Raw genomic sequence first — 54,990 nt, forward strand, 5'->3', positions numbered from 1 at the left:
GGGGTGGAGTGGGTGGGGGCGAGCCCGCCCAGTCGGATCGTTCAATGTCGCCCGGACGGAGGGTGTCGTATGGGAACGCCACGCGATTCGCGCGAGGAGCAGGTCTCCGAGGTCCTCGACCGACTGTACGAGGAGTACCCAGACTCGACCATCTCGCTCAACTACTCGAACCGGCTGGAGCTGCTGATCGCCGTGATCCTCTCGGCGCAGTGCACCGACGAGCGCGTGAACAAGGTGTGCGCCGACCTGTTCGAGACGTACGAGACGCCCGAGGAGTACGCGAACGCCCCGCAGGAGGAGATGGCTGAGGCGATCAACTCGATCACCTACTACAACAACAAGGCGGAGTACATCCGCTCGGCGTGCGCGGACATCGCGGAGAAGCACGACGGCGAGGTGCCGGACACGATGTCTGAGCTCACCGACCTCGCGGGCGTCGGCCGCAAGACCGCCAACGTCGTCCTCCAGCACGGCCACGACGTCGTCGAGGGGATCGTCGTCGACACCCACGTCCAGCGGCTCACGCGCCGGCTCGGAATCACCGAGGAGGAGCGGCCCGAAGCCATCGAGCGGGACCTCCTCGACGTCGTCCCCGAGAGCGACTGGCAGCAGTTCACGCACCTCATGATCGACCACGGTCGCGCGACGTGCACCGCGATCAACCCCGACTGCGCCGACTGCGTGCTGGCCGACGTCTGTCCCTCCGAGCAGGGCGACGGCGACGTCGACCTCGCGAGCGGCGAGGCGTGGTAGGTCCGGAACCGGGCGGGACCGGTGAGCGGAGCGAACCGACGGACGTGACGGGCCCCGGCCGCGTGGGACGCGAGTCGGCACCGATATTGTTCGGCAGGTAGTATTTAAAGAACCCTCCGATGAGGGGGATCGGTCGAATCCGTCCCGCTGCGGGGGAACCCGCTCTCCGCTTTATGTGTTCATCCGGCGTATTCGCAAGTGAGGAGAGACACAATGTCCACGAAGACTACAAACGAGTTCGGCGGGGAGATCGGCGGGATCACGCTGTTGGGGAAGGCGCACTCGCTGTCGGCGCTGTTCATCGTCCTGCTCCGGGCGACCATCGGCGGGATGATCCTGTTCGCGGGCCTCGGGAAGGTCTCCGAGTGGCCGTTCGACGCCGCGGGCTACCTCGCGAACGTCGGGTCGGCCAGTCCGGTCAGCGGGCTGTACGCCGCGATGGCGTCGAGTCCGGCGCTGATGGAGTTCGTCAACGTGTTTGTGCCCGCGACGCAGCTGCTCATCGGCGCGGCGCTCATCACCGGCGCGTTCGTCCGGCTGGCCGCGCTCGGCGGGGCCACCCAGATGATGCTGTTCTACCTCGGCGGGTGGAGCGGCGAGGCGCTCGCGCTGTTCGACTCGACGCTGGTGTACGCGATGGTGTTCCTCACCGTCGCCGCCTTCGGCGCGGGTCGCGTCCTCGGCCTCGACGCCTACATCGAGCGGATCGAGGTCGGCGGGCAGGCGCTCGTCGAGAAGTTCCCGGCGCTCCGCTACGTCCTCGGCTGAACGAGAGGGCGTCGGATCGGGTGTCGGGGAACCGGCATATCGGCGTGCGACCGCGCGCCGTCGACTCGTTTTCGATACGCGGAGTCCGATGCGGCTGTTTCGCTTTTCACGCACGGTTTCGGGAACGGCAGCGACGGCGTTTCGATCGGTGACAAAACCGGACTGCGCCGAACGCTCCCGAAGCCCCAGCCGCGAGGCGGGCGCACGCTCGCTGCGCGCCTCACTCAGTCGCTGTCGCTCCTTCGTTGCGGTGCTTACGTCGCCTGCGCCCGCCTCGCGGCTGCCCCTTCGAGTCCCGCCCGCACCGCCCCGCACCTCACGCCTCCCCAGCCTCGTCGCTCGCTGCTCGCGGCTTCGCCGCTCGGGTAGAGGTGCTCGCTTCGCTCGCACCTCGCACCGCTCGCGACTCCCCCGCGCGTGCGACTCGGCCGCGAAGCGGCCTCGCAGGCACGCGCCACCGCCGGAAACGTCCTTCTCCGTCCTCGACTTCCGCCTTCCAATCCTTATAAGAGCGCGCGACCGGTACGGGGCGGTAATGGAACTGGGCTCGCGAGACGCGTTCTCTCGGATGGGGACGCTCGGCATCGAGGAGGAGTTCTACATCGTCGACGCCGAGGGCCGCCCGACGTCCGGGACCGACGACCTCGTCTACGGCCGCGACCCGCCAGCTGCGGTGCCGGAGGGGTTCGACCACGAGCTGTTCGAGTGCACGATCGAGGCGCAGACGGAGACGATCGAGGACCCGGCGGACGCCGCGGACGCGCTCGGGACGGTCCGCGAGGCGCTCGTCGACCACGCCGCCGCGGACGGGTATCGGATCGCCGCCGCGGGCCTCCACCCCGCCGCGAAGTGGCGCGAGCTCGACCACGTTCGGAAGCCGCGGTATCAGGCCCAACTGGACCGCATCCAGTACCCGCAACACCGGAACACGACCGCGGGGCTCCACGTCCACGTCGGCGTCGACGACGCGGACAAGGCCGTCTGGGTCGCGAACCGCCTGCGGTGGCACTGTCCGGTGCTGCTCGCGCTGTCGGCGAACTCTCCGTTCTGGAACGGGTTCGACACCGGCCTCGCCTCGGCCCGCGCGAAGGTGTTCGAGAACCTCCCGAACACCGGGATTCCGTCGGCGTTCGACGACTTCGACGCGTTCCAGCGGTACGAACGCCGGATGGTGGAGACGGACTCCATCGCGGACCGCGGCGAGCTGTGGTTCGACGTGCGCCCGCACACCGGCCACGGCACCGTGGAGGTCCGCGCGCCCGACGCCCAGCAGGACCCGCAGGTCACGCTCGCGTTGGTCGAGTACGTCCGCGCGCTGGTCGTGGACTACGCCGAGCGGTACGAGGACGGCGAGTCGGTTCCTGCGCTGCGCCGCGAGCTCCTCGACGAGAACAAGTGGCGCGCGATCCGGCACGGTCACGACGCCGCGTTCGTCGACCGCGACGGCGAGGGGACGACCTCCCTCGGCGATGTCGTCGACGCGGAGTGCGACCGCCTCGGCGTCGACGGGATCCGCGAGGTGTACGAGGCGGAGAGCGGCGCCGCGCGCCAGCGCCGGATCCGCGAGGAGTCGGGCGCGGACGCCCTCCGCGCTGACCTCCTCGTGCGGCCCTGAGGCCGACGCGCTCTCCCCGAGACCGGCCGGCCGGTCCGTCAGTTTCGTCGGAACGAAAGCGACGAGAAACCCTTTTGCCCGCGTAGCCCCCAGTTTCCGGCATGACCACGGACGATTCGCCTTCCGATCCGGTAGAGGACGCACCCGAGACGGAGGAGTCGCCGACGGAGCGGACTCGCGAGGAGCTCCGGAAGACGAAAGAGCGGCTCGGCGAGGGCGCCGACCGGGCGGTGAAGGGGTTCGACGACAACGTCGTCGACCTGCTCGCGTGGCTGCTCGACACCGAGACCCGCGCGCGGATCTACGTCTACCTCCGCGACAACCCGCACAGCACGAGCGACGAGGTCGCCGACGGCACGGGACTGTACCCGAGCACCGTCCGCGAGGCGCTTGCCGAACTCCACGACGAGGGGACCGTCGAGCGCGGCAAGCGGAAGGCGGAGGGCGCCGGCAACAACCCCTACGAGTACGAGGCGATCGCGCCGAGCGACCTGGTCCGCGGCGTCGTCGGCGACGTTCAGGCGGAGCTGAACGCCGTCTTCAACCTCGACCGTCGGCTCGGCGGCGAGTCGCCCGACGGCGACGCCGAACCCGTCCAGATTTCGGTCGGCGGTGAGGGCGGTGACGAGAGCGAGACGGGCGACGACGCGGAGGCGGACGGAGACAACGAGGCCGCGAGTGACGACGAGGCCGCGAGCGACGACGATGCGGACGGCGACGCGGACGACGAGCCGGCGAACTGAGTCGGTCAACTGAGCCGACAGCACCGACTGCCGAGCGCGGTCCCGATCAGGCCGACCTCCCCCGCCCGACCGCGGTTCGGGACGTTTTAAGTTCGACCCGCGCAACGGAGAGGCATGAACGTCGCGCTGGGGGGTACGTTCGACCCCGTTCACGACGGCCACCGGAAGCTGTTCGAACGGGCGTTCGAGCTGGGTGACGTCACCGTCGGCCTCACCTCCGACGAGCTGGCGCCGGAGACCCGACACGTCGAGCGGTACGTCCGCCCCTACGAGCGACGCAAGCGCGACCTGGAGGCGGAGCTGGCTCCCCGCGCCGAGGCGAACGGGCGCGAGTACGAGATCCGCGAGCTGACGGAGCCGACCGGCATCGCCGTCGAGCCGGAGTTCGACGCGCTGATCGTCTCCCCCGAGACGAAGGCGGGCGGCGAGCGGATCAACGATATCCGCCGCGAGCACGGGCGCGACCCCCTCGATCTGGTCGTCGTCGACCACGTCGCGGCCGAGGACGGCGAGCGCATCTCCTCGACGCGGATCGTCGCGGGCGAGATCGACGAACACGGCAACCTCACCCCCGACCGCGAGGGGCGGGGCGCGACGCGACCGGAATGAGCGACACGGAGACCGCCGGCGACGGGACCGCGGCGCTGCGGCGCCTCGTCCTCGGCGAGACCGGCTTCGAGCGCGCCGTCGTCTGGAGCGCGGTCGGGTTCGCGCTGTCGTACCTCGCGTTCGACGTCACGGGCGCGCTCGGCGTCTCCCCCGGGGCGACGGCCGGCGTCCTCGCGGGGGTGACGTCGCTTTGCGCGCTCGGGTTCGCCGCGACCGGCGGCGGGGCGCTCCCGACCGCCGTCCTCGCGTCCGGGCCCCTCGCCGGAACGCTCCTTCGAGCCATCGGCCCGGAGCCGTACGTCAGCCCGTTCGCGGCCGGCGGGCCCGCGCTCACTGCGGTCACCGCTCCGCTGGCGCTCGCCGGCGCCGTCGCGCTCGCGACGGGCGCGATCGCCGCGGCCGTCGGGCTCCTCGCCCGGCGGATCGCGGCGGCGCGGGAGCGGTAGACGGGACGGACGGCGGGGCAGTCCGGGAGAATCGGGGCGGCCCGGGAGGGTCGGGGCGCTCCGGGACGGCGGCTGGTTTCTCAGCCCTCGAGCGCCCCGTTCAGCACCTTCGCGGCGACCAGTATCGGGTCCCACACCGGGCTGAACGGCGGCGCGTACGCCAGATCGAGCCGCTCCACCTCGGAGACGGTCATGTCCGCCTCGATCGCGGTCGCGAGCGTGTCTATCCGGACCGCCGCGCGGTCGGTGCCGACGATGGTGCCACCGAGCAGGCGCCCGGTGTCGCGGTCGGCGACGAGGGTCACGTCCGTCTCGGCCGCGCCGGGGTAGTACCCGGAGCGCGAGCCCGCGGTCACCGTCTCGCTGACGGGGTCGAAGCCGGCCGCTTCCGCCTCCTCGCGGTCGAGGATTCCGACGCGGGCGGCCTCCGCGTCGAACGCCTTCACGGCGGCGGTGCCCGCGATGTCGCCGACCGGCGTCGGGTCGCCCGCGACCGTCGCGCCGATCGCCCGCCCGGCGCGGTTCGCCGTGAGCCCGAGGGGGAGCCAGTCCGGTTCGCCGGTCACCGCGTGGCGCGCGGTCGCGCAGTCGCCCGCGGCGTACACGTCCGGGAGGCTGGTGCGGCCGCGGTCGTCGACCCGGACCGCGCCGCCGGGTCCGAGGTCGACTCCGGTGCCGTCGAGCAGGTCGGTGTTCGGGCGGATTCCGACGCCGACGACCGCCATGTCGACCGGCACCCGTTCGGGGTCGCCGTCGTCGTCGCCTCCGATCTCGACCGCCTCGATCCGGTCGTCGCCGCCGAGCGCCTCGACCGGCGCGTCGGTGCGAACGGTCACGCCCTCGGATTCGAGGGCCTCCTCGACGCGGTTCCCCACCGTCTCGCCGAACGGGCGGAGGAGGTGCCCGGAGCGGTGGAAGACCGTGACCTCCAGCCCGCGCTCCGAAAGCGCCTCGGCGACCTCGACGCCGACGTATCCGCCGCCGACGACCGCGGCGGTCTCGGGGGCCGACATCGCCGCGTTGCGCTCGACCCGGTCGCGGTCGACCGCACTCACGTCCGCGCGGTCGGGGTCGTAGGCGTCTGGGTCGGCGACGTACGCGTCGATCGCGGCCGCCGCGTCCATGTCGTGGAGCGTGAACGCCCCGTCGAGCCCGCGCACGTCGAACGGACCGGGGTCCGCGCGCGCGCCGGTCGCGACGAGGAGGTCGCCGTACGACTGCTCGAAGCGCTCGCCCGCGGCCGTCTCGACCGTGACGCGCTTCGCGTCCGGGTCGACGGCGACGACCGTCGACTCGCGCCGGAGGTCGATCCCGCGCTCGTCGACCTCGCCCGGCGACAGCGAGAGGAGGTTCGACATGCGGTCGACGTAACCGGCGATGAAGTAGGGCATTCCGCAGTAGGCGTACGAGATCCACCGGCCCTTCTCGAAGACGACGACCTCGCGGTCGGGCGCCTCGCGACGGAACTTACTGGCCGCGCTCAACCCCGCCGCGTCGGCGCCGACGACCACGAACGGATCGTTCATGGACGGACATCGACGGGCCGGGTGAAAAAGTCACGCCGCGGGTGCGTCCCGGAAACGCACCCGGGCACTCCGACGGCGGTCGCCCCTCCCGGTGTCGTTTGGGCGGGTCGACGCGGTCGGCGTTCAGTCCTCGTCCGCCAGCCGCGAGAGCGTCTCGCGGGCGTTCGCGACCGCCTTCTCCTTTTTCGCCGGGTACGCCTCGACCTTCGTGCGGACGGTGATCCCGGGGCCGAGGCGCACCTCGCCGCGGAAGGCCGCCTGCTTGTCGAGGCGGAGGAACAGCGCGCAGTTGTCGTCGACCCGCTCGTCGAGCTCGCCGAGGACGCGGTCGAGGTCCTCCAGCTCGGCGAGCCGGTCCAACACGTGGCGCATCTCGTCGGCCCGCTCGACGCGGGCCGAGAGCACGACGATCCGGTCCCCGTGGTGGCCCACGTTCTCGACGCGGTCGAGCTCGACGTCCTCGGGCAGCAGGGAGTACAGCGCCTGCTCGACGCGTTTCTCGTCCTCCGTGGCGTACGAGAACGCGCGGAGGTCGACGTAGTGGAAGGGGACTTTCGGCATGCGGGACGAAGGGGGGGCCGTTACTCCTCGCTCTCGACGGCGTCAAGCGAGTTCTCGGGGACGCCCGTCTCCTGCCCGTCCTCGAAGCTGACCGTGTACGTCGCGTCGCCGAACATCGTCTCCATCACCTGCGTGATCGTGCCCGTCTCACCGTCGTACTCGCTGTGTTTGTCGTGGAGGACGACCTCGTCTTCCTTCTCGAAGCTCATGGCGTTTCGTTCCGGTGGGACGGTTAAAAGCGCGCGGATCCCGGGCGAGCCGACGAGAGCGAAGCGAGGGAACCGAGGCAACGGGGTTGTAGGGCCGGGAACCGGTCGGGCGTCGACTCGCTCGCCTCACGTCACGGCGAGCAGCGCCGCGCCGAACGCGATCAGCAGCGCGAGCCCCACCGCGACCCAGACGACGACGCTGTCGACGATGACCGCGACCGCGACCGCGGCGGCGACCGCGAGGAGCCCGACGGCCGCGCCCGCAGCCCCCCCGCGTCGAACCAAGCGGTCGAGCGCGTTCACCGCCTGCTGGCGGGGCGGAACGTCGGGCGCGCGCTCCGGGGGCGCCGCGAAGCGCTCGTCGACGGCGACCGACTCGTCGGGGGTCTCGGGCGACGGGTCGATCCGCACGTCGACGTAGCGCGTGTTCGACCCGTAGCCGGTGACGATCTTCAGCTTGCCGCGGACCGGTTCGTCGACGTCTGCCGTCCTGACGTGGACGTGGCGGGTGGCCTCGTCGCCGACGAAGTGGTTCCCCTCGTCGACCGTGGCCACCCGGTCGAGGTCGTCGTCGAAGTGGAGGTGGACGTGCGTCGAGCGCCCCATGTTCTCGAACACGACCGGAAACGGTCCGTCGGTGACGAACGACTCCGGGGCGTCGATGTCGTGGACCGTCTCCCCGTTCAGTTCGACGTCGAGTGTCGGCACGGTCGAGACCACAACCCCACACTAAAAAAAGATTGACACGAGCGGGGGAGTTCCGTGTCGGTGTCTCCGCCGCCGTCGCGGCCCGCCAGCGTCGGAGAGCCCTACGCCGTCGCCTCTTCGCGCATGTCCGGCGGGAGGAGGTTCGGGATCCCGTCCTCGATCGGGTACGACTCACCGCACTCGGTACAGGTGAGCGTCCCGGCGAGGACCTCGTCGTCGTCCTCCTCGTCGACGTCGAGTTCGAGGGCCGCCTTGTCGAGCGGGCAGCAGATCACGTCCATCAGGGATTCCTTCATACCGCTCGGTTGGATCGGACCGATAAAAAAGCGTGCGGGTCGGGACCGCCGCGGCGCGCTCGGGGTGGCGGCGCGGTCCGAGTGGCCGCCGCGTCCGACCGGGATAACAACCCATTTGCCGACGCGCCCCGCCACCCGTGACATGGGAATCCCGGCGGAGCGGATCGAGCGGCTGTTCGCGCTCGCCCGCGAGGCGGTCGTCGACGACGAGTACGACCGGGGGCGCGAGTACGTCGCCCGCGCCCGCCGGGTCGCCGAGCGCAACCGCTGCGGCGTTCCGGCCGAACTCTCCAGGCGCGCCTGCGACGACTGCGCCGTCTACCTCCGCCCCGGGAAGACGAGTCGCGTCCGGACGCGCCCCGGGCGCGTCGTCGTCCGCTGTACCGAGTGCGGGGCGACCGCGCGGTACCCGTACGGCGAGGAGTAGCGAGGGCGAGAGGTAGCGAGAGCGAGGGCTGACTGCGAGGAAGAGGGCTGACTGCGATGGAGAAGTCCAACTGCGGCGGAGCCGGTTCGGGACTACTCGGCCCGCTCGCGAAGTTCGTCGAGGACGGAGACCGTTCCGTCCATGAACCCCTCCGCGACCACTACGTCTGCCGCCTCTCGGGCGGCGGCGTCCGCGTTGGCGACGGCGTACGACTCGCCGGCGACGCCGAACGTCGAGACGTCGTTCTCGCTGTCGCCGATCGCGACGAAGTCGTCGGTGGCGAGGCCGAGGGCGTCGGCGACGACGCCGAGCGCCCGGCCCTTGCTCACGCCCGTCGACTTGACGTGGTAGGCGTAGCCGGTGTCGACGACCTCCACGTCGCCGCCGGCGGCCGCGGCGACCTCGCGCAGGAGCGTCACGTCCGCGTCGGGCGAGAGCGCGACCTCCGTCTCGCGCCAGCGGTTCACCGTGTCGCCCTCGCCCCAGCCGACCTCGCCGCCGCGCTCGCGGAACGCCTCGACGACGGCCCACGCGGCGTCCGGGTCGCCGACGATTGCGGTCTCGCCGTCGACGTACGCGACGCCACCGTTCTCCGCTATCACCGTCTCCTCGCGGCCGAGGAAGTGCGCGAGCGCGACCGGGTACGGGAACGCCTTCCCGGTGGCGAAGGCGACCGGCGCGTCCCACGCGGGCAGTAGCTCGAAGACTCGCGGGTCGATCCGGCCGGTCGGCGTCGTGAGGGTGCCGTCGATGTCGAGCGCGAGGGGCGGAACCATACCCCGAATCGGCGACTCGGCGCCAACTGTCTTCCGTTCGGCGGCGGGGCGGCCGGGTCCCGCGCGTAGCGGTCCGCGCGGCGGCTATCCGGTCCGGACCCGCCGGTCGAACAGCTCGCGGAAGACGACCGTCGGGAACAGCGGCACGAGGCGACTCGGCGGCCGCCCCTTGCCGTCGCTCTGGTGGACGGTGACGCGTTCGAGCAGGCCGGCGTCGGCCAGCTCGTACAGCACGCGCCGCACGGTCGACGCCGAGAGGTCGACGCCCGGCCGCGCGGCGATGCGCTCCGTCGCCACGCCGACGGTCGACCGCTCGTCCTCGGAGAGTCCGGCGAGCTCGTAGAGGAGCCGCTGGCGGCTCTCGGGGAGCGAGAGCACCCGACCCAGCGCCACGCACGGTCGGGGCACGCTGTCGATGCCGGCGTCGAGATCGCCGGAGCGGATCGTCGACGCGCCCGCCCGCTCCGCGTTGACCGCCGCGCCCATCACGGCCGCGAGCGCGTCGTGGGCGTCGCCCGCGGCCCACTCGACGATCTCGCGGATCTGGTCGTGAGAGAGCGCGTCGCGGCCGAGTCCGGTCGAACACCGGCTCGTCAGCAGTTCGACGAGCACGTGCCGGCGGTACTTCGCGAACTCGACGGTGGTCGCCGGCTCCCAGTCGATCGCGTCCGGCGGGTCGCGGCCGATACAGGCCGGCGTGACCCGGTCGCCGACGTCCGTGAGCCAGTCGATCAGCGTCGCCGCCGTCGGCGTCTCGGTCTCGTTCGTGTGGTCGGCCGCGACGACGAGCTCGGGGCCGGTACGCATCGCGTCTCGGAGCGAGTCGGCCAGCTCCTCGGTCCCGATCCCGTGGTCCGGAACGGGCTCGTCGCTCATCGCGGCCAACATCGCGTGGTACAGCCGAAATCGGGTCGACGCCTTCCGAGCGTCGACGTAGACGAATCCGGGGATCGTCGGCTCGACCGCCCGCGTGGTCGTCTGGATGGCGCGCCGCGGTCCGCTGTGGCTCGCTAACCGGTCGAACAGCGCGGAGACGACAGCCGATTTCCCGCTTCCCTTCGGGCCGTACACGTAGACGCTCGGCGGGAGCGACCCGGAGAAGGCGGGCTCGAACACGTCGAGGAGCCGCTCTATCGCCGGCCCCCGGCCGACCGGCGAGTCGACGTGTCTGACCGGCGAGACGGCCTCGAAGTCGGCGAGAACGCTCATGCCGGCGTCGTAGCCGAGCCGTCGTTCGATCCGGTCGTCGATATTCACGGTCGACCCTCCGATATCGGCGAACAAAACTGGCACGAAGCGGAGGCGATGCGAGCTCGATCGCGGGCGGAGCGGTCGTCGTCGTCGCGCGCGACGGCGGTGCGAGCGGCGGCGGCGCCGGCCGTGCGACGGCCGTCGCTCTCGAACCGAGCGCGTCGGCGATCGCGTGTCCGGTCTGGTCTCATTGGTGTCCGGCGGCTTGGTCAGAGGGTGGTTCGCGCGCGGAACGACCCCGGGCCGCTACGGGGGAACCGACGCCGCGTCGGTCCCCGCGAGCGGGCTCAGAGGTACCCGGCGTTCGGCAGGACGCCGAGGATGCCGAGGATGCCGACGACGAGCATCATGATCGCGATGGCCATCGCGGGCGGGTCCACGTGGGTCCCGGAGTGCGAGTAGAACAGCCGCTGCGTGACTTCGCCGACGAGGCCGCTGAGGGCCCCGAGGACGCCGCCGGCGAGCAGCGCGACGACGCTGCCCGCGACGGGGTCGATGACGACCGCGCCGACCGCACCGAGCAGCGTGATGTGGTGGGTCACCGGGATCTTCTCCACGCCGAGGTTCAAGAACAGCAGGCTCATCGCGGAGATGGCGTACCCGAGGAAGATGCTCCCCGTCTGGAGCCAGATGTAGCCGCCGAGGATGCCGCCGACGAGACCGATAGCGGTGACGCCCGACCACTTGTACTGGTGGGGAAGCCACGGCTCGGTCGCCGGTCGCCCGGCGTGTTCCTCGTCCGTGTCGGCCTTCGGGTGGTCCTCGCCGCGCTCGAACGGCGACATGTCCAAGAGCCCGTCGCCCGCCGGCTTCCCGACGATCGGGTAGCCGAAGACGGGGCGCGCGAGGAACGCGGTCGCGAACACGGACACCGCGATGAAGTCGGTCGGCGGCGTCATCTCCAAGACGTTGAGGAAGAGGCCGTTGGCGACCCGCGTGATCAGCATCCCGAGAACGCCGAATATCGCACCCACGGCGAGGATGTCGGGCTTCGTGCCGAACGCGTACGTGATGTCCTTCCCGAAGTGGTACCCGCCGTCGGCGGGGTTCATCTCGGGATACTTCTTGCCGGCGTACGCCGAGGCCGCGACGCCCCCTGCGAAGGCGATGTGCGGGCCGGTGATCGCTCCGAAGCCGATGACGCCGGTGATCCCCGCCGCGAGCTCGCCAGCGGGGATACCTTCGACCGCGCCGATCTGTCGTTGGAGGATCCCGATACCCTCACCGAGGAAGACGACGAACCCGGTGAAGATGAACGCCGGGAGCGCGCCGATGGCGGCACCGAAGGCGCCGCCGGCCAGCGCCGTGATGAGGAGCAGGAGGAACGGCTCAAGCTCCATCCCGATGACCGGGACCTGTAGCAACAGTTCGTTCATTTACTCGTCCTCCCCGTCGTCTTGCGCCCAGTCTTTCGAACGCTCAACCGCGTCGTCCCAGCGGCTGTACAGCTTGTCGACCTCGTCTTGGGACTTCTCGGGGGTGAACTCGCGGTCGACCTGCCAGTTGTCGCGCAGCTCGTCCACGTTGTCCCAGTACCCCACCGCGAGCCCGGCCGCGTACGCCGAGCCGAGGGCGGTGGTCTCGTCGACTTCCGGTCGCGCGATGTCCGTCTGGATGATGTCGGACTGGAGCTGACAGAGGAAGTTGTTCTTGACCGCGCCGCCGTCGACGCGGAGGCTCGTCGTCTCCACGCCGGAGTCGGCCTCCATCGCCTCGGCGATGTCGCGGGTCTGGTACGCGATCGATTCGAGCGTCGCGCGGACGATGTGCTCCTTGCTGGTGCCGCGGGTCATCCCGACGATGGTGCCGCGGGCGCGGCCGTCCCAGTGCGGCGCGCCGAGTCCGGTGAACGCCGGGACCATGTAGACGCCGTCGGTCGAGTCGACCGACCGCGCCAGCTCCGCGGTCTGGGCCGCGTTGTTGATCAGGTCGACGTCTTCGAGCCACTCGATGGCGGCGCCGGTGATGAAGATGGACCCTTCGAGCGCGTACTGAACGGGCTCGCCGGACATCTGGAACCCGATCGTCGTCAGGAGTCCGTGGTCGGACTTGACGGCGTCGGTGCCGGTGTTCATCAGGTAGAAGGAACCGGTGCCGTAGGTGTTCTTCGCGTCGCCCTCGTCGAAACAGGTCTGGCCGAACAGCGCGGCCTGCTGGTCGCCCAGCGCGCCCGCGACCGGGACCTCCTCGCCGAGGAACCCGTCCGCGTCCGTGTGGCCGTAGTAGTCCTCGTCCGACGAGGGGCGTACCTCCGGGACCATCTCCTTCGGCACGTCGAACTCGTCTAAGAGCTCGTCGTCCCACTCCATGTCCCGGATGTTGTACAGCATCGTCCGGGACGCGTTGGTGACGTCCGTGATGTGGTTACCCGTCAGGTTGTAGATGAGCCACGTGTCGATCGTCCCCATGACGAGCTCGCCCTCGCGGGCGCGGTCGCGGAGGTCGCCGCCGCGGGAGCTCTGCATCTTGAGCGGCTCGGCGTTGTCGAGGATCCACTCGGTCTTGGTCGCGGAGAAGTAGGCGTCACACTCCAGCCCCGTCTTCTCGCGGATCTCCTCGACTTTGCCCGCCTCTTGGATCTCCTCGACGCGGTCGGTCGTCCGGCGGTCCTGCCACACCAAGGCGTTGTGGACCGGCTTCCCCGAGTCCTTGTCCCAGACGATCGTCGTCTCGCGCTGGTTGGTGATGCCGATGGCTTCGAGCTGGTCGGCGTCGAGCCCGGCGTCCGCGAGGCCGTCGAGGACGACCTGTTGAGTGTTCTCCCAGATCTCGATCGGGTCGTGTTCGACCCAGCCCGGGTTCGGGTAGATCTGTTCGTGCTGTTCGTAGGCGTTCGCGACGACCTGGCCCTCGTGGTCGAACACCATGAATCGGGTGCCGGTCGTCCCCTGGTCTATCGCACCGACGTACTGTGTCATGTTGTGGATCCCTCCTGTGGCGCTGGTCCGTGTCCGGCGGCATCGGAATCGCGCTCGCCGTCGAGCGCGACCCCGGAACCGCGTCCGCTACCGCGTCGCCGAATCGCTGCGTCCGACCCGTCCGGAGCCGGACTGGGGCGACCGCGACGCGCGTCGCGACCGCCGCGACATATCTTCACGGAAGCTACCACGCCAATCGTGAACATAATGTACTACCATAATAATCTTCCTGTTAAAATCCGCATATCGGCGTGAGTGAAAAAGTCAAATATATAAATATACCGGCGCGGGCAGCGATTACACTACTTGAATGTCTCTGATAGTTATGGACAGGTCGCACCGGGAGGTAAAGTAAAGTGGTCGGGGTCCAAGGGGCTCGCATGGACAGACAAGTGGACGTCGTCGTCGTCGGTGGGGGGTCGACGGGCTGCGGCGTCGTCAGGGATCTGGCGCGACGGGGGCTCGACGCGGTCCTCGTCGAGAAGGGGAACCTGACGCACGGCACGACCGGGCGGATGCACGGGCTCCTCCACAGCGGGGGGCGCTACGCGGTCTCCGACCAGAAGAGCGCGAGGGAGTGTATCGAGGAGAATCGGGTGCTCCGCGACATCGCGGCCCACTGTGTCGAGGAGACCGGCGGGCTGTTCGTCAAGCGGCCGGAGGACTCGGAGGAGTACTTCCAGGAGAAGCTGGAGGGGTGTAAGGCGTGTGACATCCCCGTCGAGGTGATCGACGGCGAGGAGGCGCGACGCCGCGAGCCGTACCTCGCGCGCGACGTGGAGAAGGCGATCGCCTTACCCGACGGCGCGGTCGACCCCTTCCGGCTCTGCGTGTCGAACGCCGCCGACGCCCGCGAACACGGCGCGCGGATCGAGACGCACGCCCCGGTGACCGACGTGCTCGTCGAGGACGGCGAGGTCGTCGGCGTCGAGATCGAACACGAGACGGGCCCGGGCAAGCGCGTCCACCGAGAGCCCGGAACCACCGAGGAGATCCGCGCGCGCCACGTGGTCAACGCGACCGGCGCGTGGGCGGGGAACGTCGGCGAGATGGCCGGCGTCGACGTGGAGGTGCGCCCCTCGAAGGGCGTGATGACGGTGATGAACACCCGGCAGGTCGACACCGTGATCAACCGCTGCCGGCCGAAGGGCGACGCCGACATCATCGTCCCCCACGAGACGGCCTGTATCCTCGGCACGACCGACGAGGAGGTGGACGACCCCGAGGACTACCCGGAGGAGGAGTGGGAGGTCGACCTGATGATCGAGACGCTCTCGGAGCTGGTCCCCGCGCTCGAAGACGCGCGGACGCTCCGCTCCTTCTGGGGCGTCAGGCCGCTGTACGAGCCGCCGGGAACGGGCACGGAAGACCCGACGGACATCACGCGCGACTACTTCCTCTTGGACCACGGCGACCGCGACGACCTCCCCGGGATGACCACCATCGTCGGCGGGAAGCTCACCACCTACCGGATGATGGCCGAGTCCATCTCCGACCACGTCTGCGACGCGCTCGGCCACGAGGCGACCTGCGACACCGCCGAGGCGCCGCTGCCGGGCTCGGAGAATCCCGCTCGCATGGAGGCGCTGATGGACGAGTTCGGGCTCCGGTCGCCTGTCGCGCGGCGCTCCGGCCAGCGGCTCGGCTCCCGCGCCGACGACGTGCTCGGCGAGTACGACCCGAACCCGATCGTCTGTAACTGCGAGAGCGTGACCCGCGCCGAGGTACAGGACGCGATCGGCGAGGCCGGCTCCGACCTCAACGCGGTCCGCCTGCGGACCCGCGCCTCGATGGGGAACTGTCAGGGCGGCTTCTGTACGCACCGGATCGCGTCGGAGCTGGCGGAGGAGTACCCCGAGCCGGTCGTCCGCGACGCGGAGGACGAGCTGTATCAGGAGCGGTGGAAGGGGCAGCGGCACGCGCTGTGGGGCGAGCAGCTCTCGCAGGCGATGCTGAACCACCTGCTCCACGCGACGACGATGAACCGCGACGGCGACCCCGCGAACCTCGACGGCGAGGTCGACTTCGGCGCGTTCGACGCCGGCGCGGATGCGGGCGACGCCGGCGTCGACGGCTCCGGCGGGGAGACCGGAACCGCAGCGGCGGACGGTGGCCGCGCAAGTGACGACGCAGCGACCGACGGTGGCCGGGCAGACGGCGACGCGGCGACCGACGGGGGCCGCGCAGATGACGACGCGGCGACCGACGGGGGCCGCGCAGATGACGACGCGGCGACCGACGGGGGCCGCGCAGATGACGACGCGGCGACCGACGGGGGCCGCGCAAGCGACGACGCGGCGACCGACGGAGGGCGCTGATGGCGATAACCAGCGACGTCCTCGTGATCGGCGGCGGGCTCTCCGCGGTCACGGCCGCGGTGTCGGCTGCGCGCGAGGGCGCGGACGTGCGACTCGTCTCCCACAAGGCGAGCACGCTGCGGCAGGCCTCGGGGCTGATCGACGCGCTCGGCTACGTCCCGGCGACGGAGCCGGCGAAGCCGCTGCGCGACGGGCCGCCGACCGCGGGGCGCGAGCTCGACCCCGACGAGTGGCCCGACCCGGAGGGGCCGCTCGCCGACCCGTTCGAGGGGATCGACCGGCTTCCGGAGTCGCATCCGTACCGGATCGTCGGAAGCGACGCGCTCCGCGAGGGCCTCGCGCTGTTCGACGATCTCGTCGGCGACGCGTACCGCGGGAGCCACACCGACCGCAACGCCCTCGTCCCGACGTTCGGCGGCGCGGTGAAGCCCACCGCGCGGTACCCCGCGGCGGCCGAGGCCGGGCTCGCGAGCGACCACCGGCCCATGCTCGTCGTCGGCTTCCGGTCGCTCACGGAGTACGACGCGCGCGCCTTCGCCGGGCGGCTGGAGGCCGCGGGCGTCCCGTTCGACGTGGCGGGGGCCGAGGTCGAGTTCGCGGAGGCGTTCCGCGCCGACGCGAAGATCACGCGGCTCGCGAAGGCGCTCGACCACGACGAGGAGATCGACGGCGTTCCCGCCCGCGAGGCGCTGGCCAAGGCGGTCGCTCCCCACCTCCACGACGCGGTCGACGCGGACGGCGGCGTCGAGCGCGTCGAGCGCGTCGGCTTCCCGGCGTTCCTCGGCGACGACCGCGGCGGCGAGGTCCGCGACGAGCTCGCGGACCGGCTCGGCGCCGACGTGTTCGAGATCCCGATGGGGCCGCCGAGCCTCCCCGGCCTGCGGCTCGAAGACCGGCTGTTCGACGCGCTCGACGCGGAGGGAGTCCGGTTCGAGACCGGCAACCCCGTGGTCGGCGTCGAGTCCGCGAGCGACGGCCGCGTGGAGGCGGTGGCGGTCGATCGCAAGGGGCGGACGGCGCCGTACGGCGCCGACGCGTTCGTGTTGGCGACCGGGGGGCTCGTCGGGAAGGGGCTCGACTCGGACCGCGAGGGCGTCCGCGAGCCGGTGTTCGACCTCCACGTCGACCAGCCCGACGACCGGTACGAGTGGTTCGTCGACGACGCGTTCGGCGACCAGCCGTACGCGCGGTTCGGGGTCCGCCCCGACGAGCGGTGTCGGCCCACGGACGCCGACGGAGCGGTACAGTACGAGAACGTGTTCGCCGCCGGCGGGGTCGTCGGCGGCGCGGACGCGGCGAGGGAGAAGTCCGCGAGCGGGGTGTCGCTCGCGACCGGCCTCGCGGCCGGGCGACAGGCGGCGACGGAGGCCAATCAATGACACGACACACGGACGACGACGCGGAGGGCGCAGGCCGGACGAACGAAGCCAGCGGCGGTTGCGGCGACTGCGGCTGCGGGGAGCCGTCCCCGGGCGTTCCGGAAGCCGGGCGCGACGAGCAGCCGTCCGTCTTCGTCCCCGACGAAGGGGAGATCCCGGAGACGGACGCGGCCGACGCCCCCGACCCGACGCGGGCCGACGGAGCGGGGGCGGCCGACCGCGCCGCCACCGACGGCGGCGTCGAGAGCGCCTCCGGCGGGACCGACTCGACCGAGCTCGACCCCGACGCGTACGACCCGGTCGACGTGTTCCCGGGCGGCGACCTCGACCTCCGCGAGGGGGCCGACTCCTGTTACAAGTGTACGAGCTGCGACACCTCCTGTCCGGTGGCGGAGGTCGACGACGAGTTCCCCGGGCCGAAGTTCCAAGGGCCCGAGCAGTGGCGGCTCAAGCGGAAGGACGACCACGACATCGACGAGTCGATCACCTCCTGTTCGAACTGCATGCGCTGCGACGACGCCTGTCCCTCCTCGGTGCCGCTCTCGCAGATGCACAACGAGGCGCGCGGGCAGTTCGTCGAGCGGCAGATGGAGAAGCTCTCCGTCGAGTACGTCCGGAACCGGATCTTAGCCAACTACCGCACGTCGGCGAGCCTCGCGAGCAAGTTCCCGCGGACGGCGTCGTTCGCGATGAACTTCGGACCGGCGCGGTGGGCGATGGAGAAGGTGATGGGCATTCCCAAGGAGCGCGACTTCCCGGAGTTCGCCACGGAGACGTTCCGCGAGTGGTGGAAGGCCCGCGGCGGCGCGCAGGTGGAGAACCCCGACAAGCGCGTGGCGTACTTCCACGGCTGCTACTCCAACTACAACACGCCCGAGGTGGGGAAGGCGATGGTCCGAGTGTACGAGCACTTCGGCTACGAGGTGATGGTGCCGCCCCAGAAGTGTTCGGGGACGCCGATGTTCGCGAACGGCATGCTGGACGACGCCCGCCGGCACGCGGAGACGAACGTCGAGAATCTCGTCGAGGCGATCGGCGACGGCGCCGACGTGATCGCCTCCTGTACCTCCTGTTCGATGTCGCTGCGACAGGAGTACCCCGAGCTGTTCGACCTCCACGGGATCGAAGACGTCGCCGAACACACCTTCGAGGCACTGGAGTACCTCCGGATTCACGAGGACCTCGAAGGCGAACTCGACGCCGCCGGCGGGCTCGACGACGAGCGCGCGTTCGCGTACCACGCGCCGTGTCACGCCCGCAACCAGGGGCTCTCACGACAGGCGGTCGAGACGTTCCGCGACGTCGACGGCGTGAAAATGGAGGACGTCGGCGACTCCTGTTCCGGCATCTCCGGCACGTACGGCTGGAAGGAGGAGAAGTACGAGAAGTCGATGGAGATCGGCGCCGAGATGTTCGAGCACATGGAGGACGCCGAGGGCGAGGTCGGCATGACCGAGTGCCCCACCTGCGCGATGCAGATGGAACACGGCACGGGCTACGAGATCGAACACCCCCTCCAGCTGCTCGAAGACACGCTCGGGGCGTAGGCGACTCGGGCATTCTCTCGCCCGCTTCCGCTCCCGAACGCGTTCATTCTCAGCGGCGATAACCGCGTGGGAATCCTTATGAACCGAACTCGCTCAGTCGGGGTACGTGACGCTCGAACAGTTCCTCGATCGCTTCCGCGGCCCCGAGCGGTCCGTGGTGGTCGTCAACCGAACCGACCCGGACCCCGTTTTAAATATGCTCGTGGACACGTTCGGCGACGACGCGGTTCGGGTCGTCGACGGTCGCGTGACGACCGAGTCGAGCGATCGGCGGCTGACCGACGGCGCCGGGGCCGCCGAGACTGACGGGGCCGTCGGTCTCACCGCCCGAGAGCTGACGACTGAGGTTGTCGACGGCGACGGCGAGGCGGTTCCGTCGATCGACGTCGGGGTGCTCCGCCGCCACGAGGACGTGCCGTTCGACGGCGGCGACCCCGCGGAGATCGAGAACCTCGTGCTGCTCATGGAGGACGACGAGGTGGTCGCCGGCTCGACGCTCGGCGAGCTCGGCGACGCGGTGCTTTTCGTCAACTCCGACCTGTACATCACCGGCAGTCGATCGCTCGAAGACGTCGACCTCCCGTCGGTGATCAGCGGCCTCGACGACGCGACGTTCACGCTCCGCGGGTACCCCGAGTCGAACCGACAGAAGCTGCTGCTCATCACGATCTCGCGGTTCATCGAGCGCGCGGCGTGGACGGCGGGCGACGGGACCCTGCGCTCGTCGTTCCAGCGGCTCTCGCGCATCGACGACGAGGTGGGAACGCGGGAGGTGTACGAACGCGTCACCGAGAGCGGCGTCGACACGCACCTCTACGGCGTCCCGGACGAACTCCCCAGAGACCTCGACGCGGTGATCCACGCCGGCGACGGCTCCGACTTCACCGACAGCTGGTTCGTTGTGTATCGGCCGCCCGAGGGACCGCACTCGGCCGAGAGCGACCCGGACAGCGACCTCATGCGAGGGATAGAAGGGGGCGTCGGGCTCCTCGCGGTGGAGACGGAACCGCGAACGTGGCGCGGGCTCTGGACGTTCGATTCGGACCGGGTGTCGCGGGTGAATCGCTACATCGAGCGGAACCTGTAGCGTCGCCGGCGGACCGGACGCCTCGCCGCGGTCGATTTCCTCCCGCCGATCGCCGCCCGTATCCAACCCGTGCGTTCATATTCGCGGAGCGGTGACGGGCAGCCATGTTCACGGAGCGGTCCGGGCTCGTCGACGACGAACGCCCGATGCGCGGGTACGGCGTCGCGGTGACGCCCGGCCGCGACGGCCCGCTCGTCTTCGTCGCCGGGTACGGCGAGCCGAACCGCCTGTACGCCCGAGCGGGCGACCGCTTTTCCGACACCGCCTGCGGCATCGTCGCCGACGGGACGCGCCACGGGATGGGCGTGTGCGCCGCCGACCTCGACGCCGACGGCTGCGAGGAGGTGTACGTCCACAACTGCGCGCGCGGCGTCGACGGCGGCGACCCGGACCTCCTCTTGAGCCGGCTGGAGGCCGACCGATACCGCTGGACCGACGTGTTCGCCCGCGAGGTGAACGCCGACCGCATCGACGTCCGCGCCGGTCGGTCGGTCGCGGCGCTCGACCGGCTGGGGACCGGTCGGTACGGCGTCGCCGTCTCCGGCTACGCCGCGCCGCTCGCGTTCTACGAGCTCGGCGACGACGGCGAAGTGACGGACATGGCCGAGACGGTCGGCCTGGAGGTCGACGGCGGCTGCCGGTCGCTGCTCGCGGTCCCGTACCGCTCCCGCGAGGGCGACCTGTTCGCGGGCGTCGAGGGGGGCCCGAACCGCCTGTTCAGCAACCGGGGTGGCCACTACGACCGGACGGACGGCGGCCCCGCCCTCTCCGACCCCGGCGGTGACACGCGCGGCGCCGCGCTCGTCGACGAGGGTGGCACGTTCGCGCTCGCGGTCGGCAACGAGTCGGCCCCGAGCCGACTCCTGCGCTGTTCGCCCGACGGCGGCTACGGCGACGTGGCCCCGCCGGCGCTCCGCGACGTCGGGGCGGTCCGGACGGTGGTCGCCGCGGACTTCGACAACGACGGGCGCGAGGAGCTCTTCTTCAACGTCTGCGGCGCCGAGAACAGGCTGTTCGAGCGCGTGGACCGTGCCGACGGGCCGCCGGCGTGGGAGCCCGTCGACCTCGGCGCGGCCGCGGAGCCGGACGGGTTCGGCACCGGCGCGGTCGCGGCGGACCTCGACGGCGACGGCGCGCTCGAACTCCTCGTCGTCCACGGCGAGGTCGCCGCGCAGCCGGTGACGGCCTACGCCGACCCGAGCGCGCCGGACGCCGGGTGGCTCCGCGTGCGCCCGACGACGCGCCACGGCGCGCCGGCGCGGGGGGCAGTCGTCACGCTGGAGACCGCCGACGGCGTTCAGCGGCGGACGGTCGACGCGGGCGGCGGCTGCCTCTGCCAGACGGAACCGGCCGCGCACTTCGGGCTGGGCGGCGCGGAACCGCTGCGCGTGGACGTGCGGTGGCCCGACGGTCGCGAGCGGACCGTCGTCGGGCCGAGCGCCGACCGGACGATCACGGTCAGACATCCCTCTCGCAAGACGACCGACCGCGACGCCCGGACGCGGCGGTAGCGCTCTGGAGAGTTCGAGCAGCCGACGGCGACCGCGACGGCCGCGGCCGGTGACGCCTCGCCGTCGAGGAGAGTCGCACCGCCGCGGCCAGAACTGCCGCCCTTCGCGGGTTCAAGTGTCCCCGGAGGTACGGGGAAGTATGGTGGATCCGACCTCGGACCTCGAGGAGGACGTCGACGAGGAGTCCGCACCGAGCTGCGCGACCTGCGGCGAACCGGCGCTGGGAACCGGGCACCGAACGGTCACGTGGGTCGACGGCGACGACGTCGTCCACCGGCACTTCTGTTCGGAGTCCTGTCGCGCCGACTGGGACGACGAACGGCCGTCTGCGGGCGGCTGATCGGTAGGGAGCAGCGGCGCGGCGCCCGGACGGGGAGGGTTGCCGCGAGGCCGGGGACGGCGGGAGGCTTTTTGCCTGCGGGGGTGGTACCTTTCGGTATGATATCGCTCGACGAGGCCGTGACGGCCCGACTGGAGTCGCACGGGGAGCGCTTCGAAGTCCTGATCGACCCCGACGCCGCGCTCGCGATCAAGCGCGGGGAGTTCGACGGCGACTTGGAGGAGGTCATCGCCGCGGAGGACGTCTTCGAGAACGCCTCGCGGGGGGACCGCCCCGCGGAGGAGGACCTAGAGACCGTCTTCGGCACTACGGACCCGCTCGCCATCATCCCGGAGGTCGTCGAGCGCGGGGAGATCCAAGTCACCGCCGAGCAGCGCGCGGAGATGCAAGAGCGGAAGCACAACCAGCTGGTGAACACCATCACGCGCAACGCCGTGAACCCGCAGATGGACGACTCGCCGCACCCGCCCGAGCGGATCGAGCGCGCCCTCGAAGAGGCCGGGTTCCAGGTCGATCCGATGGAGCCGGTGGAAAACCAGGTCGACGACGCGCTCGACGCGCTCCGCCCCGTCATCCCGATCCGGTTCGAGGAGGTGACGATGGCGGTCCAACTCCCCGCGGACTACGCCGGGTCCGGGCAGGCGCGAATCAGGGAGTTCGGCGACCTCGAACGCGAGGAGTGGCAGAACGACGGCTCGTGGGTCGGCGTGCTCACCTTCCCGGCCGGCCTCCAGAACGATCTCTACGACCTCGTCAACGAGGTCACGTCCGGCGAGGGCGACGCCCGCGTGATCAAGGACAAAGACGAGCTTCGGACCCGCTGACGGCGCCCCGGCTCGCCGACGTATTTTCACCGCCTCCGAGGGGTTGATACCGGCGGGACGCGCCCCGCATAGCATGCACCAACGCGCGGCGGAGTTCGAAACGCGGGCGGGAGAGCGGTACGGCGTCGACGTCGACGTGCTGGAGTTCGACGCCGGCACGAAGACGGCGGCCGCCGCGGCCGACGCGGTGGGCTGTGAGACGGCCGCGATAGCCTCGACCATCGTCGTCTCGCTCTCGGGCGGCGAGCGAGACGGCGAGCTCGTCGCCGCGATCACGAGCGGCGCGAACCGACTGGACCTCGACGCGGTCGCCGACCACTTCGACGCCGACGACGCGGAGATGGGCGATCCGAGCCGGATCCGCGAGGTCGTCGGCTGGAGCATCGGCGGCGTTCCGCCGATCGGCCACGACGCCGCGCTGCCGACCGTCTTCGACCCGACGCTCGCCGAGTTTGACACCGTCTACGGCGCGGCCGGAACGCCGAGCGCGGTGTTCGCCGTCGAGCCCGAGACCCTCGCCGACCTCGCGGACGCGACCGTCGTCGATCTCACGGAGTGAGGCGCCCGCCCGGAGTGCGCCCAGTCCTCGCGCCCGGAGTTCGCCACGTCCCCGCGTCCGGCGTTGTTAACAGACCCCCGTCTCACGCGGCGGGTTATTAATCAGTAGTTGTGAAATAATAACTTTTTTCTATTAATCCCTGTTACCGATCGGTATGACTCACTCACGGCGGTCGGTGTTGCGGCGCGGGGCCGGGCTCGCGGTCGCGGGAACGGCGGCCTCGCTGGCGGGCTGTTCGGGCGGTGCGGACGGCGGGTCCGGTGGGTTCGATTCGGGGTACGCCGCCTTCTTCACCCTCAACGACTGGGCGAACGAGGTCGCGGGCGAGAACGCGAGCTTCGAGGACCCGGTCGACGTGGGGCAGCTCGGTCACGGGTGGACGCCGGACGGGACCCTCGCCGCGGACGTCGCCGCGACGGACGCGTTCGTCTACCTCGACAGCCCGGAGTTCTCGTGGGCGCAGGACCTCGCCGCGACGCTGGAGGCGGACTACGACTCCGTCGCCGTGGTCGACGTGCTCGACGGGCTGGAAGGCGATCTGCTCGAATGGGACCACAGCCACGGCGGGGAGGAGGGAACCCACGACGGCGAAAGTCACGACGGCGAAAGTCACGACGGCGAAAGTCATGACGGCGAAAGTCATGACGGCGAAAACCACGGCGGTGAAACCCGACACGACCCCCACGTCTGGGTCGATCCGGTCCTCGCGGCCGACATGGTCGAGACGATCGCGACGGGGCTCGGCGAGGCGGACCCCGATAACGCCGACGCGTACGCGGCCAACGCCGACGCGTACGCCGACGAGCTCGACGCGGTCGACGCCGCCTTCGAGTCGATCGCCGAGAGCGCCGCCCGCGACGTGGCGGTGCTGGCGGGCCACAACTCCTTCCAGTACCTGGAGGCGCGCTACGGGTTCCGACTCCACTCGCCGGTCGGCGTCTCGCCGCAGAACGAGCCGACCCAGTCCGAGATCGCCGACACGATCGAGCTCGTCGATTCGGAGGGGATCGACGTCGTGCTGTACGACCGCTTCCAGTCGCCCCGGCTCGCCGAGTCGATCGTCGAGAACAGCGACGCGACGGAGGCGGTCCCCGTCACGCCCGCCGGGGGAACGACGCGCGAGTGGAACGACGCCGGGTACGGCTACCTCGAACAGATGACCGAGATCAACGTCCCCGCCTTCGAGCGGGCGTTCGGCGCGCAGTGAGCGGAGCGGTCGACCGCGCGCCGACCGGCACCCCGACGGGTCGACGGAGCGTGGCGGCGCAACGGGACCTGGCGGCGCGACGCGGAGTAAAAGAGCTAAACGTGCGGCCGACCCATACCGGAGACACGCAGTGAGCGCAATCGTCGACCTCGACGGCGTGACGTTCGCCTACGGCGACACGGTCGCCGTGAGCGACGTCTCCCTGACGGTCGAGGCGGGCGACTTCCTCGGGCTCGTCGGGCCGAACGGCTCCGGGAAGACGACGCTGCTCCACCTCATGCTCGGGCTCCACGAGCCCGACGAGGGGACGGTGGAGCTGTTCGGGCGTCCGGTCGAGGAGTTCGACGACGGCGGCCGGCTCGGCTACGTCTCCCAGAAGGCGACGAGCCGCGGCGGCGCGATGCCCGTCACCGTCCGCGAGTGCGTCACGATGGGGCGGTTCGCGCACGCCGGACGGGGGCGGCTCTCCGACGCCGACCGCGCCGCCGTCGCGGACGCGATCGAGACGGTCGGAATCGAGGATCTGGCCGACCGACTCGTCTCGGAGCTGTCTGGCGGACAGAAGCAGCGCGCCTACATCGCTCGGGCGCTCGCGAGCGACGCGGACCTGCTCGCGCTCGACGAGCCGACGGTCGGCGTCGACGCCGAGTCGCGAGACGCCTTCTACGCCCTCCTCGACGATCTCAACGACGAGGGGATCACGATCATCCTCATCGAACACGACATCGGCGTCGTCACCGACCGCGCGGACCGAATCGCCTGTATCAACACCGAGCTGTACCACCACGGCGACACCGAGTCGTTCGTCGAGAGCGACGCCCTCGCAGAGGCGTACGGCGCGACCGGACAGGTCGTCCACCACCACCACTGATGAGCGATCGAGAACGCTCGGACGACGGCGATCGACTCCAGACCGGCCGAGGACTCCGCCGAACCGCGGAGCTCGTCGGCGTCGGGATCACGGGCGTCGTCGCGGCCGGGATGCTCGGGTTCCTCCTGCTCTACTGGACGCAGGATCTCCCCGTCGCGAGCGAGCTGTACGCCGCGTTCCGCTCGCTCGGGCGGGGGATGGACGCCGCGTTCGGCACGAACGTGTTCCGGCACCCGATCATGTGGCAGTCGATGGCGGTGGGCGTGCTCGTCGGGATCGTCGCGCCGCTCGTCGGCGCGTTCCTCGTCCACCGCGAGATGGCGCTGATCGGCGAGACGCTCGCGCACACCGCGTTCGCCGGGGTCGCGGTCGGGATACTCGTCACCTCTTCGACCGGGTGGAACGGCTCCCTGCTGCTCGTCGCGCTCGCGGTCGGCATCCTCGGCGCGCTCGCGGTCCAGTGGCTCACCGAGCGCACCGACGCCTACGGGGACGTGCCCATCGCGATCATGCTCAGCGGGAGCTTCGCCGTCGGAACCCTGATCATCAGCTACGGCGACGGGCTCACCGGGGTCAACATCCAGGGGTACCTGTTCGGGAACCTCGCCGTGGTCACGCCGGAGGGCGCGCGCCTGATGGGCGCGCTCTCGCTCGTCGTCGTCGCGGGCGTGGCGCTGACGTACAAACAGCTCCTCTTCATCACCTTCGACGAGCAGGCCGCGCGGGTCGCCCAACTGAACGTCACCGGCTACAACACGCTGCTCGTGGTTCTGACGGCGGTCGTCGTCGTCGGCGCGATGCAGGTGCTCGGCGTCATCCTCGTCGCCGCGATGTTGGTCGTCCCCGTCGCGGCCGCCTCGCAGGTCGCTCGGAGCTTCCGCGAGACCATGTACCTCGGGGTGATATTCGGTCAGGTGTCGGTGATCGGCGGCTTCGCTGTCTCGGTCGGACTCGGGCTTCCCTCCGGCGGGTCGATCGTCGTCACGGCCATCGCGGTGTACCTCGCGACCGTCGCCGGCTCCGGCTTCTCCGTGAAGGCCATCTCCTCGCACGGGTAGCGGGTCGACCCGGAGCCTCGGCGCTCGCAGACGACGGTCGTGCCCGGCTCGCGTCCGGTTTCCACAGACCCTTATGTCGCGGCCGCGACCGACGGGTATGGGAGAGACAGAGACCTACACGATCACCGGTCCCGACGGTGACGAAGAGTCGTTCGAACTGCCCGCCGGCCTCGTCGACGTGCTCAGCGAGCAGGGCGAGCCCGCGACCGCCGTCGTCTCCGACGTGGTCGTTCAGGCGATGGCCCAGCAGGCGCACGTCATCGTCCACCACAGCGAGGGCGACGTGCCCGAGGACATCGCGGAGATGAACGAGACGGCCGCGGAGCTGTTCGAGGAGCGGTTCGGGCAGTCGCTCGAAGACGCGCTCGGCCACTCGCACTGAGCCGGTTCGACGCCCGCTTTCGAGCCGACTCGACGTTCGCTTTCCGATCGGCTCGGCGTCCGCTTTCCGACCGATCCGACGTCCGCCGACCGGCCGCTTAAGCCGGTCGAGACCCTACCTTCTCGCATGCCTACCGACCCGGACGGCGCGGACGCTCCGGTGTTGATCTTCGACGGCGACTGCCCGTACTGCTCGGTCGCGGCGGTCGCGCTGCGCCGGCTCGACGGCGTCGTCGCGGTCCCGTGGGAGGCCGACCCCGTCGGCCCGTTCCTCGACGCGCAGTTCGGCTCGCGCCCGTTCGCGATGGTGCTCGTCGACCCCGTCGAGCGTCGCGTGTACGCCGGCCGGTCGGCCGCCGAGGAGCTGGCCGACCGCGCGGGTACCCCCGGGATCGTCGGCGGGCTCGTCCGCGACAACTACGACCGCATCGCCGACGTGGTCGGAACGCTCTCCGGTCGCGGCCGCGACCCGGCCGACTTCCACGACACCTACCGCCTCGACGACGACGCGAGCGAGATGGTCGGGTCGCTCCGGGCGGCTGCCGACGAGGCGCCGGCGGCGCTGTCGTGAGCGCGGCGTCGACCGCGGCCGACGCCGCTCGCGCGGTGATCGATCGATGAGCGACGCCGCGGGCGGCAGCTACACGCTCGTCGTCGACCTCGCGAGCGACGCCGCTCTGACCGCGGGCGCGCTCGGCGACCGGCGCCTCCCGGCGGGGGCGTACGCGTACACGGGAAGCGCGCTCGGTTCCGGGGGGTTCTCGCGCGTCGACAGGCACCGCCGGACCGCGCGCGGCGACCACGACGTCCGCCACTGGCACGTCGACTACCTGCTCGGTCACCCGGCCGCGCGGATCGACCGCGTCGTGCGCAGCGTCGGCGTCGACGTCGAGTGTCGGGTCGCGGAGCGTCTCCCGGCCGGACCGGTGGACGGGTTCGGCGCCTCCGACTGCGACTGCCCGAGCCACCTCGCCGCCGGGAGCCAGTACGGGAGCGACGACCCCGCCCGAGCCGCGCTCGACGCCCTCGCGGAGCGGGCTCTGGCGGCGCACGAGGCGGCGGTCAGGGCCTCGGACGAGCCGGACGCGACCGTCGAGGTCGTCGCGGGCTCGGCGGAGTGAGATCCGGCCCTCCGCTCAGAGGTCGTACCGGTCGACGACCTGCCGCAGCTGTTCTCGTCGCCCCTCCAAGGCGTCGTCGCGGAGCGCAGCCTCGTCGTCGGTGGGACAGTCGAGGGCGGGGACCGGCGTGGGGCGCCCGTCGTCGTCGAGCGCGACGAACGTGAAGTAGGAGGTGGTCGTCCGGCGGGTCTCGTCGGTGCGGGGGTTCTCGGCGCGTACGTCGACTTTCACGTCGACGCTCGTCCGGCCGGTGTTGAACACGTACCCCTCGATGATGGCGACCTCGCCCATCTCGATGGGGGAGATGAAGTCGACGTGGTCCATCGAGGCGGTGACGACCTGCCTGTTCGAGAAGCGCATGCCGGCGATGGCCCCGCAGATGTCCATCCAGTGTAACACGGCGCCCCCGAGCGCGCGGCCGAGGTTGTTCGTGTCGTTCGGGAGCAGCATCTCCGTCATCTCGGTGTGCGAGGAGGCGAGCGTGGCCGTCTCGTCCATGCCCGTCGTGGGAGGGCCGACGACTTGAACGGCCGGCTTCCGCGTCGCCGCGGCGGACGGGTCGCTCGACGCCGGAGCGGGAGGTCTCAGCGCTCTTCGGATGGATCCCCGTCGCCGCCGAACCGGATCGAGTCTCGCGGACGGCCCGCCTCGTCGATCACCTCGTCGGTCACGACGACCGGACAGTCGACGCGCACGGCGAGCGCGAGGGCGTCCGAGGGGCGGGCGTCGAAGACGAACCGCTCGGGCTCGCCGTCGTCGTAGCGCTCGGCGTCGACCTTCGCGTAGAACGTGCCGTCGTGGAGGTCGTCGACCCGGACGCGGTCGATCGCGCCGCCGAACTCGGTGAGGATGTCGACGAGGAGGTCGTGGGTGAGCGGTCGGTCGAACGGTTCGCCCTCTAACGCCAGTCCGATCGAACGGGCCTGATCGCCGCTGACGAAGATCGGGACGTACTCGCCGCGCGCGGAGAGGATCACCGCCGGGACGTCGCCGCTCGGCGCAGACCCCGCACCGACCCCGACGACCTCGGCTTCGTGTTCCATACGCGAACGTGGTGGCGGCGGCTTGAATAGCTGTCCCACGTCGCGGCCGAGGGGAGCGGCTCAGCGGGACGACCGGTACCAGTACGCCCACGCGAGCGTGAAGACGAGCGCGGCGGCGACGAAGAAAACGACTCCGGGCTCGACGAGCGACACCGCGTACTCCGCGAGCGGGTCGCCGACGAGGTCGATCGCGCCGTCGGCGCCCCCGGCCGCGGTGTCTTGGTCGGGGACGCTCTCGATCGTCGGGCCGCCGCCGCCCGTCGCGCTCCCGTCGCCGCCCTCCACGCCGGCCGTTCCGACGTCGCCGCCGCCGGACGCGTCCGCTTGGTAGTCGCCCGGCGAGCCGACCGCGAGCAGGCGCTGGGCCGCGACCGCGGCGAGTCCGATGACCCCGTAGCCGCCAAGCAGGCGCATGAGCGCGGTCTTGATCCCGGTCGACTCCTCGGAGCCGCCCGAGAACAACACGAGCGGCTCGTCCGCGGCGGCGTACACGTCCATCTCGCGCCCCTTCTCGGAGTAGGCGGTGTCGACGACGTCGACGAGGTCCGCCTCTTCGAGCCGCGAGAGGTGGTACTGGACGTTCTGAAGCGAGGTGTCGACCGCCTCGGCGATCTCCGACTTCGTCGCCGGACGGTCGTGGAGCGTCGAGAGGATCGCGCGCGCCGTCTCGGAGCCGAGGGCCGCGATGAGGTCGTCGGCCTCGTCGTCGTCGACGCCGACCACCCGGGGCTCGCGCTCCTCCGGGCTCGCGTCCGGCAGGGAGGGCAACAGCCGGGACATGACGAGACATGGAAGGCGTGAGAATACAAACTTGTTGGATCGCTGGGAACGGGTCCCGCGGGGCGCCAGCGAGACGCCGGCGTTCGCGCCGAACTCCCCTACCGACTCACAAACCCTAAACGCGGTGACCGAGTACGACGGGTGATGACAGAGACGTCACGGGGGAGCGAGGGCGAAGCGCCCCCGTCGACCGACCGGCCGCCGCGGACGGACGGCGGCGGTATCGCCGAGAGCGACGGCGTCGAGGTCGCTGGCGCACCGCGGCGCGCCCCCGCCGACGGCGAGGGGAGCGTCACGGTCGTCGGAACCGCCCACGTGTCGGAGCGCTCCGTCGACGAGGTCGAGGAGACGATCGAGCGGGAGCGCCCGGACGTCGTCGCCGTCGAGCTCGACGAGGGGCGCTACCGCCAGCTCAACGGCGAGACGCCGGACGACCTCGACGCCGGCGACTTACTCAAGGGGAACACCGTCTTCCAGTTCCTCGCGTACTGGATGCTCTCGTACGTCCAGACGCAGCTCGGCGAGCGGTTCGACATCGAGCCGGGCGCCGACATGAAGGCCGCCGTCGACATCGCCGAGTCCCTCGGCATCGACGTCGCCTTAGTCGACCGGGACATCCAGACCACGATCCAGCGGTTCTGGGCCCGGATGACGATAACCGAAAAACTCCGGCTCGTCGGCGGACTCGCTTTCGGCGTCAGCGACCCGCGCGTCGCCGGCGTGATCGGCGGCCTCGTCGTCGGGATCCTCGCGGGGCCGGCGATCGGCCTCTTCGGCGGCGCCGTGGGGATCACGAACGCGATCCTGACGAGCGTCGCCGCGGGCGTCCTCGTCGCGCTCGTCGTCGGCATCGCCGTCGATCAGCTCGGCACGCTCGCGCTCTCGCCCGACCAGCGGCTCTACGCCGCGGTCGGCACCGGCCTGTCTCTCGGCGTCGCGGCCGCGGTCACCGGCGTCGCCGACGGGCTCGTCTCGACGTACCTCGGCGGGTTCGCCGTCACGGCGATCGGCGGCTTCGGGATCGGTATCGGCCTCGGCCTCGTCGTCGGCGCCGTCCTCGCGGTCGCGGTGGGCGCGTTCGCCGGCGGCGACGTCGACCCCGAGGCCGGCGGGATCGAGGAGCTCGACGCCGCGGACCTCACCGACACCGACGTGGTGACGATGATGATGGAGGAGTTCCGGCAGTTCTCCCCGGGCGGCGCGGAGGCGCTCATCGACGAGCGCGACGCCTTCATCGCCCACAAGCTCGTCGCGCTCCGCGACTCCGGCCGCGACGTGGTCGCCGTCGTCGGCGCCGGCCACCGGGCGGGGATCGAGGGCTACCTCGCGAACCCCGCGACCCTCCCCCCGATGGCGGACTTGGTCGGGCAGGAGTCCGGCCGCGGGCTCCCGTGGAAGAAGGCGATCGGCTACGCGATCACGGTCGGCTTCGTCGGGTTCTTCGTCCTGCTGGCGCTGGGCGGCGCCGGGAACGCGTTCCTGCTCCGGCTGTTCGGCGCGTGGTTCCTGATCAACGGGATCTTCGCGTTCGCGTTCGCGAAGGTCGCCGGCGCGCGCTGGCTCTCGGCCGGCGTCGGCGGCGCCGTCGCGTGGCTGACCTCGATCAACCCGCTGCTCGCGCCCGGCTGGTTCACCGGCTACGTCGAGCTCCGGAGCCTGACGGTGAACGTCGCAGACATCGGCGCGCTCAACGAGTTGCTCGCCGACGAGACGCGCTCCGCGGCGGAGCTGGTCTCCGCGATGCTCGACGTCCCGCTGTTCCGGCTCATCGTCGTCGTCGCGATGACGAACGTCGGGAGCATCGTCGCCAGCTTCCTCTTCGCGGCGTACGTCATCCCGGCGATGTTCGGCGCCGAGGTGGGCGGCGTCGAGGACGTCGGGCGGCTGCTCGTGGAGGGCGCGCTCAACGGCGTCGACCTCGTTCGCGGCGCCGTGGGGGGTCTCGCATGAGCGCGGACGCGACCTTCTCCGGGCGGCGCATCGCGGGGCTCTACTTCAGCGGGAGCGAGATCCGCGACCTGCTCGTCGCGTGGCTCGCGCTCGGCGTGGCGTTCACCCTGTTCTTCGTCGGCGGCTCCGGCGGGATCGGGCGCATCCTCGCTGCGGGCGTCGTCCCGCCGCTCCTCGTCGCGCTCGCGACCGCGGGCGTCGCCTTCCTCCTCCACGAGGTTGCCCACAAGGTCGTCGCGGTCCACTACGACCAAGTCGCCGAGTTCCGCGCGGACAACAGCATGCTGTTCCTCGCGGTGATGAGCTCGCTTTTGGGCTTCATCTTCGCGGCCCCCGGTGCCGTTCACCACCGCGGCCGGCTGACCGCGCGCGAGCACGGCCACATCGCGCTGGCCGGCCCGGTCGTCAACCTCGGACTGATGGTCGCGTTCGCCCCGATCCTCTTCGTCGGCGGACTCGTCGGCAGCCCGATCGTCTCGCTCGTCGGCGCGCGCGGCGTCGCGATCAACGCGTTCCTCGCGGCGTTCAACCTCGTCCCGTACGGTCCGCTCGACGGGAAGACGGTGATGAATTGGAGCAAACCGGTGTGGGCGGCCGTCTTCGTCCCGTCGGTACTGCTCGCGCTCGGGCTGGTGTTCGTCGGCGGGCTGGGCTTCGGCGGCCCGTTCTGAGCGCCGGTCCGTCGCGGCCGCCCCCGACGCACGGGGAGAGCGGTCGCGACCGCCGGGCGGAACGGTGCGCTTTTGCTCCGCGGGCGAGGCCCCACAGACATGAGCGAGGGCGACGGCGGCGACAGGGGACCGGAGGGCACCGACGGCAAGTCCGGCGACGGCGACGAACTCACCTACGCGGACGCGGGCGTCGACATCGACGCGAGCGAGGCCGCGACCGCGGCGCTGATCGGCGCGGTGGGGGCGGACACGGCAGCCGAGGGCTCCGAGAGCGAGTACGCCGGCCTGCTCGACATCGGCGACCGCTACCTCGCGCTCGCGACCGACGGCGTCGGGACGAAGCTGCTCGTCGCGGAGGCGCTCGGCGACTACTCGACCGTCGGGATCGACTGTATCGCGATGAACGTCAACGACCTCGTCGCGGCCGGCGTCCGTCCCGTCGCGTTCGTCGACTACCTCGCGGTCGACGAGCCGGACGAGCGCTTCGCCGAGCAGGTCGGTGAAGGGCTCGCGCGCGGCGCCGAACTCGCAGACATGGCGCTCGTCGGCGGCGAAACGGCCGTGATGCCGGAGGTGGTCCGCGGGCTCGATCTGGCCGGCACCTGCGCGGGCCTCGCCGCGAAGGACGGCGTGTTCGACGGGCGGGCGGAGCCGGGCGACGCCTTGGTCGGCTGGCGCTCGTCGGGGATCCACTCGAACGGGCTCACGCTGGCGCGCGAGGCGGTCACGCGCGACCACGCCTACACCGACTCCTGTCCGTTCGACGAGTACGACACCCTCGGCGACGCTCTCTTGGAGCCGACCCGGATCTACACCGACCTGCTCGACCCGATGCGCGAGCGGGGCGTCCGCGGCGCGGCCCACGTCACCGGCGGCGGCTGGACGAACCTCGAACGCCTCGGCGGCCACCGCTACGTGATCGACGACGCCTTCGACCCGCAGCCGGTCTTCGATTTCGTCCAGTCTGAGGGGAACGTCTCCGACGAGGAGATGTACCGGACGTTCAACATGGGGACCGGCTTCGTGGCGGCGCTCGATCCCGACGACGCCGACGCCCTCGCCGACGCGACCGACGGCCGCGTGATCGGGCGGGTCGAGGCCGCCGATTCGGCCGACGGCGACGGCGAGGGCGCTGACGAGGCGACGGTCGCCATCCGCGGACTGGAGCTGTAGGCGGTCGCGTCCGAGGAACCGGTGAGCGTTGCGGCCGCCGGAGAGCGGCGGCGTGTCGTGCCGTCGAATAGCCCCTTATCACCGGCGTCGGCCTACGTCCGGCAGATGACAGACGGGGCCGCGGCGGACGACGAGACGGGAGAGACCGGGAGCGACGGCTCCGGACGGGGCGACGAGCGCGACGGCGACGCGGACGGCGACTCCGAGCACCTCGCCGACGTCGAGGACGGTGCGGGCTGTACGGAGATCTGGGAGCGGCTCTCGGAGCGACGGGAGGAGTGAGCGTCGGTGAACGCGCGGTTCTACGACAGCTGCGCGGCGATGTCGGCTTCCGTGATGATCCCGACCGTCTCGCCGCCGTCGGTCACCATCACGGCCTTGTAGTGGTCGAGGAGGTTCCGGACCTCGTCGACGGTCGCCGACGGCGCGACCGTCGGGAACGACTCGCTCATCACCTCGCTGACGGGGTGGTCGCCGACGTTCTCGCCCGCGTGGACGACGTCGCCCTGACTGATCGAGCCGACCGGTACGCCGCTCTGGAGGACGGGGAGCTGCGAGTACGCCTCCGCCTCCATCAGCTCGACGGCCGCGCTCACGGCGTCGTCCGGCGCGACGCTGATAACGGTCTCGTTCATCAGGTCGGCCGCGCGCACGACCTCGCCTTCCGCCTCCTGGAGGGCGTTGACGATCCGGCGCAGCGTCGAGAGCCGGGGGTCGACGTCGCCGCCTTCGATCCGCGCGATGAGCGGCTGCGAGACGTCCGCTGCGTCGGCGAGCTCGCTCTGGGTCAGATCCAGCCCGGTCCGGCGCTCGCGGAGGTCCTGTGGCGTCGGCAGTTCCATACCGGCCGATTACTTACGGTTATTAGAAAAGCTTTCGGCAGCGACCCGATCCGCGCCGCCGGGTCGCGGTCGCGTCTATCGGTCCGAGGCGTCCTCGTCTTCGTCCGCCTCGGTCTCGAAGACGTCGATGACTTCGAGGGGGACGTCACGGAGCGCGCCGCCGACCTCGCTTTTCGCGATCCGCTCCGCGTGTTCCTCGCTGTCGGCGTTGAAGATGTCGATCTCCAAGAGGAGTCCCACGAGCGCCGTGTTCGCCGCGAGGAACGCGGCGTCGAACGGCTCGCCGCAGGCCGGACAGCCGGTGACGCCGGGCTCGACCTCGACGTACTGCTTGTCCGTCTCGTTGAGTCGCTTGCCGGCTTCGCTGACCGCGACGCCGATGGCGTCGTCGGTCTCCTCGACGTCTCGGACCAACCAGGCGGCTTCCATCGCGACTTCGTAGTTGCTCATACTCGGCCGAAGGGGCCGCAGGGTTTCTTGTCTTGTGGTTCGCCCGCGTTCGCGGACGGCGCGTCGCCGAGAGAGTTCCGGCAGGGGCACCTACAGGCGGTCGACGATAGCCGCGGTGACCTCGGCGGTCGTCGCCGAGCCGCCGAGATCACCGGTGCGGGGGCCGTCCGACAGCATGCTCTCCACGGCGTCACGCACTCGCTGTCCCTCGTCGACGTGCCCGAGGTACTCCAACAGCATGGCGGCCGACAGGATCGCCGCCGTCGGGTTCGCGATCCCGTCGCCCGCGATGTCGGGCGCGGTCCCGTGGACCGGCTCGAACAGCGCGTTGTCGTGGCCGACGTTCGCGGAGGGGAGCAGACCGAGCCCGCCGACGAGCCCGGCGGCGAGGTCGGAGAGCACGTCGCCCGCGAGGTTCGGGCAGACGATCACGCCGTACTGCGTCGGGTCGAGCGGGAGCTTCGTCGCGAACGCGTCCATCAGCTCCTCGTCGGCGTCGACGCCGCGTTCGTCGGCGACAGAGAGGACCTCCTCGCGGAACCGGCCGTCCGTCTCGCGCATCACGTTCGCCTTGTGCGCGACGGTGAACCCCTCGTCGGGGTCGCCGGCGGGACCGCGTCCGTCCGCGACGAACTCGCAGGCGTACGCCGCCAGCTCCTGCGAGGCCGACGAGGTGACGACGCGCGTCAGCGTCGAGAGGTCGTCGGAGAGGCGGTCCTCGTGCCCCGAGTACACGCCCTCCGTGTTCTCACGGAGGAACACCACGTCCGTCTCCGGCCGGAGCGCGTCGACGCCGGGGTACGCCTTCGCGGGGCGGACGTTGACGAACGAGTCCACCGCCTCCCGCAGCGGGAGGATGACGTCGGCGGCGGTCTCGCCCGCCGCGCCGAACAGCGTCGCGTCCGCGCCGGCGACGCGCTCGTACGTCTCCGCCGGGAGCGCGTCGCCGGTCGCCTCCTTCGTCGCGTCGCCGGCCTCGGCCTCGACGAACTCGAACGCCGGTCCGAGCGCCTCCAACACCTCGACGGCGGCGGGCACGACCTCGCGGCCGATCCCGTCGCCCTCGATGACGACGACCTCGTGGCTCACGCCTCGTCCTCCGGGATATGCTCGGCGGGGACGTACGGCAGCGATCGGGCGGTCTCGCGGACCGCGCCCGCGTTCGCGCCCATCAGCGCCGTGGTGTCCCAGACGCCCTCGACGAGCGCCTTCCGCTGGGCGTCGTGGACCGTCGCGTCGATCTCGGTGTCGCCGTACGTGACCGTCTCCGCCGCCACGTCGATGTCGACCTCGGCGTCGGGGTTGGCCTCGACGTAGTCCTGCAGCGCCTCGATGTCGGCCTGATCGGCCGTGACCGTGGGGATACCGAGCGCGAGGCAGTTCCCCGCGAAGATCTCCGCGAACGATTCGCCGACGACGGCGTCGATCCCCCACCGCATCAACGCCTGCGGGGCGTGCTCGCGCGACGAGCCGCAGCCGAAGTTGGCGTTGACGACCAGGACGTTGGCGCCCCGGTACTTCTCCTCGTTGAACGGGTGGTCCTTCTCGTTGTCCTCGTCGTCGAACCGCTGGTCGAAAAACGAGAACTGTCCCAACCCGTCGAAGGTGACGACCTTCATGAACCGCGCCGGGATGATCTGGTCGGTGTCGATGTCGTTGCCCCGGACCGGGATTCCGGTGCCGGAGACCTCGGTGACCTTCTCCGCCGGCGCCTCGCCGGCGCTGAACTCGGGAGAGCTCATACGGTCGCCACCTCCTCCATCTCGCGGACGTCGGTGACCTCGCCGGTCACCGCCGCGGCTGCGACCATGATCGGACTCATCAGCACGGTGCGCCCGTCCTTCGAGCCCTGCCGGCCGACGAAGTTCCGGTTCGACGAGGAGGCGCTCGCCTCGTCGCCCTCCAGCTGATCGTCGTTCATGCCGAGACACATCGAACAGCCGGGCTCGCGCCAGTCGAAGCCGGCCTCCTTGAACACCTCGTCGAGTCCCTCGGCCTCGGCGGCGTCGCGGACGCGCTGGCTGCCGGGGACGACCATCGCGCGCACGTCGTCGTCGACCTCGCGGCCCTCGACGAACGCCGCGGCCTCGCGGAGGTCCTTCAGCCGCGCGTTGGTACACGAGCCGAGGAACGCCACGTCGATGTCGTACCCCTCCATCGTGTCGCCGGGCTCGACGCGCATGTGCTTCTGCGCGCGCCGCGCCGTGTCGCGGTCCTCCTCCGGGAGATCGTCGGGGTCCGGGATGGGTTCGGTGATGCCGGCCGTCTGTCCGGGCGTCGTCCCCCACGTCACGGTCGGCTCGATCGCCGAGCCGTCGACGGTGACCACGTCGTCGTACTCGGCGTCGTCGTCGGTGGCGATCGACTCCCAGTAGGGTTTCAGCCGCTCGAACTTCTCGGGGTCGTCGCCGGACTCCGTCCGGCTGCCAGAGGCGCTTTGCGCCTCGCTGTCTTCGAAGGCGTCGGTCCCCTTCAGCCACTCGTAGGTCGTCTCGTCGGGGTTGACGTACCCCGCGCGGGCGCCGCCCTCGATCGACATGTTACAGATGGACATCCGTCCCTCCATCCCGAGGTCCTCGATCGCTTCGCCGGCGTATTCGTACACGTAGCCGACGCCGCCGTCGGTGCCGAGCTTCCCGATGATCGTCAGGATGACGTCCTTCGCGGTGACGCCCTCGCCAAGCTCGCCCGTGACCTCGATCTTGCGGACCTTCTGTTTCTCCATCGCGACGCAGCCCGTCGCCAGCACGTCGCGGATCTGCGAGGTGCCGATGCCGAACGCCAGCGCGCCGAACGCGCCGTGCGTCGACGTGTGCGAATCGCCGCAGACGATCGTCATTCCCGGCTGGGTGAGCCCCTGCTCCGGGCCGATGACGTGGACGATCCCCTGATCGCCGGAGTCCGGATCGGAGAAGTCGATCCCCGAGCCGCGGACGTTCTCCTCTAGCTCCGCCATCATGTTCTCTGCGGCGTCGTCGCGGTAGGGGCGGTCGCGGTTGCCGGTCGGCACGATGTGGTCGACCGTCGCGTGCGTGCGCTCCGGGAACGCGACTCCCTGCTCCCGCTCTTTCAGCATGCCGAACGCCTGCGGGCTGGTGACCTCGTGGACGAGGTGGAGCCCGACGAACAGCTGGTCCTGTCCGGTGGGCAGCGCCGTCACTTTGTGGCGGTCCCACACCTTGTCGTACAGCGTTCCCTCGCTCATCGGGACTCACCCGCTGACGGTACCGTCCGCGCGGTCTCACGGCCCCGGTTCGCGTCGCCGCGTCCGCCCATCACGCGGTCACCTCGGCGCTCTCCTCCTCCTCTTCGCCCGACTCCTCCCACGCGAACAGCCCGCGCAGCTCGTCGCCGACGGCCTCGATCTCGTGGTTCTTCTCGGCGTTCCGGAGCTGGGTGTACGAGGGGCGTCCCGCCTGGTTCTCCGCGATCCACTCGCGGGCGAACTGCCCGTTCTGGACCTTCTCCAGCACCTCCTCCATGTTCTCGCGGGCGTGCTCGTCGACGACGACGTCGCCCTGCGTGAGCCCGCCGTACTCGGCGGTGTCGGAGACGGAGTCCCACATCTCGCCGAGCCCGCCCTCGTACATCAGGTCGACGATGAGCTTCAGCTCGTTGAGACACTCGAAGTACGCCATCTCGGGGGAGTAGCCCGCGTCGACGAGCGTCTCGTACCCCTGTTTGACGAGCGACGTGACGCCGCCACAGAGGACGGCCTGCTCGCCGAACAGGTCGGTCTCGGTCTCCTCGCGGAACGACGTCTCGACGACGCCGGCGCGGGTACAGCCGATCGCGGCCGCGTACGCCAGCCCCTCGTCGTGGGCGTCGCCGGTCGCGTCCTGGTACACCGCCAGCAGGCCGGGCGTCCCCTGGTCGTTCTCGTAGTTGCGGCGGACGAGGTGGCCCGGCGACTTCGGGGCGACCATCGTCACGTCGACGTCCTCGGGCGGCTGGATCTGGTTGTAGTGGATGTTGAACCCGTGCGCGAACTGGAGCGTGTCGCCCGCATCTAGGTTCGGTTCGATCGCGTTCTCGTACACGTCCGGCTGGACCGTGTCGGGAACGAGGACGCTCACCACGTCGGCCTCGGCGACCGCCTCCGCGGGCGTCTCGACGCGGAGCCCGTCGCTCTCGGCGGCGGCCCGCGAGGAGCTGCTCTCGCGGAGGCCGACGATCACGTCGACCCCGCTGTCGGCGAGGTTCTGTGCGTGCGCGTGGCCCTGCGAGCCGTAGCCGAGGACGGCCACCGTCTTGTGAGCGATGGCCTCCTCGTCCGCGTCGTCGTCGTAGTATACTGTCGAATCGAACGTCTGGGTGTCGTCTTCGGTCATGTGTATCGTGTGGGTTCGCGTGTGTGTCGCGTCAGTCGTCGTGCGTCGTCGGTTCGCCGGCCGTTCCGGGTTTCTCTCCGGGCGCCGTCGGGGTGTCGCCGCGCGCGAGGGCGGTCGGCCCGGTCCGCGCGATCTCGACGATGCCGAACCGCTCGAAGGCGCCGATCGCGTTGTCGATGCTCGCCTTGTCGCCGGTGAGCTCGACGGTGATCGTCTCCGGGCCGGCGTCGACCGTCCGGCCGTCGTACATCTCGGAGACGGCGTGAACCGCGGCGGGGTCGTCGGCCTCGACCTTCAGCAGGACGAGCTCCGACGTGTTCGCGTCGCCGGCGACCTCGCCGACCGAGATGACCGGCTTCAGCTTCGCCATCTGCTTTTCTATCTGGTCGATACCGGGGTCGGTCTCCTCGACGACCATCGTGATCCGCGAGTGGCCGTCGACCGTCGTCGGCCCGACGGTGAGGCTCTCGATGTTGAACTGGCGGCGGGAGACGAGTCCGGAGACGCGCGCGAGCACGCCCGGCTCGTCCTCGACGAGCGCGGAGATGACCGCGCGCCGCGACTCGTGTTCGGCCTCGAGGACGGGATCGATCCGGATCCCTTCGAGGTTCCGTCGCCCCTCCGGATGCTCGCGCTCGTCCGGACCGGGCTGTTCGCCCGGGAGCGGCCGGGAGTCGGCCTCCGGCGTCGTGCGCGAGTCGCCGTCGGCATCGGCGGCGTCGCCGCTCATAGCTGGTCCTCCGCGGCCGCGAACTTCCCGTTCGCGCCGCCGCTCGGCACCATCGGCAGGACGTTCTCCTCGGGGTCGACGTGGAAGTCGATCACGGCCGGCCCCTCGTAGTCGAGCGCTTCCTCGACCGCGGGCGCGACCTCGTCGTAGTCGTCCACGCGGAGGCCGAGCGCGCCGAACGCCTCCGCGAGCTTGTCGAACTCGGGCATCCACGTGTAGTCGGACGCCATGTGGCGCCCCTCGTAGAAGGCGTCCTGCCACTGCCGCACCATGCCGATGTACTCGTTGTTCAGCACGGCGATGGTGACGTCCAGCTCCTCGCGGACCGCGACCGACAGCTCCTGCATCGTCATCAGGAAGGAGCCGTCGCCGTCGAAACACACCACGTCGCGGTCCTCCTCGCCCATCGTGTCCGCGGCGACGCGCGCGCCGACCGCGGCGGGCACGCCGTACCCCATCGTGCCGAGGCCGTGCGAGGAGACCCACGTCCGCGGCTCCGAGTACGTCCAGAACTGGGAGGCCCACATCTGGTGTTGCCCGACGCCGGTCGTGACGATGGTGTCGTCGTCGGTCGCCTCGTCGAACGCCTCGACGACGAACTGCGGCTTCAGCGGCTCGTCGTCGGGCGTCGCGTACGTGAGCGGATACGTCTCTTTCCACTCCGCGCAGCGCTCGCGCCACGCCTCCGTACTCGGCGCCTCGCGGACCGCCACGGTCAGCTGGTCTAACACGCGTCCGGCGTCGCCGATGAGCGGATAGTCGGCGTGGACGTTCTTGCTGATCTCCGCGGGGTCGATGTCGACGTGGATCACCTCGGCCTCGGGCGCGAACGTGTCGATCCCGCCCGTGAGCCGGTCGTCGAAGCGGGTGCCGACCGCGATCAGGCAGTCGGTGTGGGTGATCGCGAGGTTCGCGTAGCCGGTTCCGTGCATCCCCGCCCACGAGAGCGAGAGCTCGTCGTCCTCGGGGAACGAGCCGATGCCCGGCATCGTCGTCGTGACGGGGATATCGAAGCTCCGGGCGAACGTCCGCGCCTCGTCGCTCGCGTCGGCCTTGATCACGCCGCCTCCGAACAGGCAGACGGGGCGCTCGGCCGACTCGATGGCGCGTGCGGCCTCCTCGACCGCGTCCGCGTCGGCGTTCGGGTCGGGATCGGTTCCCGCCGGCGGCGTCGCCGGACCGGGCGTCCGGTCGGTCTCGTCCTGCGTCACGTCTTTCGGGAGGTCGACGAGCGTCGGCCCGGGACGCCCGGCCCGCGACAGCTCGAACGCCTCGCCGACGGTGTCGCCGACGGTGTCCGCGCCGCCCGCGAAGTAGTTGTGCTTCGTGATGGGGCGGGTGACGCCGACCGTGTCGGTCTCCTGGAACGCGTCGTTGCCGACGAACTCCGTCGGGACCTGTCCCGTCAACGCCAGCATCGCGTCCGAGTCCATGTCGGCGTCGGCGATGCCGGTGACGAGGTTCGTCGCGCCCGGGCCGGAGGTGGCCATACAGAGGCCCGGCTCGCCCGCGACGACGCCGTACGCGTCGGCGGCGTGGGCGGCGCCCTGCTCGTGGGCCATCGTCACGTGCCGGATCGAGGAGTCGTACAGGGCGTCGTAGACGGGCATTATCGCGCCGCCCTGAACGCCGAAGGCGGTCTTCGCGCCCGCGGCCTCGAGGGCGGCGACGACCGACTCGGCGCCGGTCGAGACGGGCCCGGCGGCCTGTTCGTGGTCCGGGTCGGTCGGTTCGTCTGTCGCGGCCGCGTCGGCCGAGGCGTCGTCCGACTCGTCCGCGTCGGATCGCGGCTGTGCTGCTGTGTCGCTCATTGTCGTGGTGGTGTGCGGTGTGGCATCTGGCGGGTTGTCGTGTCGGTCGCTGCGAACGCGGGACGGGTCGAATTCTCGTCTCGGGTACAGGTCTCCGCGGGTCGGAGACGCCCCCGTCGCCGGCGTTCGGCGGTGCGTCGCGTCGGTGAGGAAAGGGTAGTGTAGGGGGTTATACCCCTACAATGATCGGCGCGACGGCTCCGGGAGCGCTCGCGAGCTCCGCGACCGTGGTGCGCCGTCGCATCTCGCTCGGAGCAACGCGGTCGGGGTATAAATTCCTGTCGGGGAACGGGACGCGCCTCGACCCGACGGACGCCGGCCGTTCGGGGACGGCGCCCGGACCGCTCTCTCGACCGCCCTCGCGGTCGCTCGGAGGGCGCTCCGGTCGGCGAGGGAGTCATCAGACCCGGACCTCCTCCTCGCGCGTGACGTCCGCCTCCTCGGCGAACCGCTCGACGTCGCCCGCGGTCACCTGCCGCTTGCCGGCGCCGTACTCCTTGACCCGCTTGGTTATCTTCCGGACCTCGGAGTCGGTCGGGTCGAAGCCGGCCTCCACTAGGTGCTTACGCACGCTGTGGGTGCCGGTGTGTTTGCCCAGCACGAACTCGCGCTCGGCGCCCACCATCTCCGGGGTCATCACGCCGGTCTCGAACGTGTCGGCGTTCTCGATGACACCGGCGGCGTGGATGCCCGACTCGTGGGCGAACGCGTTCCGCCCGGTGACGGGCTTGTTCGCCGGCACCGGGATGTCCGACGCCTCCTCGACGATCCGGGCCAGCTTGGTGATCTGAGTCGTGTCGATGCCGGTGTCGACGCCGTACACCGACTCGACCGCCATCACGACCTCCTCGTAGGCGGCGTTGCCGGCGCGCTCGCCGATCCCGTTGACCGACACCTGCGCCTGCTCCGCGCCGTTCTCGAAGCCCATTATCGCGTTGGCCGCTGCCATGCCGAAGTCGTCGTGGGTGTGGACGTCGACGCGGGCGTCGGTCGCCTCGACCACGGCGTTCACCGTCTCGCCGAAGCTGGTCGGCATCCCGACGCCGCAGGTGTCGGGGATGTTGATCCAGTCGGTGCCGGCCTCGGAGACGGCCTCGACGATGTCGATCAGGTACTCCGGGTCCGTCCGGGTGGCGTCCATCGGCGAGAACATGCACTCGACGCCGGCGTCTTTTACCTGTTTGACGGCGTCGACCGCGCGCCCCATCGCCTCCTCGCGGGTCGCGTGCATCGAATCCTCCAGCTGAACGTCGCTGGTGGAGACGAACACGTGGACCATCTCGACGCCGGAGTCGATGGCGGCGTCGATGTCGCCCTCGACGACCCGCGCCAGCCCGCAGACGGTGGTGTCCGTCGCGGCGGCGATGTCGCTGACGGCCTCGAACTCGGCGTCCGAGTTGACCGGGAACCCCGCCTCGATGACGTGGGTGTTCATGTCGTCCAGCGTCGCCGCTATGCGGCGTTTCTCGTCGTAGCTGAACGAAGTCCGTGGTGACTGTTCTCCGTCTCGCAGGGTCGTGTCGAAGATCCTGACAGGACCTATATCGACGTTAGAAGCTATTGTGCCCTGGAAGAACTCGATCCGCCGGGGTGTCCGACGAAGCCTCCGTGATGTCTGTCATCGACTCACAGCAAGACGGTCGAACACTTAACAGTTTGGACGATCGCAAAATCGGGGCGGACCGGCAGTTCGGACGCGACCGACCGGTGCTCGAAGAATCACACGACTGCGGTGGTGTCTATACACCTTAAGGAGGTTATACGCACACCGATGATCCGGCGGGTATGCTGATTCGGAAGTGGGTTAATAAGTAGATTCGACGTTCGTTTCGTTCGGATCCGGGCCGGCGCGCGGTGCGTGCCAGCCACCCGCGCCGGGGGTCGCGGACGCTGCTACCGACCGAGAACGCTACCGACCGAGAACGCTACCGACCGAGCGCCGTCGTCACCTCGCGTCGGAGCGCGACCAGTTCGGGGTCCGCCCGCTCGCGGGGCCGGTCGATGTCGACGTCGACCACCGACGCCACCGATCCCGGCTGGCCGCCGAGGACGACCACGCGGTCCGCGAGGTAGACGGCCTCCTCGACGTCGTGGGTGACGAGGACGACGGTGGTGTCCCGCGCCTCCCACACGTCGAGCAGGTGATCCTGCTGGTCCGCCTTCGTCAACCGGTCGAGCGCCGAGAACGGCTCGTCGAGCAGCAGGACCGAGGGGTCGTACGCCAGCCCGCGAGCGAGCGCGACGCGCTGGGCCATCCCCCCGGAGAGCTCGTCGGGGTGGCTCTCGGCGAACCCGTCGAGCCCGATCGTCTCGATCAGGTCGTCGACGCGGTCGCGGGCCGCCGGGCTCTGCGGGTCGACGTCGGCCGGGAGCCCGACGGCGACGTTCTCTCGCACGTCCGCCCAGTCGAGCAGCCGCGGCTCCTGGAACACCATCCCGACGGCGTCGCTTCCCCCGTCGCGGACGTCCGTCCCGTCGACGGCGACGCGCCCGTCGAACTCCGCTTCGAGCCCGGAGAGCACGCGCAACAGCGTGGACTTCCCGCAGCCGGAGGGGCCGACGACCGCGACGAACTCGCCGTCCGCGACCGCGAGGTCGACGCCGTCGAGCGCGACGGTGTCGTCGTACCGCTTCCGGAGGCCGTCGACCGCGAGGACGGGGTCCGCCGATTCGGTCGGCGTCGCGGGACCATCAGCGTCCGACGACACGGTCTCTCACCTCCTTCACCGCGACGTCCGAACAGTTCCCGAGGAAGGCGAAAAGCAGGATCGAGCCGACGATGATGTCCGGCCGGGCGAGGGTCCGCCCGTCGCTGAGGAGGAACCCGATCCCCTGGCTCGCCGCGATCAGCTCGGCCGCGACGACGAACATCCACGCCAGCCCGACGCCGCCGCGGATTCCCACGAGCAAGTCCGGGAGCGCGGCCGGGAACACGACCCGGCGCAGCGATTCGATGCGCCCGAGGTCGTACACCTCGGCGACCTCCAGCAGCTCCTCGTCGACGGCCGCGATCCCCGTCGAGAGGTTGAGGTACACCGGGAAGAACGCGCCGACGGCGATGAGCAGCACCTTCGCGGTCTCGCCGATGCCGAACCAGAGGAGGAACAGCGGCACCCACGCCAGCGACGGGATGTTCTTCAGGCTCTGGAGCAGCGGGTCGAGCAGGTCGCTCGCCGTCCGCGAGAGCCCGGTGGCGGTCCCGAAGACGACACCGACCGCGATCCCGAGCCCCGCGCCGAGGACGACGCGCTGGAGCGTGATGGCGACGTGGCCCCACAGCTCGCCGGACGCGGCCAGCCCGTAGAGCGTCTCGGCGACGCGCAGCGGGGTCGGAAGCTGGTACGCCGCGATGACGCCGGTCGCGACGACGACGTGCCAGACGACGACGAGGGCCGCCGGGACAACGAGTCCGAGCAGCGGTCGGAAACGGTCGATCGAGGGGGCCGCCACCGGCCCGATCGTCCGGGTCTCCGTCCCTGCGTCGGTCGCCATCTCAGACGACCTCCCCCGCGAACTCGGCGTCGATCAGCTCGTCGACGTGTCCGGCGGGGTCGGCGTCGTCGGTGACGAGCCCCTCGCGTTCGAGGATCGGCGAGAGGTCGGTGAGCAGCTCCCGGTGCGGCTCGCCCGGGATCGGCTGCGAGAGGTCGTTCCGTTGGGTGAACACGCGCTCCGCGACCGGCCCCGACATCTCGGAGGCGTCCGCGAGGATCCCCGCCGTCGCCTCGGGGTTCTCGACGGCCCACTGGCGGCCGCGCTCGTAGGCTTCGATCACGCGGCGGGCGTCCTCGGTGTGGTCCGCGAGGAAGCCGTCGAGGAAGTTCAGGAACCCGTAGGTGTTGTACCGGGGCTCGCGGAAGAACAGCTCCGCTCCGTCGTGTTCGAGCTCCAGCTCCGCCATGTGGGGGTCGAGCCCCGCCCACGCGTCGACGTCGCCGCGGACCAGCGCGGACTGCCCCTCCGGGTGCTGGAGGTTGATCACCTCGACGTCCTCCTCGCCCAGCCCGGCGTCGTCGAGCGCCTGAAGCAGGAAGAAGTACGGGTCGGTCCCGCGGGTGGCGGCGACCCGCTGCCCCTCCAAGTCCGCGACCGACTCGATGCCGGTCTCTTCGAAGGTAACGAGCGCGGTCCACTCGGGTTCGGAGTAGATGTACGGCGTCGTGATCGGTACGCCGTTCGTGCGGGCCATCAGCGCCGCGATGCCAGCGGTCGAGGAGACGTCGGCCTCGCCGCTCTGCGCGTACTCGTTCGCCTGATTGCTCCCGAGGCTCAGCACCCACTCGACGTCGGTGCCGGTGTCCGCGAACGCTTCTTCGAGCCAGCCTTTCTCGCGTAACACGAGGCTGACCGGGTTGTAGTACGCGTAATCCACCGTCACCGTCTCGAGTCCGTCGCCGCCTCCGCCCCCGACGCACCCGGCGACGAGCGAGCCGCCGATCGCCGCGCCGGTACCGCGCAGGAACTGTCTTCGCTTCATCGTGACTCCGCCTACCGGTCCCACTCATAAGGTGATATGGCTATGGAGAATATTCAACTACGGCCATGATGCTTTGTAGTTATTTAATTTCGGTAGTGTAACTGGATCACACGGAGTGAGACCGGCGGGACGCGGCCCCTGACGGCCGATCGAGCGCTCTCGATCCGATCCGGTTCACCGGGGAAGGCGTTCGGGTCGCGTTCCGTATACCGGATCATGCTGCTGGTTGTCCGGCGCGACTCCCACGTCGAGGCCGGAGTCGGGTCGGACCGCGGGCTCTCGGTGGTCCGAGTCCGCGGCTACATCCCCATGTCCGCCGCGGCGTCCGGCACCGGAAGGTCGGGGACGTCGACGCCGAGCAGCTCCGCGGCGTGGTCGAGCGCCATGTCGAACCCGTAGTACCGTTCGAGTTCGTCGCCCTCGGGGCCGGTACGGACTTTCAGCATCGCGTACCCCTCGGCGTTCTGCGCGACGGTCGCCTCGCGGCCGTCCCGCGAGAAGGTGAGCAGGCGCTCGCCGTCGGTCTCTTCGTAGCGCGCCGCGACCCCGTTCGCCGACGCGGTCTCGGTGTCGGTCATACGCGTCGTACGGGCCGCCCCCTGTCGAACCTGTCGGTCGTCGGGGCGAGTCGGCGGGCGGTCGACCGCCCCGCTACCGCGGGTCCCAGCCGTGGAACTCGGTCCCCGACTCCAGTTCGAGATCGAACGCGTCGATCATCCCGCCGAGCGCGTCGTACCCCTCGGCCGCCGCGGCGATGCCGACGATCGTTTCGTCGTCGTACAGCGCCGAGATCTCGTCGTGTGCGACCGCGTCGACCTCGCCGCGGACGACCGCGAGCGCGTACTCGATCAGGGTCGTCTCGTCGTCGCCGAAGGGGGCGGTGTCGCCGCGTCCGAGCGCCGCGATCTCGTCGTCGTCGACCCCGACGCCGCGGGCGATGTTGACGTGCTGGTGCCACTCGTAGCGGTTGGTGACCTCGCTCGCGACCGCCAGAATGACGAGCTCGCGCTCCCGATCGGTGAGGCCGCTATCGGTCCACAGCGAGCCGAGGAACGACCGGAGCCCCGCCAGCACCTCCGGGTTGTTGCCGATCGACTGGTACACGTGGAGCGGTTTCCCCTGAAGCGACGACTCCAGGAGGTCCTCGTACTCGTCCGGCACGTCCGCCGCCTCGGCGTAGGGAACGCGGGCCATGGCGAGCGGTCGCGCCGGCGCGGCATAGATGTACGCCACTCGGTATCGTTCGCCGCGATCGGTGTCCCGACAGACCGGACGGGAACCGCGCGTCGTCGCCGACGATCCGCGATGGCAACCTTAAGGGACGCCACGCACCAACTGGAGGCAATGAGTACCGAGGTGACCCGCCGGCGGGCGTGGGTGATCGCCGCCCGCCCCCAGACGCTCCCGGCCGCGGCCGCGCCGGTGATCGTCGGCGTCGGACTGGCGCTCGCCGACGGCGTGTTCGCACCGCTGCCCGCGCTCGCGGCGCTCGTCGGTGCGGCGCTGATCCAAGTCGGCACGAACTTCGCGAACGACTACTACGACGCGATTCAGGGCGCCGACACCGACGACCGCGAGGGGTTCACCCGGGTCGTCGCCAGCGGCCTCATCGAGCCCGCCGAGGTGAAGCGAGCCATGTGGCTCACCTTCGCGGCCGCGATCCTGGTGGGAACCTACCTCGTCGCCGTCGGCGGCGTTCCGATCCTCGTCGTCGGCCTCGCCTCCGTCGCGGCCGGGATCGCCTACACCGGCGGCCCGTACCCCCTCGGCTACCACGGGCTCGGCGACCTCTTCGTGTTCGCCTTCTTCGGCGTGATCGCCGTGACGGGGACCTACTACGTCCAGGCCGCCGCGCTCCTCTCCGGGTGGTTCCCGTTGGGCGTCCCCGACGGGACCGTCACGCTCGCGGCGGTCGTCGCGAGCCTCCCGATCGCCGCGCTCTCGACGAACATCCTCGTCGTCAACAACCTCCGCGACCGCGAGGAGGACGCCTCGACCGGCAAGCGCACGCTCGCCGTCCGGTTCGGCTACCGGTTCGCGCGCGCCGAGTACCTCGCGATGCTCGCCCTCGCGTACCTCGCCCCGCTCTGGTTCGTCGCCCGCGGCGGCGGGATCGCGGCGCTGCTCCCGCTCGTCACCCTCCCGCTGGCCGCCGCCGTCGCCCGGACCGTCTTGACCGAGACGTCGGGCGAGGCGCTCAACCCCGCGCTCGAATCGACCGGCAAACTCCTCGCGGCGTACGCCGTCGCGTTCGCCGTCGGGCTGGCGGCGTGACCGACGAGGACCCTCGCGGCGGCGGTTCGGTCCGCGCGGTGCGACACCGATCGTTCGCCCTCGAGCTGGTCCGCCCGCTCGGCACCGCGCGCGGCGACATCGGCCGCCGAGAGGGGTTCCTGATTGCGGTGGACCGCGAGAGCGACGGGGCCGGCGCGGTCGGCCTCGGCGAGGCGACGCCGCTCCCGGGGTGGACGGAGTCGCACGAGGCCTGCGCGACGGCGCTGGAGGGGCTCCCCGAGCGGAGCCGACCAGAGTCGCTCCGAGAGGCGTTGGACGCCGGCTCGACGCCGGCCGCGCGGCACGGGGTCGCCCTCGCGCTCGCCGACGCCGCCGCCCGCGACGACGGGGAGCGCCTCGCGGATCGGCTTGCCGGCGGCGTCGGCGAGGCGAGACGAGCCGTCGACGCGACTCCCGCGGCGTCGGTCCCGGTCAACGCGACCGTCGGGGACGGCGACCCGGACGAGACCGCCGCCGAGGCGAGGCGAGCCGTCGACGAGGGGTTCGGCTGCCTGAAGCTGAAGGTCGGCGCGCGCGGCGTCGACGCCGACGTCGAGCGCGTCCGCGCGGTCCGCGAGGCGGTCGGGGACGCCGCCGCGCTCCGCGCCGACGCGAACGGCGCGTGGGACCGAGAGACGGCGCGGCGCGCGCTCGACGCGCTGGCCCCGTTCGACCTCGCGTACGTCGAGCAGCCGCTCCCGGCGGGCGACCTCGACGGGCTGGCGGCCATCCGCCGAGGCGACGGGAGCGAGGACACCGACGGCGCCGGCGACGAGGTCCCGGTCGCCGTCGACGAGTCGGTCGCGGCGCACGGGATCGGCGCGGTGTTGGACGCGGGCGCCGCCGACGCGGTGGTCCTCAAACCCATGGCGCTCGGCGGGCCCGACCGGGCGCTGGCGGCCGCGCTGCGGGCGCGGTCGGCCGGCGTCGAGCCGGTCGTTACGACCACGATCGACGCGGTCGTCGCGCGGACGGCCGCCGTCCACGTCGCGGCCGCGATCCCCGACGTGGCCCCCTGCGGGCTGGCCACCGGATCGCTGCTCGCCGAGGACCTCGCGCCCGACCCCTGTCCGGTCGCCGACGGGCGGATAGCGGTCCCGTCCGGCCCGGGACTCGCGGGCGGCGCGTTCGACGAGCTGCGTCGGTCGTGAACGGTCGGCGGGTTTGCTGTCGAGAGGTCACTCGTCGCCGGCGGGACCGACCGCCACCGTGCCCCGCATCCCGCGGGTCTGATGCGGCGTACAGACGTATTCGCGCGTCCCGGGCGCCTCGAAGGTGCGCTCGAAGGTGTGGCCCGACCCGGCGACGAGGTCGGAGGCGAACGAGCCGTCGACGGCGTACACGTTGTGGCCGCCCCCGTACCCGGTCCACTCCCAGACGACGGTCGTCCCGGCGTCGATCCGGACGTGTGCCGGCGCGAACGAGAATCCGCCGTCCGCGCCGACGGCGACGGTGACGGTCGCCTCGCCCGTGCGGTCGACCCGTTCCTCGGCCGACGTTTCCCCGTCGCCGCCCGGGAACGCCGCGCCGGTACAGCCGGCGAGCGCGGCGACGGTCGCGCTCCCGGAGGCGAGGAGGGCGCGACGGCTGCTGTCGGTCATGACTGGAGGGAGGCCGGCGGTCGTCTAAACCCCTCCGTGTCGGCTTGGCGGGGAGACCACTCGGAAGCGACCGCCTCGCCGCGGGGGGACGGACTTTTCACCGCGACCGTCGAACGGAGGCGTATGAGCGAGTGGACCGACGCCATCGTCGGGGAGCGGATGACCGTCGACAACCAGTTCAACGAGCGCGTCGCGGCGTCGCGCTTCTCCAGCCAAGAGTGGGGACTGATCATGACGGCGACCGAGTTCGAGATCGAGAACGCCGACGACGCCGAGGCAGCGCGCGTCGTCGCGGACACGTCGAGCCTCCCCGCGATCATGCCCGAACTGGAGAACCTCCGGTCGCAGATGGGGGCGATGGGCGGCGCTCCCGGGGGCGGTGCCGGCGACTCCGGCGGATCGGGCGGCGGTCTCGTCGATTCGATTAAGGGCGCGCTCGGCCTCGGCGGGGACGGCGGCGGCGGCCCCTCCGACGAGGAACTGGAGGCCGCAGAGCGGCTCGTCCAAGAGTACGCCGACGAGCTACAGGCCCACCTAGAGGAGGTCGGGAAGTGGGACCAGGTCCGCGTCGCGTACCAGGAGTAGCGAAGCGGCGCCGCGGAGGCGACCGGGTTACTCCAGATCGCTACCGCGGAACAGCGTCAGTTCCTCGGCCTCGTAGATGTTGATGAGTTCGGTGACGATCTCGTCGTACTCCTCGTCGTCGACCCGGAGCGCGTCGAGCCGTTCGACCGTCTCCTCGTCGAGGTGGATCTGGGGCATACGCCGCGGTTCGTCATCCGGGGAATAAAAAATGTCGACGAGTGTCGTCGGCGACAGCGTCATCGAAGCGGACTCGGTTCTCGGCTCTCAGCGTAACGTCAGTTGTGGTACTCAGACCTGCCGCGGAGTTCGGTCGATTCGTCGGCATCGGCTTCGTCGGTCGCGAGCGCCTTCCGGGCCGATTCTTCAACCTCTTCGACCGTAAGATCGACATTCGGCGGTACGAACCGACCGTTGAGGAACAGCGTAGTGTCGGGTTCGGTCGACCAATCGGCCATCACTTCGGAAGAGATGGTCGGTCGGTCCGTTGGGTCGCGTCCGACGAGCCGGGTCTTATCGTCGAAGCAGTCGTAAACGATCTGATACTCCGTCCCGAGCCACGAAGCCGGTGAAAGCACCATTCGCCAGGTGACCCGGTGTTGCGACTCCGAGACCGACTCAGCGAAGACGAGCCTCGGCGTCGGAGGATTCGGAGGCATCACGTTGGCCGAGCAGTTCCCCGCGAAGCGGACCGGAGGGTGACTGGGAAGCCGTAGCACTGCGAGGGTCGTGTCGAGCGGGAGGCCTTCCGCGGCGAGCAGTTCGATCGCCGTTCGAATCTGATCCGCTGGGATGTGACCGTCAATCACCGCGGCACCGGTGCCGCCGCGGCGGACCGCGTCGACAGCGACGGCGGGACGTGGGCTTCGCTCGAAGATGCTAACGGCCGGAGCCGGTCGTCCGTCTGCCGTCGGGTAACGAGGGAGATCGTGCGCGACCGGTGAACCTTCGTCGAAAGGAAGATCAGTGTACAGCAGGTCGACCGACGAGTCCGACAACACGTCCGCGACGGTGTCTGCGGTCGGCGTTCCGAGAATCGAGAGCGACCCGACGCCGACGGGAGGCGACGGCCTCGTGAGCGCCTCGCGCAGTCGCTTCGCTCGCTCCTCGGATCGGATGAGGAGGGTAACATTCGCTTCTCCGGCGTTCGGGGGCGTCCGCCGAAGCTCGTGTTCGTACGCCGCGGGTAGCGCCGCAGCGGTCCACTCCGGTATCGGATCCGGGGTGGGTACCGAGCCGCCTTCGTGGGAGGAAAGCAATTGATTGCGGGTCGGCCGGTCCGCCGTCGTGATCCCGACCGGATCCCCCGAGCGAATCCCCTCGGCGGAGCCACGGACTCGAACCGGCGCGAGCACGCGGGCGAGGTGCGGCAGGAGTTCCGCCCCTTCGGGGCCGGGGCGGAGTACAGCTTCCATCGCCCAATCGGGAGCATACGGCTCGACGATCCCCGGGTCGACCTCCAGAAATTCCATCAGCCGTTCGCTCAGCGAGAGACCGTCTAGGTTCGGCGGGTAAAACGGCAGTTGCGGGCCGACTTGTTCGTACTCTTCCCTGTCGGAGATCAGGTACCCGTCGGTCCGAACGAGCGTGTCGAGGAAGAACCACGTCCGCAGCAGCTCTAGAGCTCGTTCTTCGAGTTCGCGACCGTCTGTGGGAAGCCGCTCCGTGTAGCCGGTGTCGAGTCGGACGGCCGGTACCTCCCCCACCGTCATCGGCGCACCGAGGTAGTAGGCAAGCGTCGAGAGCCGGTACACGTCGGCGTAGGTCGGTCGGACGACGACCTCGACGCCCGTATCGGGGACGGTCAACGGGCTCGGGATATCGAGCGACTCCCCTCGGCGAATGCGGGGCGGGTACCCTCGTAGCGTTGGCCAAGAGCGCTCCGCGGAAAACTCTCTGATGGATGATCCTAGCATCGACACCGCCTCTGCGAGGGATTCCGGGTCGTCCGGGACGGTAATTGTCGCCTCCGGACGGGTATGGAGCGAGCGGGCACCGAGGGAGACGGTCGCCGGACGATCAAGCGATAGTTCGACCGACTGGGGTCCCACAACTCCGCTGACCGACAGCTCCGCGTCTTCGATCCTAACGGTCGACTTCATTGGGCCCGTGATCTCGATACAGTACGATCCCAGTGGGAACTCCGTCGAGTCATTCGGGCGCTCGATGAACTCGCCCTCGCCATCGCGCACGACGATCGACGTGTACTCCGGGACAATGAGTGACTTCGCCTCGAAACTGACGGCGTTGTCGACCGGAGAGGGGAACAGCGCCGGGAGCGCCGGTGAGAGCTCCGGTTCGCGGTCGACGCGGAACTCCATCTGCTCGCTCTCGATCACGTCGCGGACGCCGAGCGTCGTCCCGTCGACCCCGAACTCTATACGTCCATCAGTTGACTCATCGTTCACTGAACCGTTCTGGTTCGCCAACACGTATGAAGTTGACGCCAATCGCCATAGTTCGGAACGCTGAATCGTGCTGGCTGTCGTCACGAGACACGAGAGAGCGTCCCTGACAATAATCTTAACATCGATCGAACCGGACGTGAACGCATGGACGGCGCCGAATCGGAGCCGATCAAGCGCGCCCTCGACGCGGCGTTTCCGGACCGAACAGTCGATCGACTGACCGGCGTCGGCCCCTCCTGGAACGGCGCCAACGAGACGGTCGGCGTGGTCTTCGCCGACGGTGACCGGGCGTTCCTCAAGATCGCGCTCGCGGACGAGAGCCATCGGCTCCGCCGTGAGCGCGCCGTGCTTCGGTACGTTCGAGCGCACGGCCCGCTGTCGGTCCCCGAGGTCCTCGCGGCCGACCCCGGGGGTGACCCCTCGTACCTCGCGACGGCGCCGGCGCCGGGTCGCGGTCTCCTCGGAGCCTACGAGGCGGCGAGCGACGGGGTGCGCGAACGCCTGCTCCGACGCGTCGGGAGCGCACTCGCCGCGCTCCACGCCGATCGCTTCGAGAGCCACGGGGAGATTGTCGGCGCCGGAACCGTGACCGGAACGGCCGTAGCGGGGGGCACTACGGCCGGCGGCGAGGGGGCGCCGACCGGGCTCTCGATCGAGTCCGCACCGTGGTCGGACGTGCTGCTCGCGACGATCGAGCGGACCCGGGAGATCGGCACCTCCGAGCGGCTCGCGGACCACTACGACGCCGTGATCGACTGCGTTCGAGACAACCGAGGGCTGCTCGACGACGCGCCGGCGGCGCTGCTTCACGGCGACGTCACCAAGCCGAACCTCTTCGTGACGACCGCGGAAGGGGCTCCGGCGGCGGCAGCTTCCGGCGAGGCCGGGGTCGCGGCGATCGACTGGGAGCTCTCCCACGTCGGCGACCCGGCGCGGGACCTCGTCCGCGCGGAGGACCAGCTGCTCAACAGCTTCGACTCGACCGGGCCGGAGCGGTTCGCCGCGGCGCTCCGGGCCGGCTACCGCGATCGCGCCGGCGGGCTCCCGGAGGGGTTCGAGCGCCGCCGCCCGGTGTACGAGGTCGTTAGAATGCTCGGGCGCTCGGGGTTCGTCGATCAGTGGACGACGTACCTCGACGAGCCGATCGACTCGCTCGTCGAGCGCGCCGACGCGGAGCTACGGGCGCGGCTCGACGCGGTCTGACCGCCAGACGCGGGGCGGGTCGCTCGTCAGCGGTTCCACGCCGCGTCGTCGGGGTCGATCTGGCGCTCTCCGGGGTCGAGCGAGTCGATCGCGTCGAGGTCGGCGTCGGGGAGGTCGAGGTCGACCGCGCGCAGGTTCTCGCGGACGTGGTCGCCGCGCGCCTTCGGGATGGGCACGACGCCGCGGTCGAGCGCCCACGTGAGCGCGACGACCGCTGGCGAGCAGTCGTTTCGGTCGGCGATCTCGTCGATCGCCGGATCGTCGAGAATCTCGCCGCGGCCGAGCGGCGAGTAGCCGACGAGCCGGTGGTCGAACTCGGCGGCGAGGGCGCGCAGTTCCGGCTGTCGGAACCGCGGGTGACACTCCACCTGATGGGCCGCGATCGGCGCGTCGAGTATCTCTCGGGCCTCCCGCAGCAGGTCGGGGGTGAAGTTCGAGACGCCGACGTGGTCGGTCACCCCGGCGTCGCGGAGGTCGTCGAAGGCGGGCAGCGTCGTCTCGGGATCGTACGCTCGGATCGGCCAGTGGACGTACAGGAGGTCGACGCGGTCGAGTCCGAGTCGGTCGAGACTCTCGCGGGCGGTCTCGCGTACGTCCTCGGGCGCGAGGTTCTCGGGGTGGACCTTCGTGGCGACGACCACGTCGTCGCGGTCGACGTCGCTCGCGGCGATCCCCTCGCCGACGGCGGCCTCGTTGTCGTACATCTGCGCGGTGTCGACGTGGCGGTAGCCCGCGTCCAGCGCCGCGGCGACGGTGTCGGTACAGGTCGTGGGGTCGTCGAGCCCGGAGGTACCGAGCCCGATCGACAGGTCCAGCGGTGGCACGGACGCCGGTTTCGGCCGCGGGGGCAAAAAG

At 70.6% G+C, this 54,990-nt stretch carries 59 protein-coding genes; 29 read left to right on the top strand and 30 right to left on the bottom strand.

Features of this window, described 5'->3' with window-relative positions; translation table 11 throughout:
* The first annotated feature begins 69 nt into the window (after positions 1 to 69).
* The 6 genes from nth to EXE46_RS06450 all read left to right on the top strand — a co-directional run bounded on the left by nth (position 70) and on the right by EXE46_RS06450 (position 4,934).
* The gene (nth, locus tag EXE46_RS06425; protein WP_137687601.1) at positions 70 to 753 is read left to right on the top strand and encodes an endonuclease III; all 684 of its coding nucleotides are present in this window, start codon (positions 70 to 72) and stop codon (positions 751 to 753) included.
* 213 nt (positions 754 to 966) lie between these two features.
* Positions 967 to 1,521, top strand: a complete 555-nt coding sequence (locus EXE46_RS06430; protein ID WP_137687602.1) for a DoxX family protein — start codon at positions 967 to 969, stop codon at positions 1,519 to 1,521.
* 535 nt (positions 1,522 to 2,056) lie between these two features.
* On the top strand, positions 2,057 to 3,136 hold the full coding sequence (locus tag EXE46_RS06435) for a glutamate--cysteine ligase (protein ID WP_137687603.1): 1,080 nt from the start codon (positions 2,057 to 2,059) through the stop codon (positions 3,134 to 3,136).
* A gap of 101 nt (positions 3,137 to 3,237) precedes the next feature.
* Positions 3,238 to 3,879: a winged helix-turn-helix domain-containing protein gene (locus EXE46_RS06440; protein ID WP_137687604.1), complete on the top strand. Its 642-nt coding sequence runs from the start codon at positions 3,238 to 3,240 to the stop codon at positions 3,877 to 3,879.
* Between the two features lie 114 nt (positions 3,880 to 3,993).
* Positions 3,994 to 4,488 (top strand): phosphopantetheine adenylyltransferase, encoded by a 495-nt coding sequence (locus EXE46_RS06445; protein ID WP_137687605.1) that lies wholly within the window; start codon positions 3,994 to 3,996, stop codon positions 4,486 to 4,488.
* Entirely contained in the window at positions 4,485 to 4,934 is a 450-nt protein-coding gene (locus EXE46_RS06450; protein ID WP_137687606.1) for a hypothetical protein, read from the top strand. Before EXE46_RS06445 ends, EXE46_RS06450 begins: the two co-directional genes overlap by 4 nt.
* Before the next feature lie 80 nt (positions 4,935 to 5,014).
* Here the strand turns inward: EXE46_RS06450 and EXE46_RS06455 are convergent, their stop codons facing one another.
* The 5 genes from EXE46_RS06455 to EXE46_RS06475 form a co-directional block, all read right to left on the bottom strand.
* A complete protein-coding gene (locus tag EXE46_RS06455) occupies positions 5,015 to 6,460 on the bottom strand; it encodes an FAD-dependent oxidoreductase (protein ID WP_137687607.1) in 1,446 nt (481 codons plus the stop codon).
* Between the two features lie 123 nt (positions 6,461 to 6,583).
* The gene (locus EXE46_RS06460) at positions 6,584 to 7,021 is read right to left on the bottom strand and encodes an RNA-binding protein (RefSeq protein ID WP_137687608.1); all 438 of its coding nucleotides are present in this window, start codon (positions 7,019 to 7,021) and stop codon (positions 6,584 to 6,586) included.
* Positions 7,022 to 7,041: 20 nt separating this feature from the next.
* Positions 7,042 to 7,230, bottom strand: a complete 189-nt coding sequence (locus EXE46_RS06465) for a DUF1918 domain-containing protein (protein ID WP_137687609.1) — start codon at positions 7,228 to 7,230, stop codon at positions 7,042 to 7,044.
* 126 nt (positions 7,231 to 7,356) lie between these two features.
* Positions 7,357 to 7,938: a hypothetical protein gene (locus EXE46_RS06470; RefSeq protein ID WP_199234119.1), complete on the bottom strand. Its 582-nt coding sequence runs from the start codon at positions 7,936 to 7,938 to the stop codon at positions 7,357 to 7,359.
* Between the two features lie 101 nt (positions 7,939 to 8,039).
* Positions 8,040 to 8,234 (bottom strand): methytransferase partner Trm112, encoded by a 195-nt coding sequence (locus tag EXE46_RS06475; RefSeq protein WP_199234120.1) that lies wholly within the window; start codon positions 8,232 to 8,234, stop codon positions 8,040 to 8,042.
* A gap of 142 nt (positions 8,235 to 8,376) precedes the next feature.
* Between EXE46_RS06475 and EXE46_RS06480 the strand changes: the two genes are divergently transcribed.
* A complete protein-coding gene (locus EXE46_RS06480) occupies positions 8,377 to 8,661 on the top strand; it encodes a ribonuclease P protein component 4 (RefSeq protein ID WP_137687611.1) in 285 nt (94 codons plus the stop codon).
* 92 nt (positions 8,662 to 8,753) lie between these two features.
* Here EXE46_RS06480 and EXE46_RS06485 read toward each other — a convergent pair whose 3' ends face one another.
* The 4 genes from EXE46_RS06485 to glpK form a co-directional block, all read right to left on the bottom strand.
* A complete protein-coding gene (locus EXE46_RS06485) occupies positions 8,754 to 9,437 on the bottom strand; it encodes an HAD-IIB family hydrolase (protein WP_137687612.1) in 684 nt (227 codons plus the stop codon).
* An 84-nt stretch (positions 9,438 to 9,521) separates the two neighbouring features.
* Entirely contained in the window at positions 9,522 to 10,694 is a 1,173-nt protein-coding gene (locus EXE46_RS06490; RefSeq protein WP_137687613.1) for a Cdc6/Cdc18 family protein, read from the bottom strand.
* A 281-nt stretch (positions 10,695 to 10,975) separates the two neighbouring features.
* Positions 10,976 to 12,064: a hypothetical protein gene (locus EXE46_RS06495; protein WP_137687614.1), complete on the bottom strand. Its 1,089-nt coding sequence runs from the start codon at positions 12,062 to 12,064 to the stop codon at positions 10,976 to 10,978.
* The gene (gene glpK, locus EXE46_RS06500; RefSeq protein WP_137687615.1) at positions 12,065 to 13,606 is read right to left on the bottom strand and encodes a glycerol kinase GlpK; all 1,542 of its coding nucleotides are present in this window, start codon (positions 13,604 to 13,606) and stop codon (positions 12,065 to 12,067) included.
* Positions 13,607 to 13,986: 380 nt separating this feature from the next.
* On the opposite strand from glpK, the gene glpA reads away from it, so the two are divergent.
* From glpA to EXE46_RS06570, 14 genes are all read left to right on the top strand, one after another.
* Positions 13,987 to 15,924, top strand: coding sequence for an anaerobic glycerol-3-phosphate dehydrogenase subunit GlpA (gene glpA / locus EXE46_RS06505; RefSeq protein WP_137687616.1), 1,938 nt, complete (start codon positions 13,987 to 13,989; stop codon positions 15,922 to 15,924).
* Positions 15,924 to 17,303, top strand: coding sequence for a glycerol-3-phosphate dehydrogenase subunit GlpB (glpB, locus tag EXE46_RS06510; RefSeq protein WP_137687617.1), 1,380 nt, complete (start codon positions 15,924 to 15,926; stop codon positions 17,301 to 17,303). The genes glpA and glpB overlap by 1 nt, the downstream gene beginning before the upstream one ends.
* Positions 17,300 to 18,850 carry an anaerobic glycerol-3-phosphate dehydrogenase subunit C gene (locus EXE46_RS06515; RefSeq protein WP_137687618.1) on the top strand — a complete coding sequence of 517 codons (1,551 nt, stop codon included), beginning with the start codon at positions 17,300 to 17,302 and terminating at the stop codon, positions 18,848 to 18,850. Before glpB ends, EXE46_RS06515 begins: the two co-directional genes overlap by 4 nt.
* Before the next feature lie 106 nt (positions 18,851 to 18,956).
* Positions 18,957 to 19,937: a hypothetical protein gene (locus tag EXE46_RS06520; RefSeq protein WP_137687619.1), complete on the top strand. Its 981-nt coding sequence runs from the start codon at positions 18,957 to 18,959 to the stop codon at positions 19,935 to 19,937.
* A 104-nt stretch (positions 19,938 to 20,041) separates the two neighbouring features.
* The gene (locus EXE46_RS06525; RefSeq protein WP_137687620.1) at positions 20,042 to 21,448 is read left to right on the top strand and encodes a CRTAC1 family protein; all 1,407 of its coding nucleotides are present in this window, start codon (positions 20,042 to 20,044) and stop codon (positions 21,446 to 21,448) included.
* A gap of 139 nt (positions 21,449 to 21,587) precedes the next feature.
* On the top strand, positions 21,588 to 21,788 hold the full coding sequence (locus EXE46_RS06530) for a hypothetical protein (RefSeq protein ID WP_137687621.1): 201 nt from the start codon (positions 21,588 to 21,590) through the stop codon (positions 21,786 to 21,788).
* Between the two features lie 98 nt (positions 21,789 to 21,886).
* Positions 21,887 to 22,612, top strand: coding sequence for a ribosome assembly factor SBDS (locus EXE46_RS06535; protein ID WP_137687622.1), 726 nt, complete (start codon positions 21,887 to 21,889; stop codon positions 22,610 to 22,612).
* Positions 22,613 to 22,685: 73 nt separating this feature from the next.
* Positions 22,686 to 23,171, top strand: coding sequence for an aminoacyl-tRNA deacylase (locus tag EXE46_RS06540; protein ID WP_137687623.1), 486 nt, complete (start codon positions 22,686 to 22,688; stop codon positions 23,169 to 23,171).
* A gap of 154 nt (positions 23,172 to 23,325) precedes the next feature.
* The gene (locus tag EXE46_RS06545) at positions 23,326 to 24,378 is read left to right on the top strand and encodes a metal ABC transporter solute-binding protein, Zn/Mn family (protein ID WP_137687624.1); all 1,053 of its coding nucleotides are present in this window, start codon (positions 23,326 to 23,328) and stop codon (positions 24,376 to 24,378) included.
* A 130-nt stretch (positions 24,379 to 24,508) separates the two neighbouring features.
* On the top strand, positions 24,509 to 25,249 hold the full coding sequence (locus EXE46_RS06550; protein WP_137687625.1) for a metal ABC transporter ATP-binding protein: 741 nt from the start codon (positions 24,509 to 24,511) through the stop codon (positions 25,247 to 25,249).
* A complete protein-coding gene (locus tag EXE46_RS06555; protein WP_137687626.1) occupies positions 25,249 to 26,307 on the top strand; it encodes a metal ABC transporter permease in 1,059 nt (352 codons plus the stop codon). Before EXE46_RS06550 ends, EXE46_RS06555 begins: the two co-directional genes overlap by 1 nt.
* A 97-nt stretch (positions 26,308 to 26,404) precedes the next feature.
* A complete protein-coding gene (locus tag EXE46_RS06560; RefSeq protein WP_137687627.1) occupies positions 26,405 to 26,689 on the top strand; it encodes a hypothetical protein in 285 nt (94 codons plus the stop codon).
* A gap of 126 nt (positions 26,690 to 26,815) precedes the next feature.
* On the top strand, positions 26,816 to 27,259 hold the full coding sequence (locus EXE46_RS06565; protein ID WP_137687628.1) for a conjugal transfer protein TraF: 444 nt from the start codon (positions 26,816 to 26,818) through the stop codon (positions 27,257 to 27,259).
* Positions 27,260 to 27,305: 46 nt separating this feature from the next.
* Positions 27,306 to 27,809, top strand: a complete 504-nt coding sequence (locus tag EXE46_RS06570; RefSeq protein ID WP_137687629.1) for a DUF123 domain-containing protein — start codon at positions 27,306 to 27,308, stop codon at positions 27,807 to 27,809.
* A 15-nt stretch (positions 27,810 to 27,824) separates the two neighbouring features.
* Here EXE46_RS06570 and EXE46_RS06575 read toward each other — a convergent pair whose 3' ends face one another.
* The 3 genes from EXE46_RS06575 to EXE46_RS06585 all read right to left on the bottom strand — a co-directional run bounded on the left by EXE46_RS06575 (position 27,825) and on the right by EXE46_RS06585 (position 29,632).
* Positions 27,825 to 28,307: an acyl-CoA thioesterase gene (locus EXE46_RS06575; protein WP_137687630.1), complete on the bottom strand. Its 483-nt coding sequence runs from the start codon at positions 28,305 to 28,307 to the stop codon at positions 27,825 to 27,827.
* Between the two features lie 86 nt (positions 28,308 to 28,393).
* On the bottom strand, positions 28,394 to 28,852 hold the full coding sequence (locus EXE46_RS06580) for a bifunctional nuclease family protein (RefSeq protein WP_137687631.1): 459 nt from the start codon (positions 28,850 to 28,852) through the stop codon (positions 28,394 to 28,396).
* A gap of 60 nt (positions 28,853 to 28,912) precedes the next feature.
* Positions 28,913 to 29,632, bottom strand: a complete 720-nt coding sequence (locus EXE46_RS06585) for a winged helix-turn-helix domain-containing protein (RefSeq protein ID WP_137687632.1) — start codon at positions 29,630 to 29,632, stop codon at positions 28,913 to 28,915.
* Positions 29,633 to 29,776: 144 nt separating this feature from the next.
* On the opposite strand from EXE46_RS06585, the gene EXE46_RS06590 reads away from it, so the two are divergent.
* The 4 genes from EXE46_RS06590 to EXE46_RS17060 all read left to right on the top strand — a co-directional run bounded on the left by EXE46_RS06590 (position 29,777) and on the right by EXE46_RS17060 (position 33,708).
* Positions 29,777 to 31,582: a TraB/GumN family protein gene (locus EXE46_RS06590; protein ID WP_137687633.1), complete on the top strand. Its 1,806-nt coding sequence runs from the start codon at positions 29,777 to 29,779 to the stop codon at positions 31,580 to 31,582.
* Positions 31,579 to 32,253 (top strand): metalloprotease, encoded by a 675-nt coding sequence (locus tag EXE46_RS06595; protein WP_137687634.1) that lies wholly within the window; start codon positions 31,579 to 31,581, stop codon positions 32,251 to 32,253. The genes EXE46_RS06590 and EXE46_RS06595 overlap by 4 nt, the downstream gene beginning before the upstream one ends.
* A gap of 99 nt (positions 32,254 to 32,352) precedes the next feature.
* Complete coding sequence (purM, locus tag EXE46_RS06600) at positions 32,353 to 33,426, top strand: phosphoribosylformylglycinamidine cyclo-ligase (RefSeq protein ID WP_137687635.1); 1,074 nt, start codon at positions 32,353 to 32,355, stop codon at positions 33,424 to 33,426.
* 105 nt (positions 33,427 to 33,531) lie between these two features.
* Positions 33,532 to 33,708 (top strand): hypothetical protein, encoded by a 177-nt coding sequence (locus EXE46_RS17060; protein ID WP_199234121.1) that lies wholly within the window; start codon positions 33,532 to 33,534, stop codon positions 33,706 to 33,708.
* Positions 33,709 to 33,728: 20 nt separating this feature from the next.
* Here the strand turns inward: EXE46_RS17060 and EXE46_RS06605 are convergent, their stop codons facing one another.
* The 14 genes from EXE46_RS06605 to EXE46_RS06670 all read right to left on the bottom strand — a co-directional run bounded on the left by EXE46_RS06605 (position 33,729) and on the right by EXE46_RS06670 (position 47,261).
* Positions 33,729 to 34,268: a CBS domain-containing protein gene (locus tag EXE46_RS06605; RefSeq protein WP_137687636.1), complete on the bottom strand. Its 540-nt coding sequence runs from the start codon at positions 34,266 to 34,268 to the stop codon at positions 33,729 to 33,731.
* A gap of 75 nt (positions 34,269 to 34,343) precedes the next feature.
* Positions 34,344 to 34,718 (bottom strand): DUF555 domain-containing protein, encoded by a 375-nt coding sequence (locus tag EXE46_RS06610; protein WP_137687637.1) that lies wholly within the window; start codon positions 34,716 to 34,718, stop codon positions 34,344 to 34,346.
* 90 nt (positions 34,719 to 34,808) lie between these two features.
* A complete protein-coding gene (locus EXE46_RS06615) occupies positions 34,809 to 35,807 on the bottom strand; it encodes an isocitrate/isopropylmalate family dehydrogenase (protein ID WP_137687638.1) in 999 nt (332 codons plus the stop codon).
* Positions 35,804 to 36,460, bottom strand: a complete 657-nt coding sequence (gene leuD / locus EXE46_RS06620; protein ID WP_137687639.1) for a 3-isopropylmalate dehydratase small subunit — start codon at positions 36,458 to 36,460, stop codon at positions 35,804 to 35,806. Before leuD ends, EXE46_RS06615 begins: the two co-directional genes overlap by 4 nt.
* Positions 36,457 to 37,923 carry a 3-isopropylmalate dehydratase large subunit gene (leuC, locus tag EXE46_RS06625; protein ID WP_137687640.1) on the bottom strand — a complete coding sequence of 489 codons (1,467 nt, stop codon included), beginning with the start codon at positions 37,921 to 37,923 and terminating at the stop codon, positions 36,457 to 36,459. Before leuC ends, leuD begins: the two co-directional genes overlap by 4 nt.
* 70 nt (positions 37,924 to 37,993) lie before the next feature.
* Positions 37,994 to 39,049, bottom strand: coding sequence for a ketol-acid reductoisomerase (gene ilvC / locus EXE46_RS06630; protein WP_137687641.1), 1,056 nt, complete (start codon positions 39,047 to 39,049; stop codon positions 37,994 to 37,996).
* 31 nt (positions 39,050 to 39,080) lie between these two features.
* Entirely contained in the window at positions 39,081 to 39,779 is a 699-nt protein-coding gene (ilvN, locus tag EXE46_RS06635) for an acetolactate synthase small subunit (RefSeq protein WP_137687642.1), read from the bottom strand.
* The gene (ilvB, locus tag EXE46_RS06640) at positions 39,776 to 41,590 is read right to left on the bottom strand and encodes a biosynthetic-type acetolactate synthase large subunit (protein ID WP_137687643.1); all 1,815 of its coding nucleotides are present in this window, start codon (positions 41,588 to 41,590) and stop codon (positions 39,776 to 39,778) included. The genes ilvN and ilvB overlap by 4 nt, the downstream gene beginning before the upstream one ends.
* 400 nt (positions 41,591 to 41,990) lie before the next feature.
* Positions 41,991 to 43,151 (bottom strand): LeuA family protein, encoded by a 1,161-nt coding sequence (locus tag EXE46_RS06645; protein WP_199234124.1) that lies wholly within the window; start codon positions 43,149 to 43,151, stop codon positions 41,991 to 41,993.
* 364 nt (positions 43,152 to 43,515) lie between these two features.
* Positions 43,516 to 44,298 carry an ABC transporter ATP-binding protein gene (locus EXE46_RS06650; protein ID WP_137687645.1) on the bottom strand — a complete coding sequence of 261 codons (783 nt, stop codon included), beginning with the start codon at positions 44,296 to 44,298 and terminating at the stop codon, positions 43,516 to 43,518.
* A complete protein-coding gene (locus EXE46_RS06655) occupies positions 44,282 to 45,082 on the bottom strand; it encodes an ABC transporter permease (RefSeq protein WP_137687646.1) in 801 nt (266 codons plus the stop codon). Before EXE46_RS06655 ends, EXE46_RS06650 begins: the two co-directional genes overlap by 17 nt.
* A gap of 1 nt (position 45,083) precedes the next feature.
* Complete coding sequence (locus tag EXE46_RS06660; protein ID WP_137687647.1) at positions 45,084 to 46,067, bottom strand: aliphatic sulfonate ABC transporter substrate-binding protein; 984 nt, start codon at positions 46,065 to 46,067, stop codon at positions 45,084 to 45,086.
* A 299-nt stretch (positions 46,068 to 46,366) separates the two neighbouring features.
* Positions 46,367 to 46,645 carry a hypothetical protein gene (locus EXE46_RS06665; protein WP_137687648.1) on the bottom strand — a complete coding sequence of 93 codons (279 nt, stop codon included), beginning with the start codon at positions 46,643 to 46,645 and terminating at the stop codon, positions 46,367 to 46,369.
* Positions 46,646 to 46,718: 73 nt separating this feature from the next.
* Positions 46,719 to 47,261, bottom strand: coding sequence for a carboxymuconolactone decarboxylase family protein (locus EXE46_RS06670; protein ID WP_137687649.1), 543 nt, complete (start codon positions 47,259 to 47,261; stop codon positions 46,719 to 46,721).
* Between the two features lie 150 nt (positions 47,262 to 47,411).
* Here EXE46_RS06670 and EXE46_RS06675 point away from each other — a divergent pair, with 150 nt between their 5' ends.
* The gene (locus tag EXE46_RS06675) at positions 47,412 to 48,341 is read left to right on the top strand and encodes a 1,4-dihydroxy-2-naphthoate polyprenyltransferase (RefSeq protein ID WP_137687650.1); all 930 of its coding nucleotides are present in this window, start codon (positions 47,412 to 47,414) and stop codon (positions 48,339 to 48,341) included.
* Positions 48,338 to 49,492: a mandelate racemase/muconate lactonizing enzyme family protein gene (locus EXE46_RS06680; RefSeq protein ID WP_137687651.1), complete on the top strand. Its 1,155-nt coding sequence runs from the start codon at positions 48,338 to 48,340 to the stop codon at positions 49,490 to 49,492. Before EXE46_RS06675 ends, EXE46_RS06680 begins: the two co-directional genes overlap by 4 nt.
* A 27-nt stretch (positions 49,493 to 49,519) precedes the next feature.
* On the opposite strand, the gene EXE46_RS06685 is transcribed toward EXE46_RS06680, so the two are convergent.
* Positions 49,520 to 49,942: a halocyanin domain-containing protein gene (locus tag EXE46_RS06685; protein ID WP_137687652.1), complete on the bottom strand. Its 423-nt coding sequence runs from the start codon at positions 49,940 to 49,942 to the stop codon at positions 49,520 to 49,522.
* 123 nt (positions 49,943 to 50,065) lie between these two features.
* Here EXE46_RS06685 and EXE46_RS06690 point away from each other — a divergent pair, with 123 nt between their 5' ends.
* Positions 50,066 to 50,527: a DUF5799 family protein gene (locus EXE46_RS06690; RefSeq protein WP_137687653.1), complete on the top strand. Its 462-nt coding sequence runs from the start codon at positions 50,066 to 50,068 to the stop codon at positions 50,525 to 50,527.
* A 27-nt stretch (positions 50,528 to 50,554) separates the two neighbouring features.
* Here EXE46_RS06690 and EXE46_RS17065 read toward each other — a convergent pair whose 3' ends face one another.
* Both EXE46_RS17065 and EXE46_RS06695 read right to left on the bottom strand, forming a co-directional pair.
* A complete protein-coding gene (locus EXE46_RS17065) occupies positions 50,555 to 50,704 on the bottom strand; it encodes a hypothetical protein (protein WP_199234122.1) in 150 nt (49 codons plus the stop codon).
* A 98-nt stretch (positions 50,705 to 50,802) separates the two neighbouring features.
* On the bottom strand, positions 50,803 to 53,016 hold the full coding sequence (locus EXE46_RS06695; RefSeq protein WP_241981507.1) for a hypothetical protein: 2,214 nt from the start codon (positions 53,014 to 53,016) through the stop codon (positions 50,803 to 50,805).
* Between the two features lie 60 nt (positions 53,017 to 53,076).
* On the opposite strand from EXE46_RS06695, the gene EXE46_RS06700 reads away from it, so the two are divergent.
* Complete coding sequence (locus EXE46_RS06700; protein WP_137687654.1) at positions 53,077 to 54,135, top strand: phosphotransferase family protein; 1,059 nt, start codon at positions 53,077 to 53,079, stop codon at positions 54,133 to 54,135.
* A 26-nt stretch (positions 54,136 to 54,161) separates the two neighbouring features.
* On the opposite strand, the gene EXE46_RS06705 is transcribed toward EXE46_RS06700, so the two are convergent.
* Positions 54,162 to 54,959 carry an aldo/keto reductase gene (locus EXE46_RS06705; RefSeq protein ID WP_137687655.1) on the bottom strand — a complete coding sequence of 266 codons (798 nt, stop codon included), beginning with the start codon at positions 54,957 to 54,959 and terminating at the stop codon, positions 54,162 to 54,164.
* Positions 54,960 to 54,990: the final 31 nt, after the last annotated feature.

The organism is Halorubrum sp. GN11_10-6_MGM (assembly GCF_005435165.1).
Classification (GTDB): domain Archaea; phylum Halobacteriota; class Halobacteria; order Halobacteriales; family Haloferacaceae; genus Halorubrum.

Bases quoted from the DNA above. Each gene is read 5' to 3' on its own strand.
- nth (WP_137687601.1), top strand. From the start codon at position 70: ATGGGAACGCCACGCGATTCGCGCGAGGAGCAGGTCTCCGAGGTCCTC.
- EXE46_RS06430 (WP_137687602.1), top strand. From the start codon at position 967: ATGTCCACGAAGACTACAAACGAGTTCGGCGGGGAGATCGGCGGGATC.
- EXE46_RS06435 (WP_137687603.1), top strand. From the start codon at position 2,057: ATGGAACTGGGCTCGCGAGACGCGTTCTCTCGGATGGGGACGCTCGGC.
- EXE46_RS06440 (WP_137687604.1), top strand. From the start codon at position 3,238: ATGACCACGGACGATTCGCCTTCCGATCCGGTAGAGGACGCACCCGAG.
- EXE46_RS06445 (WP_137687605.1), top strand. From the start codon at position 3,994: ATGAACGTCGCGCTGGGGGGTACGTTCGACCCCGTTCACGACGGCCAC.
- EXE46_RS06450 (WP_137687606.1), top strand. From the start codon at position 4,485: ATGAGCGACACGGAGACCGCCGGCGACGGGACCGCGGCGCTGCGGCGC.
- EXE46_RS06455 (WP_137687607.1), bottom strand. From the start codon at position 6,460: ATGAACGATCCGTTCGTGGTCGTCGGCGCCGACGCGGCGGGGTTGAGC.
- EXE46_RS06460 (WP_137687608.1), bottom strand. From the start codon at position 7,021: ATGCCGAAAGTCCCCTTCCACTACGTCGACCTCCGCGCGTTCTCGTAC.
- EXE46_RS06465 (WP_137687609.1), bottom strand. From the start codon at position 7,230: ATGAGCTTCGAGAAGGAAGACGAGGTCGTCCTCCACGACAAACACAGC.
- EXE46_RS06475 (WP_199234120.1), bottom strand. From the start codon at position 8,234: ATGAAGGAATCCCTGATGGACGTGATCTGCTGCCCGCTCGACAAGGCG.
- EXE46_RS06480 (WP_137687611.1), top strand. From the start codon at position 8,377: ATGGGAATCCCGGCGGAGCGGATCGAGCGGCTGTTCGCGCTCGCCCGC.
- EXE46_RS06485 (WP_137687612.1), bottom strand. From the start codon at position 9,437: ATGGTTCCGCCCCTCGCGCTCGACATCGACGGCACCCTCACGACGCCG.
- EXE46_RS06495 (WP_137687614.1), bottom strand. From the start codon at position 12,064: ATGAACGAACTGTTGCTACAGGTCCCGGTCATCGGGATGGAGCTTGAG.
- glpK (WP_137687615.1), bottom strand. From the start codon at position 13,606: ATGACACAGTACGTCGGTGCGATAGACCAGGGGACGACCGGCACCCGA.
- glpA (WP_137687616.1), top strand. From the start codon at position 13,987: ATGGACAGACAAGTGGACGTCGTCGTCGTCGGTGGGGGGTCGACGGGC.
- glpB (WP_137687617.1), top strand. From the start codon at position 15,924: ATGGCGATAACCAGCGACGTCCTCGTGATCGGCGGCGGGCTCTCCGCG.
- EXE46_RS06515 (WP_137687618.1), top strand. From the start codon at position 17,300: ATGACACGACACACGGACGACGACGCGGAGGGCGCAGGCCGGACGAAC.
- EXE46_RS06525 (WP_137687620.1), top strand. From the start codon at position 20,042: ATGTTCACGGAGCGGTCCGGGCTCGTCGACGACGAACGCCCGATGCGC.
- EXE46_RS06530 (WP_137687621.1), top strand. From the start codon at position 21,588: ATGGTGGATCCGACCTCGGACCTCGAGGAGGACGTCGACGAGGAGTCC.
- EXE46_RS06535 (WP_137687622.1), top strand. From the start codon at position 21,887: ATGATATCGCTCGACGAGGCCGTGACGGCCCGACTGGAGTCGCACGGG.
- EXE46_RS06540 (WP_137687623.1), top strand. From the start codon at position 22,686: ATGCACCAACGCGCGGCGGAGTTCGAAACGCGGGCGGGAGAGCGGTAC.
- EXE46_RS06545 (WP_137687624.1), top strand. From the start codon at position 23,326: ATGACTCACTCACGGCGGTCGGTGTTGCGGCGCGGGGCCGGGCTCGCG.
- EXE46_RS06555 (WP_137687626.1), top strand. From the start codon at position 25,249: ATGAGCGATCGAGAACGCTCGGACGACGGCGATCGACTCCAGACCGGC.
- EXE46_RS06560 (WP_137687627.1), top strand. From the start codon at position 26,405: ATGGGAGAGACAGAGACCTACACGATCACCGGTCCCGACGGTGACGAA.
- EXE46_RS06565 (WP_137687628.1), top strand. From the start codon at position 26,816: ATGCCTACCGACCCGGACGGCGCGGACGCTCCGGTGTTGATCTTCGAC.
- EXE46_RS06570 (WP_137687629.1), top strand. From the start codon at position 27,306: ATGAGCGACGCCGCGGGCGGCAGCTACACGCTCGTCGTCGACCTCGCG.
- EXE46_RS06575 (WP_137687630.1), bottom strand. From the start codon at position 28,307: ATGGACGAGACGGCCACGCTCGCCTCCTCGCACACCGAGATGACGGAG.
- EXE46_RS06580 (WP_137687631.1), bottom strand. From the start codon at position 28,852: ATGGAACACGAAGCCGAGGTCGTCGGGGTCGGTGCGGGGTCTGCGCCG.
- EXE46_RS06585 (WP_137687632.1), bottom strand. From the start codon at position 29,632: ATGTCCCGGCTGTTGCCCTCCCTGCCGGACGCGAGCCCGGAGGAGCGC.
- EXE46_RS06590 (WP_137687633.1), top strand. From the start codon at position 29,777: ATGACAGAGACGTCACGGGGGAGCGAGGGCGAAGCGCCCCCGTCGACC.
- EXE46_RS06595 (WP_137687634.1), top strand. From the start codon at position 31,579: ATGAGCGCGGACGCGACCTTCTCCGGGCGGCGCATCGCGGGGCTCTAC.
- purM (WP_137687635.1), top strand. From the start codon at position 32,353: ATGAGCGAGGGCGACGGCGGCGACAGGGGACCGGAGGGCACCGACGGC.
- EXE46_RS17060 (WP_199234121.1), top strand. From the start codon at position 33,532: ATGACAGACGGGGCCGCGGCGGACGACGAGACGGGAGAGACCGGGAGC.
- EXE46_RS06605 (WP_137687636.1), bottom strand. From the start codon at position 34,268: ATGGAACTGCCGACGCCACAGGACCTCCGCGAGCGCCGGACCGGGCTG.
- EXE46_RS06610 (WP_137687637.1), bottom strand. From the start codon at position 34,718: ATGAGCAACTACGAAGTCGCGATGGAAGCCGCCTGGTTGGTCCGAGAC.
- leuD (WP_137687639.1), bottom strand. From the start codon at position 36,460: ATGAGCTCTCCCGAGTTCAGCGCCGGCGAGGCGCCGGCGGAGAAGGTC.
- leuC (WP_137687640.1), bottom strand. From the start codon at position 37,923: ATGAGCGAGGGAACGCTGTACGACAAGGTGTGGGACCGCCACAAAGTG.
- ilvC (WP_137687641.1), bottom strand. From the start codon at position 39,049: ATGACCGAAGACGACACCCAGACGTTCGATTCGACAGTATACTACGAC.
- ilvN (WP_137687642.1), bottom strand. From the start codon at position 39,779: ATGAGCGGCGACGCCGCCGATGCCGACGGCGACTCGCGCACGACGCCG.
- ilvB (WP_137687643.1), bottom strand. From the start codon at position 41,590: ATGAGCGACACAGCAGCACAGCCGCGATCCGACGCGGACGAGTCGGAC.
- EXE46_RS06655 (WP_137687646.1), bottom strand. From the start codon at position 45,082: ATGGCGACCGACGCAGGGACGGAGACCCGGACGATCGGGCCGGTGGCG.
- EXE46_RS06660 (WP_137687647.1), bottom strand. From the start codon at position 46,067: ATGAAGCGAAGACAGTTCCTGCGCGGTACCGGCGCGGCGATCGGCGGC.
- EXE46_RS06665 (WP_137687648.1), bottom strand. From the start codon at position 46,645: ATGACCGACACCGAGACCGCGTCGGCGAACGGGGTCGCGGCGCGCTAC.
- EXE46_RS06670 (WP_137687649.1), bottom strand. From the start codon at position 47,261: ATGGCCCGCGTTCCCTACGCCGAGGCGGCGGACGTGCCGGACGAGTAC.
- EXE46_RS06675 (WP_137687650.1), top strand. From the start codon at position 47,412: ATGAGTACCGAGGTGACCCGCCGGCGGGCGTGGGTGATCGCCGCCCGC.
- EXE46_RS06685 (WP_137687652.1), bottom strand. From the start codon at position 49,942: ATGACCGACAGCAGCCGTCGCGCCCTCCTCGCCTCCGGGAGCGCGACC.
- EXE46_RS06690 (WP_137687653.1), top strand. From the start codon at position 50,066: ATGAGCGAGTGGACCGACGCCATCGTCGGGGAGCGGATGACCGTCGAC.
- EXE46_RS17065 (WP_199234122.1), bottom strand. From the start codon at position 50,704: ATGCCCCAGATCCACCTCGACGAGGAGACGGTCGAACGGCTCGACGCG.
- EXE46_RS06700 (WP_137687654.1), top strand. From the start codon at position 53,077: ATGGACGGCGCCGAATCGGAGCCGATCAAGCGCGCCCTCGACGCGGCG.